This window comes from Niveispirillum sp. GW835-FHT14G11 (assembly GCF_058793615.1).
Genome location: NZ_JBXAFZ010000019.1, coordinates 57004 through 103791, shown reverse-complemented (window position 1 = coordinate 103791; position 46788 = coordinate 57004). Strand labels below are relative to the sequence as shown.

At 62.5% G+C, this 46788-nt stretch carries 36 protein-coding genes (1 of these 36 only partly in view); 13 read left to right on the top strand and 23 right to left on the bottom strand.

The window, feature by feature from the left end; translation table 11 throughout:
• Nucleotides 1-40: 40 nt before the first annotated feature.
• Nucleotides 41-1525 carry a sensor histidine kinase gene (locus tag AC1Q7F_RS27410; RefSeq protein WP_492511735.1) on the bottom strand — a complete coding sequence of 495 codons (1485 nt, stop codon included), beginning with the start codon at nt 1523-1525 and terminating at the stop codon, nt 41-43.
• A gap of 191 nt (nt 1526-1716) precedes the next feature.
• Here AC1Q7F_RS27410 and AC1Q7F_RS27405 point away from each other — a divergent pair, with 191 nt between their 5' ends.
• The gene (locus AC1Q7F_RS27405) at nt 1717-2640 is read left to right on the top strand and encodes a MipA/OmpV family protein (RefSeq protein ID WP_492511734.1); all 924 of its coding nucleotides are present in this window, start codon (nt 1717-1719) and stop codon (nt 2638-2640) included.
• Nucleotides 2641-2869: 229 nt separating this feature from the next.
• On the opposite strand, the gene AC1Q7F_RS27400 is transcribed toward AC1Q7F_RS27405, so the two are convergent.
• The 7 genes from AC1Q7F_RS27400 to AC1Q7F_RS27370 all read right to left on the bottom strand — a co-directional run bounded on the left by AC1Q7F_RS27400 (nt 2870) and on the right by AC1Q7F_RS27370 (nt 9540).
• On the bottom strand, nt 2870-3367 hold the full coding sequence (locus tag AC1Q7F_RS27400) for a hypothetical protein (protein WP_492511733.1): 498 nt from the start codon (nt 3365-3367) through the stop codon (nt 2870-2872).
• 262 nt (nt 3368-3629) lie between these two features.
• Nucleotides 3630-4256 carry a maleylacetoacetate isomerase gene (gene maiA, locus AC1Q7F_RS27395; protein ID WP_492511732.1) on the bottom strand — a complete coding sequence of 209 codons (627 nt, stop codon included), beginning with the start codon at nt 4254-4256 and terminating at the stop codon, nt 3630-3632.
• Between the two features lie 13 nt (nt 4257-4269).
• Nucleotides 4270-5592 carry an MFS transporter gene (locus AC1Q7F_RS27390; protein WP_492511731.1) on the bottom strand — a complete coding sequence of 441 codons (1323 nt, stop codon included), beginning with the start codon at nt 5590-5592 and terminating at the stop codon, nt 4270-4272.
• Between the two features lie 50 nt (nt 5593-5642).
• On the bottom strand, nt 5643-6341 hold the full coding sequence (locus tag AC1Q7F_RS27385) for a fumarylacetoacetate hydrolase family protein (RefSeq protein ID WP_492511730.1): 699 nt from the start codon (nt 6339-6341) through the stop codon (nt 5643-5645).
• A complete protein-coding gene (gene gtdA / locus AC1Q7F_RS27380) occupies nt 6338-7384 on the bottom strand; it encodes a gentisate 1,2-dioxygenase (RefSeq protein ID WP_492511729.1) in 1047 nt (348 codons plus the stop codon). The genes AC1Q7F_RS27385 and gtdA overlap by 4 nt, the downstream gene beginning before the upstream one ends.
• A 213-nt stretch (nt 7385-7597) precedes the next feature.
• Complete coding sequence (locus tag AC1Q7F_RS27375; RefSeq protein WP_492511728.1) at nt 7598-8368, bottom strand: IclR family transcriptional regulator; 771 nt, start codon at nt 8366-8368, stop codon at nt 7598-7600.
• A 101-nt stretch (nt 8369-8469) separates the two neighbouring features.
• The gene (locus tag AC1Q7F_RS27370) at nt 8470-9540 is read right to left on the bottom strand and encodes a LacI family DNA-binding transcriptional regulator (protein ID WP_492511727.1); all 1071 of its coding nucleotides are present in this window, start codon (nt 9538-9540) and stop codon (nt 8470-8472) included.
• A 366-nt stretch (nt 9541-9906) separates the two neighbouring features.
• Here AC1Q7F_RS27370 and AC1Q7F_RS27365 point away from each other — a divergent pair, with 366 nt between their 5' ends.
• From AC1Q7F_RS27365 to AC1Q7F_RS27320, 10 genes are all read left to right on the top strand, one after another.
• Nucleotides 9907-12309, top strand: coding sequence for a TonB-dependent receptor (locus AC1Q7F_RS27365; protein WP_492511726.1), 2403 nt, complete (start codon nt 9907-9909; stop codon nt 12307-12309).
• 85 nt (nt 12310-12394) lie between these two features.
• Nucleotides 12395-14296: a sulfatase-like hydrolase/transferase gene (locus tag AC1Q7F_RS27360; RefSeq protein WP_492511725.1), complete on the top strand. Its 1902-nt coding sequence runs from the start codon at nt 12395-12397 to the stop codon at nt 14294-14296.
• A 13-nt stretch (nt 14297-14309) separates the two neighbouring features.
• Nucleotides 14310-16043, top strand: coding sequence for an arylsulfatase (locus AC1Q7F_RS27355; protein ID WP_492511724.1), 1734 nt, complete (start codon nt 14310-14312; stop codon nt 16041-16043).
• Nucleotides 16040-17500 (top strand): sulfatase family protein, encoded by a 1461-nt coding sequence (locus tag AC1Q7F_RS27350; RefSeq protein ID WP_492511723.1) that lies wholly within the window; start codon nt 16040-16042, stop codon nt 17498-17500. Before AC1Q7F_RS27355 ends, AC1Q7F_RS27350 begins: the two co-directional genes overlap by 4 nt.
• 18 nt (nt 17501-17518) lie before the next feature.
• Nucleotides 17519-19435, top strand: coding sequence for a glycoside hydrolase family 3 protein (locus tag AC1Q7F_RS27345; protein WP_492511722.1), 1917 nt, complete (start codon nt 17519-17521; stop codon nt 19433-19435).
• Between the two features lie 46 nt (nt 19436-19481).
• Nucleotides 19482-21119, top strand: a complete 1638-nt coding sequence (locus AC1Q7F_RS27340) for a sulfatase family protein (RefSeq protein WP_492511721.1) — start codon at nt 19482-19484, stop codon at nt 21117-21119.
• 39 nt (nt 21120-21158) lie between these two features.
• Complete coding sequence (locus tag AC1Q7F_RS27335; RefSeq protein WP_492511720.1) at nt 21159-22769, top strand: sulfatase; 1611 nt, start codon at nt 21159-21161, stop codon at nt 22767-22769.
• Between the two features lie 43 nt (nt 22770-22812).
• A complete protein-coding gene (locus AC1Q7F_RS27330; protein WP_492511719.1) occupies nt 22813-23778 on the top strand; it encodes a formylglycine-generating enzyme family protein in 966 nt (321 codons plus the stop codon).
• 401 nt (nt 23779-24179) lie between these two features.
• Entirely contained in the window at nt 24180-27035 is a 2856-nt protein-coding gene (locus tag AC1Q7F_RS27325; RefSeq protein ID WP_492511718.1) for an MrcB family domain-containing protein, read from the top strand.
• Complete coding sequence (locus AC1Q7F_RS27320) at nt 27013-28572, top strand: DUF2357 domain-containing protein (protein ID WP_492511717.1); 1560 nt, start codon at nt 27013-27015, stop codon at nt 28570-28572. The genes AC1Q7F_RS27325 and AC1Q7F_RS27320 overlap by 23 nt, the downstream gene beginning before the upstream one ends.
• Here the strand turns inward: AC1Q7F_RS27320 and AC1Q7F_RS27315 are convergent.
• Genes AC1Q7F_RS27315 through hsdR form a run of 7 tightly spaced genes read right to left on the bottom strand, consistent with a single transcriptional unit; the run spans nt 28557 to nt 37538 of the window.
• The gene (locus AC1Q7F_RS27315; RefSeq protein WP_492511716.1) at nt 28557-29510 is read right to left on the bottom strand and encodes a DUF5655 domain-containing protein; all 954 of its coding nucleotides are present in this window, start codon (nt 29508-29510) and stop codon (nt 28557-28559) included. The two genes, AC1Q7F_RS27320 and AC1Q7F_RS27315, sit on opposite strands and share 16 nt — an antisense overlap.
• Before the next feature lie 3 nt (nt 29511-29513).
• Nucleotides 29514-29879: a hypothetical protein gene (locus AC1Q7F_RS27310; protein WP_492511715.1), complete on the bottom strand. Its 366-nt coding sequence runs from the start codon at nt 29877-29879 to the stop codon at nt 29514-29516.
• A 3-nt stretch (nt 29880-29882) separates the two neighbouring features.
• Entirely contained in the window at nt 29883-31409 is a 1527-nt protein-coding gene (locus AC1Q7F_RS27305; protein WP_492511714.1) for a restriction endonuclease subunit S, read from the bottom strand.
• On the bottom strand, nt 31406-32854 hold the full coding sequence (locus AC1Q7F_RS27300) for a class I SAM-dependent DNA methyltransferase (RefSeq protein WP_492511713.1): 1449 nt from the start codon (nt 32852-32854) through the stop codon (nt 31406-31408). Before AC1Q7F_RS27300 ends, AC1Q7F_RS27305 begins: the two co-directional genes overlap by 4 nt.
• Nucleotides 32851-33195: a hypothetical protein gene (locus tag AC1Q7F_RS27295; protein ID WP_492511712.1), complete on the bottom strand. Its 345-nt coding sequence runs from the start codon at nt 33193-33195 to the stop codon at nt 32851-32853. Before AC1Q7F_RS27295 ends, AC1Q7F_RS27300 begins: the two co-directional genes overlap by 4 nt.
• A 10-nt stretch (nt 33196-33205) precedes the next feature.
• On the bottom strand, nt 33206-33916 hold the full coding sequence (locus AC1Q7F_RS27290; protein WP_492511711.1) for an FRG domain-containing protein: 711 nt from the start codon (nt 33914-33916) through the stop codon (nt 33206-33208).
• Nucleotides 33917-33944: 28 nt separating this feature from the next.
• The gene (gene hsdR, locus AC1Q7F_RS27285; protein ID WP_492511710.1) at nt 33945-37538 is read right to left on the bottom strand and encodes a type I restriction-modification system endonuclease; all 3594 of its coding nucleotides are present in this window, start codon (nt 37536-37538) and stop codon (nt 33945-33947) included.
• A gap of 355 nt (nt 37539-37893) precedes the next feature.
• On the opposite strand from hsdR, the gene AC1Q7F_RS27280 reads away from it, so the two are divergent.
• Nucleotides 37894-38223, top strand: coding sequence for a DUF1905 domain-containing protein (locus tag AC1Q7F_RS27280; protein ID WP_492511709.1), 330 nt, complete (start codon nt 37894-37896; stop codon nt 38221-38223).
• Here AC1Q7F_RS27280 and tet(30) read toward each other — a convergent pair.
• Complete coding sequence (tet(30), locus tag AC1Q7F_RS27275; protein ID WP_492511708.1) at nt 38220-39422, bottom strand: tetracycline efflux MFS transporter Tet(30); 1203 nt, start codon at nt 39420-39422, stop codon at nt 38220-38222. The two genes, AC1Q7F_RS27280 and tet(30), sit on opposite strands and share 4 nt — an antisense overlap.
• Nucleotides 39423-39510: 88 nt before the next feature.
• On the opposite strand from tet(30), the gene AC1Q7F_RS27270 reads away from it, so the two are divergent.
• Nucleotides 39511-40158, top strand: coding sequence for a TetR/AcrR family transcriptional regulator C-terminal domain-containing protein (locus AC1Q7F_RS27270; protein WP_492511707.1), 648 nt, complete (start codon nt 39511-39513; stop codon nt 40156-40158).
• Between the two features lie 62 nt (nt 40159-40220).
• Here AC1Q7F_RS27270 and AC1Q7F_RS27265 read toward each other — a convergent pair whose 3' ends face one another.
• The 7 genes from AC1Q7F_RS27265 to AC1Q7F_RS27235 all read right to left on the bottom strand — a co-directional run.
• Entirely contained in the window at nt 40221-40466 is a 246-nt protein-coding gene (locus AC1Q7F_RS27265) for a transposase (RefSeq protein ID WP_492511706.1), read from the bottom strand.
• Nucleotides 40467-40918: 452 nt separating this feature from the next.
• The gene (locus AC1Q7F_RS27260) at nt 40919-42199 is read right to left on the bottom strand and encodes an NAD(P)/FAD-dependent oxidoreductase (RefSeq protein WP_492511705.1); all 1281 of its coding nucleotides are present in this window, start codon (nt 42197-42199) and stop codon (nt 40919-40921) included.
• Nucleotides 42200-42248: 49 nt separating this feature from the next.
• Nucleotides 42249-43109 (bottom strand): GNAT family N-acetyltransferase, encoded by an 861-nt coding sequence (locus AC1Q7F_RS27255; protein WP_492511704.1) that lies wholly within the window; start codon nt 43107-43109, stop codon nt 42249-42251.
• Between the two features lie 72 nt (nt 43110-43181).
• A complete protein-coding gene (locus AC1Q7F_RS27250) occupies nt 43182-44384 on the bottom strand; it encodes an acetyltransferase domain-containing protein (protein ID WP_492511703.1) in 1203 nt (400 codons plus the stop codon).
• 38 nt (nt 44385-44422) lie between these two features.
• Nucleotides 44423-45745, bottom strand: coding sequence for an NAD(P)/FAD-dependent oxidoreductase (locus AC1Q7F_RS27245; protein WP_492511702.1), 1323 nt, complete (start codon nt 45743-45745; stop codon nt 44423-44425).
• Nucleotides 45746-45788: 43 nt separating this feature from the next.
• Nucleotides 45789-46502 carry a cupin domain-containing protein gene (locus AC1Q7F_RS27240; protein WP_492511701.1) on the bottom strand — a complete coding sequence of 238 codons (714 nt, stop codon included), beginning with the start codon at nt 46500-46502 and terminating at the stop codon, nt 45789-45791.
• Between the two features lie 20 nt (nt 46503-46522).
• On the bottom strand, nt 46523-46788 hold the 3' portion of the coding sequence (locus tag AC1Q7F_RS27235) for a RidA family protein (RefSeq protein ID WP_492511700.1). It continues 139 nt past the right edge of the window; only the last 266 of its 405 coding nucleotides appear in the window; its start codon lies off the right edge, out of view; its stop codon occupies nt 46523-46525.

Here is a 46788-nt window from a genome sequence, read left to right as displayed (position 1 = left end):
TCCTTGCGTCGTGCCATCGTGAAGCTCCTTTCGCATCTCACTATGGCCCAGCCGAGCACGGAATTCCCGATAGTCCCCATGATTCGCTTTTCCAGGAAATCGTCAGGCGGGTTCCCTCACCTTCCGCACTTACAATGTCGAGCCGTCCATCCGGCAGGTCGCGCGCCCGATCACGCATGGAGATGATACCGAAGCCTTTTGTTTTTGCGGTCATTTCGAATCCGATCCCATTATCGGCAATGGCCAGCATTGCGGCACTCCCGTCGATTGCCGCGGCCACGGTCACCCTGGACGCCTTGCCATGGCGCACCGCGTTCATCAGCGCCTCCTGCAAAATGCGCAACACCTGATGTTCCACATGCGCGTTGGGCTGGATGGCTCCCATATCACCCAATTCGATGTCGACATCGAACCGCCGCCTGAAATCTTCGGCGATCATGCCGACCCGGTTGTGAAGCGTACTGTCGCCGGTGCTGGTCGGGCGCAGCTGCGTGATGATCTCCATCAGGTCATGCTGCGCTTCCCGGTTGATGGTCTCCGCCTCCAGAATGGGCTCGCGGGCAGCCTCCAGCACGGTGGGATTGGCCTTGGCCGTTGCCAGTTGCAAGCCCAGCGCGAACAGCTTCTGCTTCACTGTGTCGTGCAGTTCGCGCGCCACGCGGTTGCGCTCGTCGCTGACAGCAAGGTTCTGCTTCAGGTACAAATAGAGTTCCAGATCATCCGCCATGTCGTTCAGATGCTGGCTATGCCGGATCAGCACATCGTCATTGGGAAGGGCGATGCGCGCGGTGAAATCACCCCGCCGCCAGCTTTCGGTCACATCATTCATTCGCCCCAAATGCCGCGTCACGTAATGGGCGGCCGCCACGCCGGAGGCGATGCCAATGGGAACGGAGAAGAGAATGACATAGCCCCATGCGCCGAGCAGGAAATCGAAGGTGCTCTGAATCTGTATCCAGGTATCGAACTCGGCAACATACAGGATGCGTACGCGCCCGATCAGCTTGCCTTTGCCGTCCTCAATAGGCATGTCCACCCAGATGGGGCCGTTTTCGACCATCCAGGTAACCTTGTCGGTCGCAGCCCGCTGCTGCTTCATCGCGGCGAAAAGCGGGGCCAGCTCCGCCGGAAGATTGACGGGATCGGATATGACAAGCCGGTTATTTTCGTCCTCTATTTGAATATAGACTTCGGGCCGGCTGGAATTGGTGATCCGATAGACGGATCCGCCGCTGACCTGTTCAATATTTTGGAGCTTCCTGCGGATATTCTCGCACGCTTGCTGGCGCCACCGCACATCGGTGACATCAAGGATCGCCTGCGCAACGGTGAGCTTTTCACTGGAGACCAGATCCCTGACATGCTCCAGGGTGACAGCCTTGCGGAAATCGCCATAATCCTCCGCGCTGTACTTGCTGACGCTGAGCAGCGTCATCGCGCAAAACGCCAGCAGCGTATAGATCACGGCAAATTGCAACCACAGGCGGCCGACAAACGCCGGGCAATGGTCGAGCCAGTTCTTCATGTTCCCGTGATGCTCCATTCCCACCCACCACCATACTGACGCTGGATCTGTCCGGCGCTGGCGGTCGCTCCTTGCAGATATCGACCCAGCATATCGGTTTTTCCGGCCTGCACATCGGTCTCAAGGCGGATGTGCAGGCCGGAAAAGCCCGTAGGATGCGGACGATCGGCACCCCGCTCCTGGAGCATTCGATGAAATATTCCAACATCTTCAAGACAGTAAGCACGCTCAAGGCCCTGAATTTCATACCACTTGCCGCGTCCATCACCCTGACCGTCTCCGCCAATGTGAAGGCACAGGAAACCGGCCCGCAACGGCAGCAGATAGCGGAACAGCAGGGAGAATTCGTTGCCCCCGTGCCGGGGCCGGGGATGGACTATGACTGGAAACTGTCAGTTGGCCTCGCCACCCTCTATATGCCAGCCTTCAATGGGGCCAAGGACTATCAGGCGATGGTCATCCCCGATATCAAGGTGGAATACCAGGATATCTTCTTCGCCTCGCTGTTCGAAGGGGTCGGCTACAACATCATCAACAGCGACGGCTGGCGCGCCGGCCCGATCGCGAAATTCGACTTCGGCCGACAGGAGGACGACAGCAACCCCTTCCGTGTCTCTGGCAAGAAGACCAGGGCGCTGAAGGGTATGGGTGATCTGAATGCCGCGCCGGAACTGGGCGGCTTCGTGGAATACAGTTTCGACCCGTTCAGCTACTCACTGGAGGTGCGACAGGCTGTCGGCGGACACAAGGGCGTCGTGGCCGACATTGGCGCGCAATATATGGGCATGACGGAGCAGTTCGGCCGGCCGGTGATCTATATGATTGGACCACAGGCGACCTTTGCCAGCGCGAAGTACAACAACGCCTATTTTGGCATCAACGCAAAACAATCCACCAATTCCGGACTGAGCCGATACAAGGCGGATGCCGGCCTTGTCTCCTACGGCGTTGGCGCCTTCATCATCACGCCCGTCACGGATACCCTGTCTTTGGGCCTGATGGCCCGCTACGACCGGCTGGCGCCCGAAGCCGCCGACAGCCCCCTCATCACGGAACGCGGCCGGAAGAACCAGTTCATGGCCGGCCTGCGCCTGACCTACGCGTTCGGCCTCTGACGCCGGTCCGCCGTTGCGACACGCCGGTACTCTGGCCCGTCGCAACGGCGGCATCAAGGCCCGCCATCCGTCATGTACCGGGCCTTGGGTGAAGGCAGCCTGGAACTGGAACGCCGGTATTGCTGCAAAACCTTGGTGAGTATCCAGTTTGAGCGGGTCTTCAGCATGGTCGGGGACGGCAAGGTGATCGAAAAGGAACACGTCCTATCGCCGGGCAACCTTGTTGAACTCAGCGTTTCCGGCCTGGACGCAATGTGCAACCGCCAACCCGGCCCATGTCCAGTTCCTGCTTGCCCCGAGGATCCGCACCCATTGCGGAGATATGGGTGCCAGGCTGGACCCACCGCGCCTGCACCAGGGGTGCACGCGTGGCGGTCGCGGTCACAAGGATATCCGCTGCCCGTGCCGTATCCTCCAGGCCGGCAGACGCGGCTTCGATCCCCAACGCCGCAATGACGCGCCCGGCGAAGGCGGCGGCCCGGTTGCCGGGCCAGTAGGTGCCCAGCTTCAGCCCGGCCAGATCGCGGTCGCCGATGACGCCGCTTTTGATCGCGAAGAAGCGGTCGGCAGCCCCGCCATGGCCAGTCACCACGGGGAACAGTTCGGCCCGCCCCTGTTCCAGCGCGATGAAAGCCGGTGTGAGCTGGAATTTTCCAATTATGATGCCGCCGACAATCCCGGCGGGTGTGTGGATGCCCCCGATTAAGCAAGAGGAATCTTCTGACATCGTATCGGCTACGAGGAGTTCGATCGGTCGTGTATCAGGCCTCGTGATGTGGCCTGAACAGGCCCCGCGCCGGTATGCTGTTCGAGAGGTGGGGACCAGCTCTACCTGCTCGGCACCATGGATTTCTGCCTCATCTGCGTTCCCTTCGGGTCACTACGGTGAGCCAGAAATCCTCCTTTACGCAATCAGCCGCCTCTGTCCCACAGGGCCTGGCCGCGGACACGCCGCTCCTACACCAGGCCATGGGACGTGATCTAATTCATCACTCGGCGTCCGGCTGTTGTTCGGGCGATGCGTTGAAGAAGGGGGCAAGCGCGAGACAACGGGTCTCGATGTCCAACAATTTCTGCCATTTCAGGGTCACGCCGAAGCGGCGAGCGTTCACCAATTGCGGGATGAGGCAAATATCCGCAAGTCCTGGGCTGTCACCGAAACAGAACAGATCGCTGCGGTCATCGATGAGGGCCGCACAGGCCGACAGGCCCTCCTCGATGCTGGTCCTGGCCCAGTTTGTCACCGCGTCCTCCGCGATGCCCAGCCCCCGGAGGCGGGCCAGAATTTTCAAGTTCTGGATGGGATGGGTGTCGCAGGCGATGATCTGGGCGAAGGCGCGTACCTTGGCCCGCAGCAGCGGGTCTGACGGAAGCAGCGGCGGCGTCGGTACGGTTTCATCAAGATATTCACAGATGGACAGCGACTGCGTCAGCACGTTCGGCCCAACCTCCAGCGAGGGCACCAGACCCTGTGGATTGAGGCGGCGATAGGCGCTGTCATTCTGCTCGTTCCGCCGCAGATGGTGGAAGGCATTCTGATAGGCAATGCCCTTCAGGTTCAGGGCGATGCGGACGCGGTAGGACGCGGTGGAACGGAAATAGCCATGCAGGATCATGGTGCCTCTCCTGTCAGCGTTTGGGGAGGAAAAAAACCACGAGGGCGGCCAGCAGGGACGGGATGATCGCAGCCAGGATCAGATCACGGCTGGACCAGCCCAGGGCCAGCAAGGCGCCCCCGGCGACCGGTCCCAGGATCGAGCCGACACGCCCCACACCCAGGGCCCAGCCCACGCCGGTGGAGCGGATGGAGGTGGGATAAGAGGATGCCGCCACGGCGTTGAGCGCGATCTGGCCGCCGACAATGCCGAAGCCCGCCAGCGCGGCACCGATCAGCAGCAGGGGGACGTTTGGTCCCGCCAGTGCGATGAGGGCGATGAACACGGCCGAGCCCGCATAGGCAAGCCCCAGGATGATCGCGGGTTCATACCGGTCGATGATGCGGCCCAGGATGATGGCCCCGCAAACGCCGCCCAGATTGAGCAATGCCGTGGAAAGGATGGCGGTTTCCAGGGACAGTCCCAGCGCGTGCAGCAGGGAGGGAAGCCAGTTGACCAGGAAATACATGACCAGCAGGTTCATGAAGAACGCGATCCAGACCAGCAGCGTCAGTTTGGCCCGCCCGGCGGCGAAAAGCTCCACCAGGGGGAACCTTGGGGCCGTGGCGGCGGCACTTTCATGCTGCACCTCCTTCACGAACTGATCGACCGAGGCGTCGGGATCGATCCTGGCCAGAATCCCGGCGAGCTTGCCGCCGGCATCGCCCCGCAGCGCCAGGAACCGTGCCGATTCCGGCAGCAGGATATAAAGTGCAGGCAGCAGGATCAGCGGCAGGAGCCCGCCCAATATGAAGACGGCCTCCCATCCATGCTGCGCGATCAACGGCGCGCTGATGATGCCGCCGATGGTGGAGCCCAGCGGAAACCCGCAGAACATGGTCATGACCATGGTCGCCTTCAGCCGGGCCGGCGCATATTCGTTGGTCAGCGCGATCAGGTTGGGCATGGCGCCGCCCAGCCCGATGCCGGTGAGCAGGCGGTAGATCAGCAACTGTTCGGTGTTGGTGGCGGTCGCCGTCAGCAGGCCGAAAAGCCCGAAAATGGCGCAGCAGAACAGGATCACCGCCTTGCGTCCGATGCGGTCGGCAACGGGGCTGAGGGTGAAGGCACCAATGGTAAGGCCCAGCAGCCCGGCCCCGAAAATCGGGCCGAACGCTGCCTTGTCCAATTGCCAGGCCTCGGCGATTGACGGCGCGACATAGGCGATGGCCTGCGTGTCGAAACCGTCAATGCCGGCAATGAGCGCACAGAGCGCGGCGATGCCGAACTGAAAAGCACCAGGACGTGCATTATCGATGGCTGAGGCCGAATTGGCCTGCCCGGTCATTCCTGCCATTTCCATCCTCCCAGGGCTGGCGCTTCTACTCGCCGTCGCCGCTGTCTTGCTTATTCCCCGGCCGGCGCGCCGATGGTGATCCTGAGCGGGGTCAGCCCGTCGATGGACACCGTGAGTTCATCCCCCTGGACCACGGGGCCGACACCGGCCGGCGTGCCGGTATAAATCAGGTCGCCGGGTTCCAGCCGGTAGAAACGGGAGACATAGGCGACCGTTTCCGGCACATCCCAGATGAGATCGGCGAGGTCGGCATCCTGCCGGATCTGACCATTCAGGCTCAGCGTGATCCGGCCCTTGGTCAGAGGGCCGGTTTCCGATGCGGGATGGATCAGGCCCAGCGGCGATGATTGTTCGACATTCTTGCCGGTGTCCCACGGCCGCCCCTTGTCGCGCGCCTCCAACTGCAAATCGCGGCGCGTCATGTCCAGACCGGCGGCATAGCCGAACACATGCTCCAGCGCCGCGTCAGCGGCAATGTTACGCCCCGGCTTGCCAATGGCGACGACCAGTTCCGCTTCATAATGGAAATTGGCGGTTTCCGGCGGATAGGCGATCACGGTGCCCGACGGAACCACGGTTTCCGCCCATTTCGTGAAGAAGAAGGGTGGCTCGCGGTCCGGGTCCCGGCCCATCTCCCGCGCGTGCGCCGCATAATTGCGGCCGATGCAGAACAGCCGGCGGACCGGAAAAGCCCGTCCGTCCGTGGTGGCGGCCAGTGTCGGCGCCGGGGGGGCAAAAATCGAGGTCATGCACAATTCTCCTTGAAAAGGCCGAGTTTCTGCTGTGCCGCCTTGTCCGAGTAACCAAACAGAACCAGATCGGTGCGCGCCTGCAGACGCAGGGCCTGCCAGGAGGGGACGACCACGATGTCGCGCGGTGCGAGCGGTATGTCCATCCCCTCGATATTCGCGGTGCCGGTGCCCTCCACGACGACGAACACCGTGCCGTCGGTTGAACGCCGGTCTTTCGTCTCGAAGCCCGCGGGCAGAAGCCGGACATGCGCCGATATGGTTGGCATGATCGGGCCGCCATCCGCCGGGTTCACGAATTCCAGGGCATGCCCCAGATGGGGATCGATGGGCGCCGTCCGGGCCATCGCGTCCAGGGCCGGCCGCCAGTTCTGATAAGGGTAATGGAACAGGGCCTGATGCGCCGGCCGGCGATCGGCGGCGGAGCCGCGCATCGGGCGCAGATTATGGCCATAGCTGGCCAGGGTCGCGCCGGGTCCCGCCGTTTCCGGATGCACCTTCTGATCCAGATGTTCGGCGAAGCTGGCGTCGAAATGCCGGACCGTCGGGATGTCCAGCCCGTCAAGCCAGATGATCGGTTTGCCGGTATTGTTGCCATGGTCGTGCCATTGCCAGGACGGTGTCAGGACAAGGTCGAACGGATGCAGGATCGCCTTCTCCCCGTCGACCGCCGTGAAGGCACCTTCACCTTCCATCACAAAACGCAGGGCGGATTGTGAGTGACGGTGACAGGGCGCGATCTCTCCGGGAAGGACAAGCTGCAGCCCGGCATAAAGGCTTGGCGTGATCGCCGACTGTCCCGGCAGCCCTGGATTCTCCAGGATCAGGACACGGCGTTCAGCCTGTTCGGCGCTGATCAGATCACCAGCCCGCAGCAGATAGGCACGCGCCTCTTCATATTGCCACCGGTGTGTCCGGGCCGGTGATTGCGGTTGGGCGCGCACAAGCTGGCTCAGCGTTTCCCACAGCGGTGTCAGGTGATGCGGAGCCATTTCCTGGTAGAGCCGGTCCAGCTGCGTGCGCTGGTCATTGGCCAACAACATTCGGGGTTCCTCCCTGGAACGCTGGATATGCCGACATGTTGCAAGCGTTATACATTGAGGAATGAATTATGCAATGGGTAATTTAATGGGTGCGACACATGGATAGCTGTCCGCCCGGCGCAGACTGGGAGATATCGACGGCCCGTGCGGCGCCGCACGGCGTTCCGCGCCGGCCATCTGTGGTTGTTGTAAGCGCTTGGTGAAGAAGGGTACTTAGCCCTGCCAGCCAAGCTGGCGGCTGATATCGCGGCAGAGCATGGCGAGGTCAGCCTTCGTCCCGTCCTGCTGGCGGGAATGGGCCGAGTCGGGCTGCAGCGCCGTGGCGGTGAGCGCGACACGTCCCTGCAGATCGAAGATCGGGAAAGCCGTGGCCCGCAGGCCTGGCACCATCATCCCGTCGACATAGGCAAAGCCATCCGCCCGCACCTTCGCCCGCAGCTTCTCTGCGTCGTTTTTGCTGACCGGCCCCTCCGCCAGTTCGCGGGAAACCAGATGGTCGGTCTCCGCCGACGGCATAAAGGAGAAGAAAACCTGGCCGGTCGCGGAGGACAGCAGCGGCAGCACCGACCCGACAGTGAAGGAGGTCATCACAGGCGGCCGACCCATCAGCCAACGGACAATGGTCGGTCCCAGCGGGCCCAGGGCCGCAAGCTGCACGGTCAGGTTGGTACGGCGGACAAAATCGGCAATGGATGTATCGGCGATCTGGAAGGCATCGACCCGCGCCAAGGCCGCGAGGCCCAGTTTCAGGGCGGCAGGTCCCAGATCATATCGTCCTGAATCGGGATGCTGCTGGGCCATTCCTGCCGCGATCAGGCTCTGGAGATAGCGATGGGCCTGGGGCGGCGGCATATCCGTGGCCTGGGCGATGGTGCTCAAGGGTGCGGCACCGCCCAAAGCGGCCAGTGCCTCCAGAACGCGCAGCCCGATTTCCACGGATTGGATGCCGCGACGGCGCGTCTCACCTCCTGATTGGTCGCTCACCCGTCCAACTTCCTGTCAATATCGTCCATGTGCATCGGAATTTAGCCGCCGGTCGCGCGGGCGTCCATGAATCCGTTGGCGGCGAGGCCGGGCGGGAGGAGCTATAAACCGGGCGATCGCACCGCCCGCCGCCGCCGGGGCGGCTGCGCCGTGCTGTTGCGGATCACCAGTTCATGGGGAAAGAAGGGCAAAGGGGCCGGGCTGCGGCCTGTCCGGCTGGCCGTGACGATATAGGTGGCGGCAGCCGCACCCATGGCGACCATGGGTTGGCCGACGGTGGTCAAGGTGGGCCAGACGCTGGATGCCAGCGGAATGTCGTCGATACCGGTCACGGACAGGTCGGTGGGCACACGCACCCCTTTTTCCTGGGCCACGGTCATGACGCCGATGGCCATGTTGTCATTGCCAGCGAAGATGGCGGTGGGTCGATCATCCAATGCCAGCAGTTCGGCACCGGCGATCCGTCCCGATTCCCGCGTGTAATCCCCGCTTCGAACAAGCGACGGATCGAACAGGCCAGCCCCTGACATGACGTCCCGGAACGCCTGCAAGCGCCGCTCTGCCGAGCCGAGATTCAAGCGGCCGCTGATGAATCCGATGCGGCGATGCCCCAGGTCCAGCAGGTACTGCGTCATGTCCGCCGCCGCTTTGTAATCGTCGATGCGGACCATCGCGGGCAGGCTGTCCAACTCGACACCCGGACTGATCCGGACATAGCGGCCCGGCCGCTCCGTCAGCAACGCCAGCAGGCGGGGATCATCGGCCAGACCCGGCATGATGATGAACCCGTCTACCGCCGGCATGGCGATCAACCGCGTCGCCCGGTCCGTGAAACCCTCCTCCATGAGTTCGAGCGGCTCGACCAGCAGATGGAATCCTGCCGCCCGCGCCGCGGTCACCGCCCCTACCTGCAATGCCGCGATATATTCATTCTGCAAAGACATGTTCGGCTGGTGGGGATTGCTGCCGAAAACAAAGGCGATCATGAAGTTGCGCGCGCCGGACAGGCTGCGGGCCGACAGGTTGGGTGCATAGGCCAGGGATGCAACGGCGGCCTGCACCCGTTCGCGTGTCGCCGGGCTGGCCTTGGTCTCGCCATTCAAGACACGCGACACGGTCTTGATCGAGACACCGGCCACGCGGGCCACATCATAGATGGTGGGCTTGCTCACGAACGGGTGCCCTCCGATTGATTGTCACCTGGATAGGCTTTTACCCGGCATTGGAAGATTCGGCAACAGAAGGGGACAGCGCTGGACATTTTGCTTGCGAAGGCGCATGGTTGGTGTTAGCAAAAATTGACTGGCAGAGAAGCCGGTCTTTTTTGGGCCGAAGGGGACAGCGGTGTCCCCTTGCCGGCAAGCAGATGAGAGAACCCCAGAAGGGGTCGTTCCAGGGGGAAGACAATGACAATATCCGTGCGCCCGCTTTTGGCTGACTGACGCATCGCGCGCAGGCTATCCCGCCATCTGGCAGGGGCCCCGGATAATCCTTGTTCGCCTCCCGCGACGGTCAAAAGACGAAAAGGGAGTGACATGATGTACAAATCCCGCTTGATGCTGGGTGCCACCATCCTTTCCATGGTCCCCGCCCTGGCCGCACAAGCCGAGACGAATGATGCCCCGGCCCTGCTTGAGGAAATCATCGTTACGGCCCAGAAGCGGGCGGAGCGTTTGATCGACGTTCCGCTTGCCGTTACCGCCGTGGGTGGTGACATGCTGGAGAACCTGCGGATCAGCGACAGCAACAGCCTGACCAACGCCATCCCTTCGCTCACATATCAGCAGGGGGCCAATCCGACGAACACCAATTTCCGCATTCGCGGCATCGGCACCCAGCTTTTCGGCCAGGGCACGGAAGCCTCGGTTTCGGTTGTCGTGGACGGTGTTGTCTCGGCGCGTGGGGCGCAGGGCTTCGCCGAACTGGCCGATATCGAGCGGGTTGAGGTTCTGCGTGGTCCGCAGGGCACGCTGTTCGGCAAGAACGCCACGGCCGGCGTGATCAATGTCGTAACGGCGCGGCCTTCAGACGAGTTCGGCGGACGCGCCGAAGTCACCATCGCCGAGGGGGATGAGTATCGCGCCAAGAGCACCGTTACCGGCCCGTTGAGCGATACGGTGCGGGCACGGCTGAGCGGCTATTACACCAATGTTGGCGGCTATGTGCGCAATGTCACGACCGGCAAGGACGTGCAGGGCTCCGAAGGCTGGGGGACCCGCGGCAAACTGGAATGGGATGCCAGCGATAATGTGAACGTCCTGTTCTCCATGGATTACCGCAAGCAGGATGCCAAGTGCTGTGCGTCGGTTCCCATACAGCTGACCAACGCCACCATGGTCAGCATCAATGCCCCGGTCGTCGCTTCGCGCACGAACCGTCAGATTTCCGAGAATGAGGAAACCTACGCGAATACCGAACAGTTCACAGGCTCAATCCAGGCGGACTGGGACATCGATTTCGCGACGATCACCTCGATCTCCGCCTTCCAGAAGTTCAACCTCGACAATAACCAGCCGATCGACCGCACCGATTCCGATCCGATCCGGTTTCTGGGAGTACCGTCGGCCGCACCTTATTCCGCCTGGGACTATAACGCGGGTGAAGTCCGGCTGAAGCAGTTCTCCGAGGAACTGCGGATTGCCTCCAATGGTGGCGGTGATTTCACCTATGTCGCCGGCCTGTTCTACAACCATCTCGACATTACCCGCCCGTTCAACCGCCGTCGTGCAGCCTGCGTGCAGAACGCGGCCGGCCAGACGCCGCTGGCGGTTGGCGCCACCTGTCCCACGGCGAACCTGCGCTGGCAGTCCAGCAGCACGGAATCCAATCTGAAGCAGGATGGGGTCGCGGCCTTCGGTCAGGCGGAATGGCGTATTGTCGGTGGTTTGAAGGCCATCGGCGGTTTGCGCGTTCAGTATGAGCGTGGCGAGAACAGCGGCACGCAGTTCGGTCCCCTGGTGGCGGGCGACGCCATTGTGGCAGGAACGCCATACCGTGCGGCGGGCCCCAACAGCGGCACCATGGTGGCGTCCGACTGGGCGACGACAGGCAAAGCCGGCTTGCAGTACGAGTTTGACCGCAACCTTCAGACCTATGGCACCTACACCCGTGGCTATAAAGGCCTGGGTTATGACATGGAAGCAGGCACTGACTTCACCGCCCAGACCGTTCTGGAACCCGAACACGCCAATGCCTATGAACTGGGCGCAAAATATTCGACGGATGATCGGATTTTCAGCGTCAATGCCGCCGCTTTCCTGACAGATTTCAGCAACCTACAGGTCCAGGCCAACCGGGGTGACCCCACGCTGGGGATCGTGCGGTTCCAGTCGATCAATGCCGGCAGTTCCCGCACCAAGGGTCTGGAGTTGGAAACGACGCTGCGGCCGACAAGCGAACTGTCCATCAACTCCTCGCTCACCTATGCCAAGTCGACCGTCAATGTCGATGGTCTGAACTGCCCGGTGCAGTTCCAGGCCGGCGCGCCGGTGGTGCCCAGCACGTCCGAGGTGCCATACAATACCTGTGTCCGCCGCACTGTCGGCGGCACGGCATTCCAGAACCTCAAGGGCGCCACTTTGCCGTCGTCCCCGAAATATCGCGTCGTGGTCTCTCCCCGCTATGAACGCGATATCTCCAACGATATGGCCGGCTTCATCCAGATGAATGTCAGCTACCAGAGCGCGGTCAACTTCACGATTGAACAGGACCCGCTGACCCGCCAGGGCGGCTATTCGCTGGTCGATCTGACCGTCGGCGTGCATGAGATTGACGACCGCTGGACCGTCAGCCTGTTCGTGAAGAACCTGTTCGACAAGAACTACTTCACGAGCGTCGGCCATGTGGCCCTTCTCAGCTCCGTTGCCACGACCGATCTGGTCGGCACCTTCAACAAGGATGCCGACCGCTATTTCGGTGGTTCGGTCGGGGTGCGCTTCTGACAGGGGCGGGCCGGGCTTCACAGCCCGGCCCGTTCATTTCCGCCGATGGCGGGGATGGTTTGGTGTGACCATGGGGAAGAATGGAATGAGCGGAAACAAGCTGCACCGGCGCGCCGTGCTGGCCGGTGGTTGCGTCGGCGTGGCGGCGTCCGCCCTGCCATCCGGTGCCGCCGGCAACCGGATGCCCAACATCCTGTTTCTGGTGAGCGAGGATAACAACCCGTTCATCGGCGCTTATGGCGACCCGCTGGCACATACCCCCACCATCGACCGTCTGGCGCGGGACGGCGTTCTGTTCCGCAATGTCTATAGCAATGCCCCCGTCTGTGCCCCGTCCCGCTTCGGCATCCTGACGGGGGTCTATCCGGAATCCTGTGCCCCGGCCAATCATATGCGGGCGACGGCCCGCTGGCCCAAGCCCCTGACCACCTATCCGGAGCAACTGCGTCGGGCCGGCTATTTCTGCGCCAACAATGCCAAGACCGACTATAATTGCGACGTGGTGCCAGAGGCCATCTGGGACCAGCAGGGTGCTGCCGCGCATTGGCGGCAGCGGCCGGCCGGTCAGCCTTTCATGGCCGTCTTCAATTACATGACCACGCATGAATCCCGTATTTTCAAACCTACGCCGGGGCGGGTGACACCGGATCAGGTCAAACTGCCCGCCTATCTGCCCGACACGCCGGCGATCCGCCAGGACTTTGCCAGCTATTACAATCTGATGGAGAAGATGGACGGGCAGTTGGCGGAACGTCTGGCCGAGCTGGAGGCCGACGGGCTGGCCGATGACACCATCATTTTCTATTATTCGGACAATGGCGGCGTGCTGCCGCGATCCAAGCGCTATTGCTATGAGGAGGGGCTTCGTTGCGCGCTGGTGGTGAAGGTGCCGGCCAAATGGGCCCATCTGGCACCGGGCAAGGCGGGAACAGAGCGGACCGATCCCGTCAGCTTCATCGATCTGGCCCCGACCCTGCTGTCGCTGGCCGGGATCAAGCTGCCGGCGCAGATGCAGGGCCGGCCCTTCATGGGCAAGGGCCGCCGGGCCGCCAAGCGCTACGCCTTCGGCATGCGCAACCGCATGGACGAGCGCTATGATTTCCAGCGCACCGTGACCGATGGGCGCTGGCGCTACATTCGCAACTACATGCCGCACCGTCCCCTGGGGCAGCATCAGGCCTTCGCCTGGCTGGCCAAGGGCTATCAGGATTGGGAGGCCGCACACCGTGCCGGCACCCTGACGCCGGTGCAGGACCGTTTTTTCCAGCCGAAGCCGTTTGAGGAACTGTACGACCTGTCGGTGGACAAGGATAAGGTGACCAATCTGGTCGATGATCCGAAGGCGGTCCGTGTGCTGAAGGATCTGCGCTCGGCCCTGGATCGGCACATGCTGTCCATCAATGACAATGGCTTCATTCCGGAGGCATCACCGGAAGAGGGCTGGTCTGAGAGCAATGACAAGACCCGCTATCCGCTGAAGCAGATCATGGAATTGGCGGCAACCGCCGCCCGCCGTGACCCCGCCGGTCTGGGCGAATTGCAGGCCAACCTGAAACATGCGAACCCGATCCTGCGCCATTGGGCGACGGCGGGCCTGCTGATGCTGGGGGATAAGGCGACGTCGACGCTGCCGGACCTGTTGTCCGTCATGCGGACCGACGAACGGCGGCAGACCCGTATCGTGGCGGCGGAGGCTGTCGCCACGCTGACACAGCCGGAGGAGGCCGTTGGCGTGCTGGCCGAGCTCTGTATGCCGACACAGCCCTGGCAGATCCAGCTGCAGGCGCTCAACGCCCTGACCTTCCTCGGTGACAAGGCCAAGCCGGCCCTGCCGGTGATCCAGCAGGCGGCGGAAAGCGAGCAGGAATTCGTGCGCAATGCCGGGCGCTATCTGGTGGCCGTGCTGACAGGAACCTACCAGCCTTCAATGCCGATCTTCGATCTGGAACGGATGTTGAGCCGGTCGACGCCCGGCCGTGCGGGATAAGGGAGTACAGGAAATGTGGAAGCGCTCCATCCTGGCCGGTACCGCCCTGGCTCTCGCCCTTGGCCTGTCGGTGGCCGCCGGGGCTGCGGAACGGCCCAACGTCATCCTGATCGTCCTGGACGATGTCGGCTTTTCCGATCTGGGCCCCTTCGGATCGGAAATCCGGACCCCCAATATCGACGCGCTGGCCCGCGATGGGCTGCGTTACAACCGCTTTGATTCAAAGGCGGTCTGTACGCCGACCCGCGCCGCCCTGCTGACAGGCCGCAACCCGCAGACGGTGCGGATGGCGGATCTGCCGGCCGACAAGCCCGATCCGGCCAACCTGACCAAGGATCGCGGCGAACTGCCTGTCAACGCGCAGACGGTGGCACAGGTTCTGCGGACATCGGGCTATCGCACCTATGGTTTCGGCAAATGGCACCTGGGTCCAGAATATGAGGATGGGGCGGAAGGCAATAATGGCTCCTGGCCACTGCAACGCGGCTTCGACCAGTTCTATGGCTTCTATCTGGGCTGGACCGACCAGTACCGGCCCACGCTGATCGAGGGCAACCGGTCCCTGCCGGACGCGCCGTTGCCCCCGGATTATCATTTCTCCGCCGATATCGTTGATCACGCGGTCACGGCCCTGGGCAGCGGTGGGGCGGAGAAGCCGGCTTTCGTTTATCTTGCTTTCGGCGCCGGGCATTCGCCCATCCAGGCACCGCGCGCCTATATCAACCATTATGCCGGCGTCTATGACCAGGGCTGGGACGCGCTGCGCGAACAGCGGCTGGCGCGGATGAAGGCGATGGGCATCGTGCCGCAGAACACGGTGCTGCCACCCCGCAACAATGGGGACCGCGCCTGGGACAGCCTGACACCGACGGAGAAGAAGGTCTTCGCCCGGTTCATGGAGGTCTATGCCGGCTTCATCGAGCATACCGACGCCCAGATCGGCCGGCTGATCGCACATCTGAAGCAGACCGGACAGTATGAGAACAGCCTGGTCATGCTGGTGTCGGACAATGGTGCGGCCAGCGAGGCGGGGCAGAATGGCTTTTTCGAGCGGCTCTACCGTCCCAACAATCTGACGCCTGAGCAGATGCTGGCCCGGATTGATGAACTGGGAACGGTCAAGACCCAGTCCGAATATCCCCGGCCCTGGGCCATGGCCGGTGTCACGCCCTTCCGCCGCTACAAGGTCTGGCCCTATCTGGGGGGCGTGCGGACGCCGCTGATCGTCTCTTGGCCCAAGGCCATCCGCGATGGTGGCAGCATCCGGGGGCAATATGTGGATGCCGTCGATATCGCGCCGACCCTGACAGATGCCGCCGGCACACAGTTCCCGACGGCAGTCGCCGGTCAGGCCGAAATTCCGGTGGCCGGCCAGAGCATCCGGGCCAGCTTCACCCAGGCAAAAGCCCCCAATGTCCGGGATGCGCAATATTTCGAGCTGCGCGGCAACCGGGCCATCCGGGTCGGCGACTGGCGGGCCGTTGCCCTGCATCGTCCCGGCACGCCGTTCGAGAGTGATTGCTGGGAACTGTTCAATCTGGCCGAGGATTTTTCCGAAAGCCGGAACCTAGCAGGCCAGCATCCGGAAAAGCTCGCCGAACTGAAGCAACGCTGGTGGCAGGAAGCGGGCCAGTACAGCCAGCCCGTCATCGCTGAAATGCCGGAACGCTTTGCCAGGCGCGAACGCTTCGACCCCGCCGATGCTCAGGCGGCCTGCGTCAGCGGCGGCCAGGGAGAAGGGAAATGATCAAGATGTATAACGCAGGCAAGGCCGGCACGCCCCGTCGCCGTGCCACGCTTCTGTCCGTGACCTCGCGGCTGGTTCTGGCCTTGATGACCGCGCCGGTTACCTTGGGCCTCACGGCGGTGATGCCGGCAACGGCCGTGGCGGCGGAACAGCAGCAGGCGACGCAGCCCAACATCGTCCTGATCATGGTTGATGATCTGGGCGCGTCGGGGATCGGGAGCTATGGCGGCGAATATTCGACCCCGCGCATCGATCAATTGGCGCGCGAAGGAGCGATGTTCGCCAACGCCCATGCCACGCCGCTCTGCACTCCGTCGCGTACCCGCATCCTGACCGGTATCGAGAATGCCCGGAATTATGAGGCGTTCGGCTATCTGAACCCCAATGCCCGCACCTTTGGCCATGTGCTGAAGGAAGCCGGCTATGCCACTGCGATTGTCGGAAAGTGGCAATTGTCCGGCAATGGCTTCGATGGCCGTGTCGGCATGCCGCCGCTGAAGGCCGGTTTCGACGAGGCCTTGCTGTGGCAGGTGGCCAGCGGGCCGGCCAAGGGCTCGCGCTACTGGGGGCCGACCTTCTGGAACAATGGCCGCACCAAGGTCAATGAGTCCGGTTTCGGCCCCGATCTGGCCAGCAACTTCGCGCTGGATTTCATCACCCGGAACAAGGACAAGCCCTTCTTCCTTTATTATCCGATGGTGCTGCCGCACTCCCCCTATGTGCCGACGCCGGACAGCATGGGCGCCGATACGGCCAAGGCAAAATTCACGGGCATGGTCGGCTATATCGACAAGCTGGTGGGACAGGTGCTGGATCGGCTTCAGGAACTGGGGCTGGATCAGAATACCGTCGTCATCTTCACCGGTGACAATGGTACGGGTGCCCAGATCGAGGGCATGCGCAATGGCGTCTCCGTCCGGGGCGGGAAGGGAAAGCCGACCATCGCCGGCACCCATGTTCCCATGATCGTCCGCTGGCCGGGCAAGGTTCAGCCGGGGTCGCAGCCGCAGGGATTGTTCGATTTTACCGACATGCTGCCGACACTGGCCGACATCGGTCACGGCAAGGTCGGCCCCGACCCGATCGATGGCGCCAGTCAGGTCCCCGTGCTGACGGGGAAGAAGGACAAGGTCCGGGAACAGATCTTCATGCATTACGCGCCCGGCTGGATCCATGAACCCGCGCGCTTTGTCTTCGATGCGCGCTGGAAACTTTATGGCGATGGCCGCTTCATGGCCCTGGACCCCGTGCATGACACGGAGACCGAGGTGAAGGAGATGACGCCGGAGGCCCGGCGGCGTCTCAAACAGTTCCAGGCGATCCTGGACAAGGCGGGTGACGGTCCGCTGAACCCGGTGCGGTTCCCCATGTGTGCCGGCAAGCCTTCGCTGAAGGAGGGTGTTGTTCCGGAAATCGCCGGCTGTCCGCGCGAAGGCGATGGCGACGCCAACGAATAACAGGAGCTTGGAGGTATCATGCGCGGCATGGGTTATCTGTTGGGCGGTGCAGCCGCTCTGGCATTGATATCGTCGCTTGCCTTTGCGACGCCGGGATTCCGTGACCTGAACCATAATGGTCAGCTTGATCCGTATGAGGACCCGCAACTGTCCATCGACCGCCGGCTTGATGATCTTCTCGGGCGGATGACGCTGGAGGAGAAGGTCGGCACCATGATGCATGGCTCCCTGCGGGCCGTGGATTCCCTGACGGGTACATCGGCCAAGGGGTACGATCTGGCGGTGGCGGAGCGCGTCATCAAAGAGACCGGGGTGAACAGCTTCATCACCCGGCTGACCATGCCGCCGGCGGAATTTGCCCGCCAGAACAATGCTATCCAGAAAATCGCGGAGGGTAGCCGTCTCGGCATCCCCGTGACCATCAGTTCCGACCCCAGAAGCCATTTTCTGACGGTGGTCGGCGCCAGTTCGTCCGGCGGCGGCTTCTCCGTCTGGCCGGAGACCCTGGGCCTGGCGGCGATCAATGACCCGTCGCTGGTCCGCCGGTTCGGCGACATCGTTCGTCAGGAATATCGGGCGGTCGGCATCCATATGGCCCTGTCCCCGCAGGCCGATCTGGCAAGCGAACCCCGCTGGGCGCGGGCCGTCGGGACCTTTGGTTCCGATCCGCAAACCGTCTCCACCCTGGCCGGCGCCTATATCCAGGGTTTCCAGGGAAGCGCCAAAGGCCTGACCCCGGGCGGTGTGGCAACGGTGGTGAAGCACTGGGTCGGCTATGGCGCGGAACCGGACGGTTTCGATGCCCATAATTATTATGGCCGCACGGCCCGCCTGGATGATGCCAGCTTCGCGTTGCATGTCGCGGCGTTCAAGGGCGCCTTTGCCGCCGGATCGGCGGGGGTCATGCCCACCTATCCGATCCTGGAGGGGGTGAGCGTCAATGGTCAACCCCTGCCGCCCGTCGCCGCCGGCTACAGCAGGTCGCTGCTGACGGACCTGCTGCGCGGTACCTATGGCTATCGCGGCGTCGTGATTTCCGACTGGGCTATCACCAAGGATTGCCCGGCCGAATGCATGGCACCGACCGCGGAGAAGCCGCAGACACCGGCCTCCATCGCCATGCCCTGGGGCGTGGAGGAACTGTCTCAGGTGCAGCGTTTCGCCAAGGGGGTGGAGGCCGGGCTGGATCAGTTCGGTGGCGTCGACGATCCAACGGCCCTGCTGGCGGCGGTGCGCGAAGGCCGGGTCAGTGAGGCCCGGATTGATCAATCCGTCCGCCGGATATTGTGGCTGAAGTTCGAACTGGGGCTTTTCGACGATCCCTATGTCGATCCCGACCGGGCCGGCACTGTCATCGGTGACCAGAAATTCCAGGCCGAGGCCGGGGCAGCGCAGCGGCGCGCGCAGGTGCTGCTGGAGAACAGGGGCAATCTGCTGCCGCTGAAACCATCGAAAGTGTGGCTGTATCAGGTGGATGCCGCTGTGGCGCGGGCGGCCGGGTTCACCGTCGTGGATGATCCGGCGCAGGCGGATGTCGCCATCGTACGGACGCGCACACCGTTTGAAAAGCTGCATCCCCACCATTTCTTCGGCGCGCGCCAGCATGAAGGGCGACTGGATTTCCGCGACGGAGATGCCGATTATGAGGTGATCAAGAAGGTTGGCGCGACGGTGCCGACAATCGTGGTGGTCGATATGGATCGCCCCGCCGTCCTGACCAACATCAAGGACAAGGCCCGCGCCCTGCTGGTCACCTTTGGCGCCAGTGATGGGGCGGTGATGGATATCGTGACGGGCCGCGCCCGTGCCGAAGGCCGCCTGCCCTTCGAACTGCCTTCATCCATGATGGCAGTGGAGAAGCAAAACCCGGCCCTGCCGGATGACAGCAAGCAACCCCTCTATGTCCGTGGGGCAGGTATCGGGCCACGCCGCTGAAATCGCGGATAACAGACGGGATGGTAACACCATGGTGATGCGAAATATGAAGCTCCGGACCCTGGCCTTGGCCGCCACGGCGCTGATGGCGCTGTCCACGACGGCACGCGCGGCGGACAAGGCCGCCGAAAAGCCGAAGAACATCATTTTCGTGCTGGTCGATGATCTGCGCTTCGATGCCATGGGGTTCCTGACCCCGGGGCTGAAGACCCCCAATATCGATTATCTGGCCAAGAACGGCGTCTATTTCCGCAATGCCGTGGTGACCTCATCGCTGTGTTCGCCCAGCCGGGCCACCATCCTGACCGGCCAGTCGGCCCGCAATCACCGGGTCATCGACAATAATAACTCGTCGGAAGAAGGGTTGATCTTCTTCCCCTCCTACTTGCAGAAGGCCGGCTATCAGACCGGTTTCTTCGGCAAATGGCACATGGGCAATGATACCGATGCGCCGCGCCCCGGCTTTGACCGCTGGGTCAGTTTCAAGGGTCAGGGCACCTATTTCCCGACCCAGGGATTGCCGCCGGCGGCCATCGCCGCCGGCAAACGTCAGACCCTGAATGTCGACGGGCAGCAGGTCGACCGCACCGGCTATATCACCGACGAATTGACCGATTACGCGGTGGACTGGCTGGAAAAGGGCCGCGATCCCAAGAAGCCCTTCTTCCTCTATCTCAGCCACAAGGCCGTGCATTCCGACGCCGAACCGCCGGAACGCTACAAGACCCAGTACAAGGACCTGGATATCCGGCTTCCCGCCAGCCTGGCCAATACGCCGGAAAACAACCAGGGCAAGCCGCTTTGGGTGCAGAATCAGCGCAACAGCTGGCACGGGGCGGATTTCCCCTACCACACCGACAAGCCCCTGACCGAGATGGTGCGCGATTATTACCGTACCCTGTCGCCGGTGGATGACAGTCTGGGCCGGATCATGGCGACCCTGCGCAAGCAGAAGATCGACAAGGATACGGTCATTGTCTTCTACAGCGACAATGGCTTCCTGATCGGGGACCATGGCCTGATCGACAAGCGCAATGCCTATGAACCGTCGGTGCGGGTGCCGATGGTGGTACTGGCCCCCGATCTGCTGCCCAAGGGGGCCACGAACGACGCCGTGGTGCGCAATCTGGATCTGGCCCCGACCTTCCTGGACCTGGCCCATGTCGAAAAGCCCGCCCAGATGGAGGGGCAGAGCATCCTGCCGGTGGCACAGGGCAAGATCAGTGCCCAGGAATGGAACAAACAGGATTTCGTCTACGAATATTATTGGGAATGGTCCTTCCCGCAGACCCCGACCACCTTCGCCATCGAGCGGAACCGGGTGAAGTACATCCAATATCACGGGGTCTGGGACATCGAGGAACTGTATGATCTGAACCAGGACCCGGATGAGATGCACAATCTCATCAATGATCCTGCCTATATGCAGACGAAGATCGAGCTTCGGCGCGCCCTGTTCACCCAGCTTGCCAACAAGGGGAACGACCATGTCGTGCCCTTCACGGAAAAGAAAAGCACCGGCGTGGTCCATCGCGATCAAGCCGGGCCGCGTGCCGCCGATTTCCCGGCGGAATGGTATGTGAAGCCCAATCTGCCCACCAAGATGAACGGTCTGTTCCCGGACAGCGAGGCAAAGGCCAAGGCGGATGCCGAAGGGCGGGCGTATTTCCCGCAGCGTCATTGAAGGCCAAGGCCAAAGACTGTCTATGAACGGGAGGAAAGAATGATGAACTGGCGTCGATTGGGGAAAAGTTCGGTCGTGGCGTTGGCCCTGGGCGTCAGCACCATGGCGCTGGGCACAGGGGCCGGTCTGGCGGCCCCGCCGGCGGCTGCCAATGCCGGACCCACGACACGCACCGAACGCCCGATGAATGTGCTGTTCATCATCGCCGATGATATGGCGGCGCGGCTGGGCTCCTATGGCGCGCCCGTCCGTACCCCCCACATTGACCGGCTGGCATCGCAGGGTGTCAGTTTTGACCGCGCCTATGCGCAATTTCCATGGTGCGGACCCAGCCGCGCCTCCTTCCTGACCGGTACCCGGCCCGACACCACGCGCGTCATGGACCTGGCGACGCCCTTCCGTCAGGCACTGCCCGACATCAAGACTTTGCCGCAATATTTCAAGGATCAGGGCTATTATTCCGGTCGCATCGGCAAGATCTTCCATCAGGGCGTGCCCGGCGATATCGGCCTGGGCGGCCCGGACGACACGCAATCCTGGACGGAAGTGGTCAACCCGCGCGGCCGGGACAAGGATGCGGAAAACGGTGCCCTGATCAATATGACGCCGGGTATCCCCTATGGCTCGGCCATGGCCTATCTTGCCGATGACGGGGCTGACGAGGAACAGACCGACGGCAAGGTGGCCACGGCGGCCATCGACATGCTGAAGGCGAACAAGGACAAGCCGTTCTTCATCGGTGTCGGCTTCTACCGCCCGCATGTGCCGGAAGTGGCGCCGAAGAAATATTTCGACCTGTATCCGCTGGAGACCACCCGCATCGCCGATGAAACGCCGGAAGCCCTGGCCAAGGTTCTGCCGGCGGCCAAGGCCTGGACGCCCGATCATTTCGGCATGAGCCCGGATGAACAGCGGCGCATGATCCAGGCCTATTCCGCCGCCACCAGCTTCATGGATGCCCAGGTCGGGCGCGTGCTGTCGGCGCTGAAGGAACTGGGGCTGGAGGACAATACCATCGTCGTCTTCACCAGCGACCATGGTTTCATGCTGGGCGAACATGGGCAATGGATGAAGAACATCCTGTGGGAGGACAGCGCCCGCGTCCCCCTGATCGTGCGCACACCCGGTATGGCGAAGGCAGGCACCCGGTCGGACCGGACGGTGGAACTGCTGGACCTGTATCCGACCCTGACCAGCCTGGCCGGGTTGCCGCATTATGACCGAAACGAGGGGCAAAGCCTGGAACCACTGCTGACCGATCCGGCCGATCCGAAATGGACCAAGCCGGCCTTGTCCCAGGTTCGCGGTGGGCGCAGCGTGCGGACCGAGCGGTGGCGCTACACGGAATGGGAGGAAGGCGGACAAGGCCGCGAACTCTATGACCATCAGGCCGACCCCGGCGAACATCGCAATCTGGCCCCGGACCCGGCCTATGCGGCGACAGTGGCGGAGCTGAAGGCCCTGCTGCCCAAGGGGCCGGTGGAAAAACGGCCCAAACCCGTGAGCTATGACCCGATCCGCGACTGCCTTGTCCGCCCCCTGTCGAAAGCGCCAGAGGGCGACGGAAAGAAGCCGCCGGCCGCCGGGGAGGCCAAAGGCGGCGGGGAGGGCGGCGGTGCCGCCAGGGTTTGCAGCGAGATTGATCCGTGATCTAACTGCGCCCACGGAAAGGCGATCGACGATGAGTGATGTGATGGTTGATACGGACGCCCGTTTCGAGGGCATGCGGCGCCTGGAGGGTGGGTCGTTCCAGATGGGGTCCAACCGGTTCTATCCCGAAGAACGACCGGCCCGCCCGGTGCGGGTGAACGGCTTCTGGATCGACGAGACGCCCGTGACCAACCGGCAGTTCCGCCGCTTCGTTGAGGCGACCGGTTACGTTACCTTTGCTGAGATCGCCCCGGACCCCAAGGATTATCCGGGCATGCCGATTGAACTGGCCCAGCCCGGTTCCCTGGTCTTCCGCCGGACGCGGGGACCCGTGGACATGCGGGACTTCAGCCAATGGTGGAAGTTCGAATTTGGTGCCGACTGGCGTCATCCGCTGGGCAAAGGCAGTTCCATCGACGGCCTGGATGACCATCCCGTCGTGCAGATTGCCTATCAGGACGCCGAAGCCTATACGAAATGGGCCGGCAAGGAACTGCCGACCGAAGCGGAATGGGAATTCGCGGCCCGCGGCGGGCTGGATGGCGCCGAGTTCGCCTGGGGCGATGAGTTGGCGCCGGACGGTGCCATGCTGGCCAATTATTGGCAGGGCGCCTTTCCCCAAGCCAACGACATGCTGGATGGCTGGGAGCGGACCTCGCCGGTCGGCACCTACCCGCCTAACGGTTTCGGCCTGTTCGACATGATCGGCAATGTCTGGGAATGGACATCCGACTGGTGGTCGCTGCCGTCCGTACCGGCGAAGCCTTTCAAGGGGGCCTGCTGCGTGCCGGCCAATCCGCGCGGCGGCAAGGAACGCGACAGCTATGATCCCTGCACCCCGCATGTCCGCATCGGCCGGAGAGTGCTGAAGGGCGGCTCTCATCTCTGCGCACCCAATTACTGCCAGCGCTACCGCCCGGCCGCACGCCACCCCCAGGCCATCGACAGCCCGACCACCCATATCGGTTTCCGCTGTGTCATCCGGGATAATCATGGCTCGCAGCGGTAGACCGAAACGACCAGAACTTAACTTGCGTGTTTGAGCAACTGTATTTGCGGTCAAGCGGCTTTCCATTGATCAGGCTGCTGACAAACCCCGTCGAAATTCGGCAGGTTTTTTGGGGGGGGTGTCAATGTCGGCATTCAGGAGCCGTCTTCGCCCCATTGAACAACCACAATGGGGCGACGTCTCTATAATGTTCCTGATAAGCCAATCGGCTTCGTATTATGAACAGGCAACATCGGTCGTAGGTCTGTTATTATTCAATGAATTAGCCACCAACTAGCAAGTATACGGGCAGCTAAGAGATTATTGCTCTGCTCAGCTCTCGTTTCCGGTTCAGTGGTATCTTGTGTCGATGGGAGATTCCCTCGTAACGTTGTCTTTTCAAGATGGCGCAAGGGCCGAGCATGTCAGTCGAGATCCAAGGTCAGCTTGCAGCACTGCTCGCTGATTACCTCACCGCCCGACAAGGCGCGCCCTTCCCCGGCGATTTCCGGCAACGGTTCGACAAGCTGGAACAGGCCATCGCACAACTGCCGGCCCTACAGTCCAGGCCGACCTTGCTGATCCGTGCCGGTTTCGGCGTGGGACGATGGGCCAAGGTTCCCTGGTTGGTCATCCTGGACCCCAGGGAGACGACTACGCCACAGCGGGGCGTGGCCGTCGCGCTCAATTTCCGGCAAGACATGGCGGGTATAAGCCTGAGCCTGAACCAGGGCGCAGCGCGGGATTTGGCGGAACGGGGACGGAAAGAGGCGCGGGCGGCATGGCGGACGCGGGCAAGCCGCGCACGGGAGTTGATCGGTGATCTGGCATCGGTCGGATTTCGACTGGATGGGGACCTCGGCTTGGGCCAGGATGACGGCAATGATGCCGGCGACTTGGCCGCCCGGACCATTGCCTGGGCAGCATTCCCCGCCAATGCGCTTCCCGACGACACAACCCTGAACCGTTTGTTAGACGCTTTGCTGGTCGGATACGAACGCTGGGTCGCTGATCAGAACAAGGGCCATCCTGTGTTGGCCTTCGAGACGGGTGCCCTGCGGGAAATGCGGCAGCGGTTTCTGGCGCACATGACCGGCTTTCTTACTTTCACCGATAGCAGCGGCACCTACCGGCGGCACGAAAGGGATTACAAGACGCAACTGGCGGCAATCTTCCAGGCGGAGGTGCTGCCGCTGTTGACGGCCCCACCGGAAGACGTCAACCAGGCCGAAGCGGCGATCCACGCCCTTCACCAATTGCTGACCAAGCGAAAGGTTGGGGAGCCGCCAGCCATCCAGAACCTGTTGTCCTGGCGCGCCACGGAGCATCTGGGCCGGCTGCGCGGAGCCGAGGCGCTGGAAGCCTTTCACCTGTTCCGTGATCTTCTTTCCGGCAATGGCGACACACCCACGCGGGTGGAACGGTTCAACGCCAGCTATGTCGCCATCCTGAGCCGCTATATGACATCCGGTACGCAAGGTGTCAGCCGCAGCCTGCCTACCTTGCTGTTGATGCTGGGTGATCCGGCGCACGAAATTTTCGTGCGCACCACCCTGTTCAACGATGTCGCGCGGCAGTTGGGATGTCCGCGCCCGTTGAGCGATGAGCATCTGAACGCCGGCGATTACGAGGCTTGCCTGCGCTTCGCGTCTGCGATCCGGACCTGCCTTCAGGACTGGGGATGGCAGCCGCAAGACATGATCGACGTCCAGAGCTTCCTCTGGGTGGCAGCATCGGGTGCCTATACAGAGGCCCCGCTGGATGCCTTCAATGATGCCACCGATCCACAGTCCGAACGACGCATCTTCAAGATCGCACCCGGCGAACAGGCACGGTTCTGGCCGGAATGCCGGAAAGAGGGGATCATCCGCATCGGTTGGGACCGGGTTGGCGACCTGCGCGTGTTTCCCACCGATGGCCTGGAGGACCTGAAACAGGCGTTGCGCAATGCGTATCCTGAACACTATACCGGTTCCGGGGCAAGACGGGCCACCGGCACCAGGAAGGCCAAGGAACTTTGGCTGTTCCGCAACCTGCAACCAGGCGACATCATCCTGGCCACCCGTGGCGCCAGCGAGATCCTGGCCATGGGCGAGGTGATGGAGCCGGGATATAGTTTTGATCCCGCGCGGCCGGAATATCAGCATACCGTAGCGGTGCGCTGGAACCTGGACTATGGCCGCGATGTCCGGGACGAGCTGCCGCCCGGTGTGCGTTCCGTCTGGATGAACTGTGCCATCTGTCCCGTCGACCGGGCCATCTACACTGCCATCCTGGGTGAACACTCCGTCCCGGATGTGCCTATCCTGCCGGATGATCTTGACGGCACAGAGCCGGAGCTGGCCGGGGATTTCTACCTTGAGCCGTCCTTCCCCGACACTGTATCCGCCATCGCCGCCCGTGGCCTGAAACTGCCGGAGCGGTTGCTGCGCCGCTATCATGTGGCGTTGAAGACGCGGGGCTTCGTCATCCTGGCCGGCGTGTCGGGAACGGGCAAGACCTGGCTGGCCGAAGCCTATGCCCAGGCGGTGGCGGCTGAATATCTGGTGGTGCCGGTCGCGCCGAACTGGACCAGCCGGGAGGATCTGCTGGGCTATGTCAGCCCGACCAGCGGGGAGTATCAGCATACGGCGTTCAGCCGCTTTCTGATCCGGGCAGTCAAGGCCCATGAACAAGCCGAAGACAAGAACAAGGCCCGCCCCTTCCATGTCATCCTGGACGAGATGAATCTGGCGCGGGCCGAACATTACTTCGCCGATTTCCTGTCGGTTCTGGAACTGCGCAACCGGCATGGCCAGGCCAGCCTGACATTGGGTGAGACGGCCGTCAGCCTGTTCGGCAATCTGGTCTTCATCGGCACTGTCAATATGGACGAGACGACGCACGGCTTCGCCCATAAAATCTATGACCGCGCCCAGGTTATTGAGGTGACGTTGGACCGGCCGACGCTGGCCGCCCATATTGCCGGGCGGGCCTATGCCAATATCCTGCTGGACCTGTGGGATGCGCTGGGTTCCGTCGCACCCTTTGCCATGCGCACCGCCGATGATATCGCCGATTATGTGGAGGGGGCGACCGCCCTGGGCGCGGCGTGGGAGGAGGCGTTTGACGAGGCCATGCTGCAAAAGCTGCTGCCCCGCATCCGGGGCTTCGATCCCGGCCTGGCGGAGGTGTTGCAGAAACTGTCGGCCCTGACCCAACATACCTTCCCGTTGAGCCATGCCAAGGTCGAGCAGATGATGAAGGGGCTGCGCGATGGTGCCGTCTCCTTCTTCTGACCTGTTATTCCTGGACCTGAAGGGCCAGCAACGGGGCGTCGAGGAATGGCGGCACCTCCTGCTGCGCCTGCCCTGCGCCCCGGATGACTGGCACGGCGTCAGCCTGACGGTGAACGGTATGGAGCGGCCGGCGCAGCTTCGCCGCTTCGGCCAGACCAATTCTGTGGTGTGCGACTGGCCGCCCAGTGCCGCCGGCACCTATCAGATCACCGTCACCGGCATGAGGCAGGGGACGGTGACGCAGCGGTTATTCGTGCCGCCGGCCAAGCTGTCGACGACGCAACTGTCGACCCTGCTGACCGATCTGGATCAGCGCCTGCCCCATGCGCTGGTGGCCAGCCTGCGCCAGGGTGGCGCCCTGGCGGGGTTGCATGGGCAGCAACCGCCAGGCCCGACCGGGGCCGGGGCGGAGCTGGAGCGGCTTTGCGCCATCGTGGACGGCGACCGGGGCCTTGCCGCCCTATTGCGCCGCATCGCCCATGACCCGCACCGCCGGCTGCAGGAAGTGCTGTGGGACGTGCCAACGGCAAGGGCGCGACGGATCGGCCCGCGACAGCTGCGCGAAGCACTGTACCGCGACCGGCATGTCGATGATGACGGGGTTCCCCTGCGCATCTGTGACCGGCGGGTGGAACCCACCTGTGATGTGCCGGAAAACCGGCTGCTGCGGCATCTGCATGACATGGTCAGGGGGCGGCTGGCCCGTCTGGCACTGATCCTGCGTGATGATGGCAATGGCCGATGCGCGCAGGTGATGGCGCGCCTGAAGACAGCCCGCCAGACGGCGCTGTTCCTGGACGAGGTGGGGGCCCTGCCCCACCCGCCCACCCAGCCCAGCCAGGTGATGATCCACCGGCCGGATTATGCGCGGGTCCTATCGCTGTGGCGACAATTGACGGAGGGGCTGACCGTCCGGCTGGACGATGCGTCGATAACGACCGGCATGGACAGTGTGCCCGCGCTTTATGAGCTGTGGGGCTGCCTGTCGGTCATGGCCATGGTGGCGGGCGCGGCGGTGGAGCAGGGGTTCCAGGTCATCCGTCAGACGCTGGTCATGGCGGTGCCGGGCTGCCTGTTGGTGAGGCTGCCGCCGGGCGGACAATGCGCGCTGGAACTGGCCCATGAAGATGGGCGGCGAATGACGGCGACACCGCAGCGCAGCTTTGGCCCCGGCGGCCCCCTGCGCAGTGTCAGCTTTCCGCAGCGGCCCGATCTGGTGGTGGAGCTGGCGGTACCCGGCACGCCGCCGCGCCTGCTGATCTTCGATCCGAAATACAAGCTGGAGGATGGGCCCGGCACCGGCCCGCAGAAGGGTGATATCGACAAGATGCACGCCTATCGCGACGCCATCATCCATGCCGATGGCCGCCGGGCCGTCCGCCATGCCGCCATCCTGTATCCCGGCCCCGACCGGTGCTTCGGCGCGGGCGTATCGGCCATCGGGGCCGTGCCGGGGGACGACGCCCCCCTCACGGCCCGCGTCCGGCAGGTGCTGGAAACGCACCTGTTCGGGGATGATCCTCAGCCCCCCTCATAGGCGCGCTGGATCAGGGGTTCGGCCTTGCGCAAATCGTCCAGGCTGGACAGCGTCACCTCCACATCGCCGGTGCCGTAATGGCCCACGGCCCGCACATCCCGCGTGAAGCCCGGTTCCAGCGCCACGCTGTCGGGGTTCAGTTTCAGGTACAGCACCGTTGTGCCATGGCTGGGAAACGCCTCCAGACAGCAGAAATTGCGCAGGCGTTTGAAGGCGATGTAATGCATCAGCTCCTTCATCTGCACATCATCACCCAGCGCCAGCAGATGGGCCCGCACCGCCTCATACAGATCAGCAGCGGGCGGCGACAATCTGGCGATGCGATAGGCGATGCCCTTCACCACCCCTGCCACCGGCCCCGCCTCTGCCGGTGATGCCGCCGGTGCGGCGGGTTCCGGCGGCGGGCGGGTGACAGGGGCCGTGGCTGGCGTCGCCTGCGTGGCATTCACCAGTTCCAGCAGCAGCAGATCATCGCCATAATGGCGATAGCGGATCAGTTCGATGCTGCGGTTGATCTGCTTCACCGCATGTTCGTCATAGCGGGTGAAGTCACCGGCAATGCACAGCAGGCGCGGGGCCGACCAGTCCACGGCCTTGGCGGCGTCGGCCCCCAGCTTCTCCATCACCAGCCACTGGAACTCCTTGCGGTGGTCCAGCAGCCAGTCGAGATAGAACAGGCCCTGGTTGATGACATTCTCATTCAGCGCCCGCTTATACTCGATGATCACCGGGCAGCCATTTTCATCCAGGCCCAGCGTGTCGATCCGCCCGCCATGCACCTTGCCCGTGCTATATTCCGACGCCAGAAACCGCACGCCCAGCAAGCCGTCCAGGTTCGCCTCGAACAGCACCTGCAAGGATTTCTCCACCTGTGCCGCCCGGGCGGACAGTTCGGCGGGGCCGGTGGGGGAGAGGCGGAAGAGTTTCAGGTCAGGCATGGGTCAGCGGGCCTTCAGCAAGGCGGCGTTCACCGCGTGGTGGCAGGCCGTGGCATAATCCTTTGCCTGCTCATAACCTTGATTGGTGCCCTGAAACCAGCCCAGTATTTCGACGCGGCCATCGACCAGGTGTGCCTGAACCACCCACTCGCCCATCGGCCGTTCCGCCATGTCCGGCAGCGGCGGTAACGCGCCAAACTGTACGACCTTCACTTCAGGAAGATGGTCCACGCCGCGAAGACCATTCCCGAAATCGAGTACCGGCGGATAAGCAGGGGCGAGCGGTTCGGGCTCCGGCATCCGCACGATATCAATCTTCTCGATCAGGGCGGCTTTAAACGAACGGCCATCGGGCATCAGGGCAAGCATGGGTCAGGCATCCTCCCGCTTCCGTCGCCGCGGCTTGATCTCCCCCTCCACACGCTCCGCCCGGATACGGTCCAGCAGCACAGCGGCCGGCTCATCCGCCGGGTCTTGGGGAACCAGTTCGCCCCGGAAGGCTTTGGCGAGGATGGATTGGGTTAGGGCGGTGTGTTTAGTGTCACATCTTTCTATTATTAACTTCAGCTCTCGAATTGATGCCATAGCATGGCTTACTCTCCGGCATATCTCATCTTGCTCCTCCAAAGATGGCAATGGCACAACGAGCTTCTTCAGCTTTGAGCCATTGACGTTGGCTTGCCCAACTTGCTGGTCCAGAACCGACGCAACCCAACGCCTCCCAAATGGAGAATTTATAAAGTAAGCGAGAAATTGTGGGCGATAAAGAACCGTGCGAATCCGAATTAGGTAAGATGCGAAGGATGCAACGGCAGGATGCCCGTTGTAAACTGCCGTCTTTCCAACTAAATCAGCGGAGTTTGTTCGATTAAACAATACATCACCAGGACTTAGCATTAAATTCGCAAAATCAGGACAATCATTTGGCAGATACTTTAATTTCGAAAAATCAAGAAAACCATCAACGATATTTCCCATTCGGAGAACGGATACACCATTTTCTACATCATTCGTCTTCTCTGAAGTCCCATACTGAATCAAATCTGTAACTTGCTCTACAGTGGCAAAAGTCCAATGTTCTGGCAAGTTTCCGTGTGGATATTCCGCTACAGGTTCAGGTTCCAGATATCGAGTGCGGTCAGGATTCCGTCCAGCGGAGCGAATACCCTCTGCCCAACGCTCCTTTCGACACGCAGATATCAAATGAAGCAGACTAGCGGCTCCGCACAAATCCCCACCTATCTCTCGCCAATCAGCCGTCAAATCCCCGCGAAACGCGGCGGCGAGGAGGGATTGGCGGTAACGGTCGAGCAGGGCGGGCAGAGTGTCCAAGGCGGCCTTGGCCTTGGCACCCTTGGCCAACAGCGCCTCAATCCGCTCCACAATCCGATGTTGTTCGGGCAGCGGTGGGAGGGGAAGGGGTAAATCCTGAATGGCCTGCTGACCAATGTTACGCATCGAAAGCTGATTGCCAGAACTGGCACTTTGAATGGACTTACGCCCTTCCGGGGTGCGCAACCACCAGAGCAGCCAATTCTTGAACTCTCCCGCAAACCGAAAGCGAAGAATTTTATCGCTAAGATACAGCTCTTGTTCATGCGGCCCAGCGATGACGCAAGCGCCAACCAATTCAAGGGTGTTGGCCCGGCTGAACAAAAAGTCGCCCTCGACAATTCGGTCGGCAACGTCCAACCGTCCACGATCCAGGACCACCTTCGATTGGTCCGGGCGAAATTCTCCCCAGGTCACGGCACTGATCTTGATGATCGCAGGCTCGCCCGATTCCGGCGGCCTTTCAACGCAACGGAAGCTGCTTCCGGCTTCAATGCGCGTGACGACATCCCCAACCTTGGCCCAGGACCACCCCTCTGGAATCGCAAAGGGCTCACCGCCACTCATACCCCCGCCCCCACACTCTCCGGTTCCAGCAATGCCGCCAGTTCTTCCATCTCCTCCAACGCGGTGCGCAGTTGGTCGATGATCTCGGCGGCCAGGGTTTCGGGTGGGGGCAGGTCTTCGCTGCTGCTGCCTTCCTCGCGCAGCCAGGTGATGTCCAGATTGTCGCCGCGGGCCGCGATCTGGTCGCGGGTGAAGGGGCGGAAGCGGCCGTCCTCCCCCTGGTCCTGGCGGGGGGATCGGCCGTGCGGGTCGGGGCCATAGGCGGCTTCGACATCGGCGAAATGGCTGCGGGTCAGGGGGCGGGTCTTGCCGAACGGCGGCTGGCCCGTGCGCATGTCATAGATCCAGGTGATGGCGGTATTGCCCCGGTCGCTGCGTCCACGGGTGAAGAACAGCACATTGGTCTTCACCCCCTGGGCATAGAAAATGCCCGTGGGCAGGCGCAGGATGGTGTGCAGGTCGCACTTGTCCATCAGATCGCGGCGCACATCGCGGCCCACCCCATCCTCAAACAACACATTGTCGGGCAGGACCACGGCGGCGCGGCCCCCCGGTTTCAGGCCGCGATAGATATGCTGTAGAAAGCATAGCTGCTTGTTGGAGGTGGGGAAGGTAAGGTCGTCACGGCTTGGCAATCCCCCGCCCTTCTTGGTGCCAAAGGGTGGGTTGGTCAGGATCAGGTCGGCCTTTTCCAGCGCCGACCCATCGGGCGACAGGGCATCGCCCACATGCACCGGCCCCTCAATCCCATGCAGGATCAGGTTCATCAGGCCCAGACGCTGTGCATCCTGCACCAGTTCCAGCCCCTGAAAGGCGCGCACCCGCTGAAAATACTGCATGGATTCGGGCAGGGTGAACAAATCCTCCGTCTGCCCCTTGATGTAACGGTCGGCGGCGATCAGGAAGCCGCCGGTGCCGGCGGCGGGGTCCTGCACCACCTCCCCCGGCTGTGGCCGCATCAGGGAAACCATGCTGTCGATCAGGCAACGCGGGGTGAAATATTGCCCAGCCCCGGACTTCTTCTCCTCCGCGTTCTTCTGCAACAACCCTTCGTACAGATCACCCAGCCCCTCTGTCCGGGCGGAGTACCAGTCCAGCCCATCCAGATGATCGACCAGCGTTTTCAGGTTGGTCGGGCGTTTCAGGAAGGTCTGGGCATTGGCATAGATCTCCTGCACCCGCTCACTGCCCTCCGCGCCCAGGCGGATCAGCATCTGGCGGTAGAAGGTCAGCTGCTCCGTCCCCGTCTGCCGCTTCAGGTCCGCCCAGCGCAGGCCGGGCGGAAGGTTGGGCGCGTGCTTGCCTTCCTCCGCCCCCGTCTCCTCCGCCATTTTCAGGAACAGCAGATAGGTCAGCTCCGTCACATATTGGTGATAGGTAATGCCGTCATCGCGCAGGACATGGCAGAGGTTCCAGAGTTTGGAGACGATGTCGAGGGTGGTCATTGCGCCCGTTTGATGCCGTGGGAATAATAAAATGAAGATGTATCGAACGTTATCCGATCAATGATAACCGACCCGTCATCGATATGACCATCTATAGTGGCTGGAAAAACGTCACTCATCTCATCATCTGTATAAGACAGCGTCACATATACATTCACAAGAATTGAGAATTTATCCCCATTCCAGATGATTTCATCGTCAAATATTTCGACCAAATCAATGGCAGTGTCAGGAGACAGGTCCGCCATTTCCGACCAGGTCGGGAACAAACGCAAATCCAGGGATTCGATCTTTGCACGAATGGCCTGTCGCCGCGCCGCCGTTCGGTCATCCGTGGTCATCATGCCCTCCTCAGTAGCTGACGTCGCCGACAGCGATGCCGCGCCTATATTGCCAGCTCAGCGTTTCACAAAGACCGTCCAGGTCCGCCATTATATGGGAGGGGTCAATGCCAAGATAGAAGAGCTTTTTGCGGAAATAGGGCACATGGTGGGCCGGAACCTCGAAGCGGTTCTCCTCCATTTTGGTGAGAGGCCAATCCTCGTCCGGCGTTCCATGTATGGTGAAAAAACCTCGTTGCGACACGAGGCGGGCATCGCTGGTCGACGGGACCAGGAACTTCACATCCTTGACCAGAAACGGGTCGGGCTCATCCTCCGTCCGCAGGATCAGTGTCTTACCGATCTTGACGGCATGAATGGCCGCCGGCTCCGTCAACCCAGCATCGTCGTGCGACTTGACAGCAAAATAGGCTGCGACCAAGGGGTTGCTGGTCCAGTCCAGCAAGCGGGTCGGCAGGCCATGGTGCTGGGCGATGGCCAGCATTTCCCAGTCACTGGCGACGCTGATATTGCCATAGCCCCGCGCCCGCCGCTTAAACGTATCGAAAATGCGTTTTTCATACAGGGGGTTGTACTTGCCCACTGGACAGGACTGCGCCCGCCCGACCTTTGGACGAAGGGACCATGACACGGACCCCTGCCCCCTGAACATCCAGTTGGACGTCTCGCGCTTGCCGATGAAAGCCATGAAGTCGGCCCAGCAGTCCTTCTGCTCACTCATCAGTTTTGTGTTAAATTTTACAGCCATATCAGCCCGCCTGTTGCCACAAGCCGTTGACCATCCGGGAGAGAACATTCAGCAACTCCCCCCCGAACACCCGATCCAGCCGTGCAAACCCACCCCCGGCGGCCTTGAACTGTCCGCTGTCCAGGCTGTCGCGGTCTACCACCACTTCCCGCTTCATTTGAAGCGCTATCCGTTCCAGCCATTGCCGCTGTACCGAGGTCCAGGCCCGTTCCGACAGGATCGCCGCCAACGCCCGGTCCACGCGCGCCTCATAGGGGATCAGCGGGTCGCCCAGCGCCGCCTGCCGGATATAGCCGATGATGCCGGCGGCGACGTCGACATGGCGGGCGTCGCGGAAGGCGGCGCGCAGGTCGGCCTCCTTGAAGCCCTTTTCCTCCAGCAGCAGCCTGATCTCCCGCAACTGGGCGCGGGTCAGGTCGCGCGGGCGTTGGGCGATGATGGTCAGCGCCGGGATGGCGTTGATCTGGGTTTTCAGGAAATTCTCAAAGGCCGACAGGTAATCCTCCGGCCGGGTGAAGCCGGGGCCATAGCCCTGGGCCGTGCCCAGATAGGTGTCGGCATGGTCCGACACGGGCAGGCGCACAGGCCCCATCTCCCCCGCCCGGTCCAGCCAGTCAATCAGCGGGGTCAGGTTGGCCAGCATACCCGCCGCCTCCACCGGGGTGGCGTGGCGCAGGCGGGTGACCAGATCGGTGGGCGACAAGCCGCCGGCCAGATGGCTGAACCATTCGGCGCGCGCATCGTCGCGCTGATAGCGATGGCGGTGGCGCTGCATCTTGGCCACGATCTGATCCAGCAGATAGCAGGCCTTCTCCGCGCGGCGGGTGGCGTCGGGGTCGGCAGCCGGATCGGCGCTGTCGGTGCCGGGGGGCGGGCCGCTGTCATAACCGTCCGCCGCCTCTGCCATGCCGTCCGGTTCCGGGGGGGCGGGTGGGGGCAGACCCACGGTTTCGCTCAATTCCTCCAGCAACTGCCCAAATCGGATGGTCGGATTGGCCACCACGGGCCTGACCGCGCTGACCGCCTGCATCTGGGCATAGATGCCGACGGCATCGAAGATGCGGTATTCGATCTTGCCAATCTCCGGGCACAGCCGCGTGGCGCGGCCGATCATCTGTTCATAGAGGATGCGGCTGGACACGCGGCGCACAAAGACCAGATTCACAATCTCCGGCACGTCGATGCCCGTGGTCAGCAGATCGACCGTCACCACGATGCTGGGCAGGCGTTCATTCTTGAAGGCGCGGATACGCTGGCTGGGGCGGTCCACCGCCCCGGTGATCTTCTCCACCGCCGCCTCCTCCAGCGTGCCATAGCGGGCGCGCATCGCGGTGCGGATTTCATCGACCAGGATGTCGGCATGCTGATCCGTCACCGCGAAGACCAGGGTCTTGCCGGGCAGGGCCGGGTCGATCTGCTCGGCAATGCCCTCCGCCACGGCGGCGTTATAGGGCTGGGTGATGACCTGGCGGTTGAACTGCTCCACCGCGAAATCCAGGTCGTCGGGCAATTCATGATCGGTCAGGGTGCCCGCCACCCGGTCGAACAGAGGGACCGTTTCCCCGGCCTGCCAATGGATGCCGCCGGCGCGCAGCTGGGTCAGCACCTGCTGCGGTGGGGCATGGTCCACCAGCCAGCCGTCGATCACCGCCTCCTGCAAGCCATAGCGGAAGACGGGGGGCCCGAAGATTTCCGTGGTATGCAGGGCCGGCGTGGCCGTCAGGCCGATACGCACGGCATCAAAACGATCCAGTACCGCCTTGTATTTTGAACGGTAATCATTCTCGTTGCGGAACGATAGCTCATCCGCCGTCGCCTCCCGGTCCAGCAGATAGCCGCGATGGCATTCATCGACGATGATACAGTCATACTGGTCCACGGGCGGTGGGCTGGTGCCATCGGGAGCGAACATGATCCGCTTCACCATGGCCTGCACGGTGGCGATATGCACCTTGGTGCTGGCTTCGGGCACGGTGTCGCCGATGGCCTTGACCTCAAAGATATCGGCGAAGGGCTGCATCTGCACGATGCGGGTGTCGCGGAAGGCACCTTCCGCCTGTTCCCCCAGGGCGGTGCGATCGACCAGGAACAGGATGCGACGGAAGCGGTTGGCCGCCAGCAACCGGTACAGCATGGCAATGCAGGTCTTGGTCTTGCCCGTGCCCGTGGCCATGGCGACCAGCAGGCTGCGCCGACCCGCCGCCAAGTTGCGCTCCACCGCCTGGATGGCGCGGACCTGATAATCGCGCAGGCCGAAATTATAGGTAAAGCCCTGCCGCGCCAGATCCGCCTGTGCCGCCGCCACATCCATGGACAGCAGGTCCAGAAGGCCGGCGGGGCTGTACCAGCCCTCCAGCGGGCGGGCCGCATGCTCTGCCCGCCGCACATCACGGAACCAGATGCCGCTGGCCGTGCGCAGCTGTGGCAGATAGGACCGGCCATTGGTGGCGAACAGGAAGGGGATATGGTGCCCGTCCCAGGGGCCGCCGGCAGCCGGCACCTCGTCTGCCTGCCCCTGGTAATGGCGGCTGTACCGCGCGGCCTGGACCAGGGCGCCGGGCACGTCGGACGCGCGGCGCTTGGCCTCCACCACGGCCAACGGCGTCAATCCCGCGAACAGCACATAATCGGCGGGACCATCCGGGGTGGGCCATTCGGCAATGGCGCGATGGGTCCCGCGAGCAGGGCGGGCGCCGGCGGCATAGGTCAGGCTGGCGCTATCCACCTCCCACCCCGCGTCTGCCAACTGCGCATCAATCAGCTTTCGCGTCTCGAACTCATCCAGCGACAATTCGCGGGCCGCCATCTCCGCCGCGTCGGCAAGGGGCATGGCATCGGCGGGCAGCGGGGCCGCCTGCATGGCCTGCGCCTGCTCCAGCGCTGCCTGTCGCCCGGCCTCCAGTTCGGCCGCCAGGATGGCCAGCTGCGCACGCTCCGTCTCTGCGACCTGGGCCCGTTCCTCGGCACTCAGGCGGGCCTGGTCGGCGGCGTCCGCTTCGGCCTGGGCCCTTTCGGCCGCACTACGGCTGGCCGTCGCCTCCGCCCGCAACCGTTCCAACTCCCGCTGCAAGGCGGCGGTTTCAGCGCGGGGGTTGGGTGGCGGGACAAAGGGACCGGGCTGGAACGCGCGGTCGCCCAGGGAGCGGTGGAACCAGACGGCCAGCTGATGCGCGATCTTCAGATGGGCCAGCGCCTGCTGATGGTCGCCATCCAGGGCATGGACGGCGGCATTGCCGGCGCGACGCAACTGGTGAAACAGGTCCGCCACTGGGCGCGGCAGCACACCGCGATCCTGCAACCGCCGCAAACGTTCCAACTGCGGCTCGTCGGGCGTGCCCAGGATGCGGGCGCGGGCGGCCAGCAGATGGGCCATCAGTTCGCCGAGCTGCCGCAGCTTGACCAGCGTCGTGGACGGGTCCTCCACGAAATTCCGCTCCGCCACTGCACCCAGGCGTACAAGCTGCGCCGAATGCACAGCGAGAAACGCGAAATTGGGGGTGCGGGGAACAGTCAAGGCGGCACGAACGAATGCTGTTGGTTGATACTGGATGATGCAGCAATTGCCGATGAAGGTGCAAGCAGAGGCATCCGACACTGAAAAATTGTATCTCCAGCGTCGCTCCCCCTGCCCAACAGCAACCAATGAAGGATACAGTACAAGCAATGACGTACATATGTTCAGATTTTCATCGAAGGTCGGTGTGTTTTCCTCGTTGACATCATTCCATGTGACGATTGGAGGCTATCAAATCGGCATTATGGTGATTTATGTTCTTGTTTTGTTTGTGTCTTTTTATTGTTGTATGTCATTCCAGCCATCAGGTCCCTCATCGATCTTTACAGACTTTCGTCACGCATCGTGGCAACTAGGGACAGAACCAGAACAACGATTATGGCATGTGTAGGTACCGCAACTATCCCCTGCTCTTGAATTGCAATAGACTGGTGCCATGCCGTCCGACATCCCCCCACTCGCTCATTTCACCTTCGTTGGAACCGTCATCGAATGGCGTGGTCCGGCGCCGTTCTTCTTCATCGCGCTGCCGCCCGACCGGGTGGGCGACGTGCGCCATGCGGCCCGCCTGGCAAGCTATGGCTGGGGCGTGGTGCCTGTTCAGGCTGTCGTGAATGACGCGTCCTTCACGACAGCCCTGTTTCCCAAAGATGGCGGTTATCTGCTGCCCCTGAAGGCAGCCGTCAGAAAGACGGGCGCGATCTGTCTGGGGGACGAGGTGACGGTCGAAATTCGGGTGACGGCGAACGGCAGCCTCTGGGATTAACTGCCGGTGACATGAACAGTCGCCATGGCTTTGTGCTGCCGGATGGTTGCAAAAAGTGGTGATGCCAGAAGATAAAGCCCCGCACCGACCAGCCATATCGTACCGATCCAGATGGTCCGGGTCGAGAAGAACAAGGCCGTGGTCAAGGCCGGTCCCGCGATGCCGGCCAAGCTCATCAGGCTGGCGAGGACGCCTTGCAACTGACCCTGCTGGTCATCGCCGACCCGGCTGGTCAGCAGCGATTGCAGCGCCGGCATGGCGACGCCGCCCAGCGCGAACAGGGGGGCCACGGCATAGCCCATCCAGCTTTGATCAGCGAACGCCATCAGCACATAGGCGATCATGTCGAAGGCGACGCCGATCATCAGCGTGCCGAGATCACCGACATGGCGCGACAGCGGGCCGACGAGAAATGCCTGGGACAGGGCGCCGCTGACTCCGAAGACCGACAATGACAGGCCCATATGCACGCTGTCCCAACCGAACCGCTCAGCGCCATAGAGCACCCAGATCGTCCCCGGTATCGCGGCCACGAGACCGAACACCACCGAAGCGGTGACCAGCGGCAGCAGCGGCTTGAAGTTCCACAGCCAGACCAGGGGCGCCAGCGGGTTGAAATCCTTCAGCGCGAAACCGCCGGACCGTGATTGCCGGCTTTCCGGCAGGACGAACAGGGCGACGAGCAGGTTGAGCCCATTGAACAAGGCGGCCAGAAGGAACGGCGCGCGCAGCCACCAGGCCCCCATGACGCCGCCGATGACAGGGCCGATAATGAAGCCAAGGCTCATCACCGCACCGATCAGCCCGAACCGCGACGCGCGCTGTTCGGCGGGGGTGATGTCGGTGATATAGGCGCTGGCCACCGCCATGTTGGCGCTGGTGATGCCCGCCATGGCCCGCCCGACAACCAGCACCCAGCCCAGCGGCGAGAAGGTCATCACCAGATAGTCGAGAAAGGTGCCGGCCAGGGACAGCAGCAGGACCGGCCGCCGGCCGAAACGATCGCTGAGCGCACCCAGAACGGGCGAGAAGACGAATTGCATGATGGCGAAGGTAGCCAGCATCACCCCGTACAGCAGGCCGATATCGTCGCCCCCCGTCACCTGCTTCAGCAGGTCCGGCAGAATGGGAAAGATCAGCCCGGCGCCGATGGCATCAAGGGCGACGGTCGACAGGATGACGATAAGGGCCTTGTTCATGGCGGAGCGTCCGGATAGACTTTATCAGTGATAAATTTATCGGTGATAAGCTCCCTTATCGCCGATAAGTCAAGGGGTGCATTGCTTCATGGCCATCGGACGCGATCATATTGTCGATGCGGCGCTGTCGCTGCTGAACGAGGTGGGGATCGACAAGCTGTCCACCCGCAAGCTTGCGGAGCGGCTGGGTGTGCAGCAGCCAGCCCTCTATTGGCATTTCCGCAACAAGTCGGAACTGCTGGATGCCATCAATTCGGAGATGCTGCTGCGCCACCATGCCGATCGGCTGCCCCGGCCTGGCCAGGATTGGGCGGAATTCACGCTGGCCAATGCCCGCAGCATCCGGAAGACCCTGCTGTCGGTGCGCGACGGCGCGCGGCTGACCGCCGGCACGCGCCCGTCCGTGGCGGAATTTGCCGACGCCGAAAAGGTCCTGGCGCTTTACGTCGATACGGGGTTCACGGCGGAGGAGGCGTTCGGGATCGCCATCTGCGTCACACGCTATGTCGTCGGCTATGTGCTGGAGGAACAGGGCGAGCGTGAACGCAATCTGATGGATCAGGCGGCGCCGAAGGATGATTTCATGGCGGAACTGGCGCCGTTCCCCTTGCTCACCCAGGCGCTGGCGACATTCAACAGGGTCGGAACGGTCAATACCGAAGCCGTGTTCGAAAGCGGGCTGAATTATCTGGTGGATGGCATCCGCGAGAGGCTGCGGTTGAAGCAGGCGGGATGACGGGGGGACCATAGTCTCCGGGGCAGCTTCACCAATCACGGACGATGGCTCCGTCATCATCGTCACCGGCATGAAGCCCGTGTCCAGGGCCGCCAAGCCCGACCCCGAAGCTCCTGACGCCAGCGATATAAAAGGCTTTCATGAAGCCCCAGACGTCGCGCCACATCCCGAACCACGACACCAGGCTGATACGCCTCCTCGACAAGCCACACCTTATCCTCTGCACGGTTCGGCTGCTTCGGTTCCTGCGCTACGCACGCCGGCGGACAAATACTCACGTTTTCGAGTATGGTCCCCACAACCGCCATATCAAAGACCTGAAGAGGTCATTCGCATCGGCAGCAGAAGCGGTGGGCCTCGATCCCGACATGGTCACGCCCCATGTCTTCCGTCATACATGCATCTCCTATTTGGCCCAGTCAGAAGCCAGCGTCAGCCGTGCGGGATACCTGCGGGGTGTATGGTAGGCTGGCCCAAGAATGACAAAAGCCGTTGATCCTTGTTGAGGATCAACGGCTTAAGTTCGGATGCGGGGGTAGGATTTGACCGATGGTATGCCGACCTAACCGTCATTATCTGACCAGAACAATTCCTTCACGAATGTTCCAGCGCCTCCCGTTGTGGTGGGATTACCGATTATAACCCGGTCACAACAGGTTCCCTGTAAATTCGCGCAAACACACTAAAAAGTTGCAGCATGACGGAGGTCTGTCACGATATCAGACCATCCCAAAAGGAGGACTTTATCACGGTCGATCAGTTATCTTGCAATGTCCAGATATCGATAATAGGCACCGACAAAAGGCAGGAACCACGGCGTGCCGAAATAGCCGGGGATGGCGGGCCAGTCCATGTCCCGCCAGGGATTGAGGTCCGCACGACCGTCCAGCACGTCTGCCATGACCGCACCCATATAGGTCGCCATATGAGTCCCGTGCCCGCTATAGCCCATGGAGTAGAAGAGACCGTCGCGTTCACCCGCCCGTGGCAGCCGGTCCCGCGTCATTTCCACCATGCCACCCCAGCAATAATCGATACGGGCATCCGCCAGTTCGGGGAAAAGCCTCACCATTGAGCGCCGCAGAATGGCTCCGCTTTTTGCATCCGATACCGGATCACTGGCGCTGGAAAACCGCGCACGTCCGCCGAATAGCAGCCGATTGTCAGGCAGAATCCGGAAATAATTGACGAAGTTCAGCGTGTCGGTGGTGTTGCGACGGTTGGGGGTCAGCCGGTCAAGCAGGCTGACCGGCAGGGGCTCCGTCACGATGATATAGGCCCCGACGGGTATGATCCGCCGGCGAAACCAGCCGAGCGGTCCGATCCGCGATGTGCCGGTCGCCAACAGGACCTGATTGGCCCGGATGCTTCCGTTGGGCGTCGTTACTTCATGGACCTGCCCTTCGACACGACGCAGCCCGGTGACAGGGTTGTTCTCGTAAATCCACGCACCGTGGCGCGCCGCCGCCGCTGCCAGGCCCTGACCATATTGTCCCATATGCAGGGAGGCACTTTTCTTGAAAAGCATGCCGCCGAAATAGCGGTCAGAGCCAATTTCGGCCCGCATTTCCGACCGTGGTACCATGCAGGTGTCGGGATCGACATCCCGCGACAGCAATTCCTGAGAGCGCGCGATCTTGTCGTAATGGGCGGGCTTGGCGGCCAGTTTCAGTTTGCCGAGGCGTTTGAAATGGCAGTCGATACCCTCCTCGGTGATGATCTTTTCCACCAGATCGACGCCGGCATCGAAGGCGCGATAATATCTGTTCGCCCTGTCCCGGCCCAGCGCCATGGACAGAGAATAATAATCCTGGGCGAAGCCATTATTGCACATGCCGCCATTGCGGCCTGAGGCGGCATTGGCAACCCGCCCGGCCTCCAGCACCACCACCTTGGCGCCCTTCCTGGCAAGGGCCAGAGCGGCCGACAGACCTGTGAAACCCGCCCCAACGACAGCAACATCGGCTTTTCCTTCCGGACCGCCCTGCATTGCGGCACCGAAGGGCGTGGTCGTATCCAGCCAATAGGAAGTCATCTTCATCACCGGAACTCCTCAACCATATCGCCGCTGACAAGGGTCAGCCTGGAAATCAGCCAAGCGATTGATTAGAAAGCGCAAACAGGGTTACAGTACCATCGGACGGCGGTCGAATTCCGCGCACCATGGCGGTAACTTCCCCGACCTTGGGCAAGCCGAGATCCCGCAGCCACGCCGAGAGACCACTGGCAGCCGTGACATCGATGCGGACAAAACCGCCCACCTGCTTGGTCATCAGGTCAAGGATCAAGGCGCGGGCCACGGTTACATCACCCGCCACCACCGGCCCGATAACGACACCCCGCCCCCATCGGCGAACACAACCATAGCCGCAGACCGTACCCGCCCGCTCAATCACCCGGATGGACGCTGTCCGGACCAGGGCGCCGATCAGGTTCGCACGATTCATCCCGCTTGCCGCCAGGTCAATGGCATGGATGGCAGCAAGGTCACCCGCCCGGAAGTCCCTGATATGACCGTCAACAGGCTCCACGACCGGCATGGTCGCAAGCACCGCCTGATGCTGGTGTACGGCGCCATCGGCGACAAAACCGAGCCGCGCATAGAGCGCCAGCCCTTCCGATGTCGAGTTGAGGATGATCGTCCTGCCGTCAGCCTGTTCGAGCAACGCATCCATCAGGGCCTTGCCGATACCCCGGCGTTGTGCAGAGGAAGCGACGATGATCATTCCGGCCGATGCGTGCTGGTCGCCATAGGGCCACCACAGCGCCGTTCCCACCAGCCGGCCCTCCATCTCGACGGCAACACCGTTCCCCAGCGCAAGGGCGAATGCCCAGTCCTCCAGCCGGTAAGGCCATTGCAGCGCCTGTGACAGCGCCAATCCCTGCGGCAGATGCGCCGCCGTCAATGTAACCAGTCGGAGCGGGGCCGCCGCGGATTCAGAAACAGCCATCACATCTTCCCTTTGACGTCCTTCACCGGCCAAGCCGGGGCAGTGAACGCGCCCGATCGAAGCCGGTACCGATCAGAAATATCTGAGCCAGGCGATGTCCTTGCGCCGTGCCTTCAGCCGCGAGAACCAGACCGTCGGTATATAGAAGGGGATGATCAGGCCCAGATACCAAGCGAACACCCAGCCATAGCTGTCGAAACCGAACAGCGTTCCGTGGTTGGGACCCCAGATGGCCAGCGCCGTATGGTACAGCACGCGCAACATCGCCAGATGGAAGATGTAGAAGAACATCGGGGCGCCGCCGAAAACCGCCAGGGCGCTGGTGACACCGGCCTCGCGGATACGCTCAAAGAAGGCCAGCAGCAGCACCCCGACACCCAGCGTGAACAGCAGGAAATCCAGCGATGGCGGGTACTTGGTGAGCGACATGAAGCTCATCATCGTCCGCGCTGGATCACCATCAACGACAAACCAAGGCTTGTCGCCATAGACATTCAGCAGGCGCAGGCCAACGAACAGGGCGATCATGCCGACACCCAGCAGCAGCAACCGGCGCTGACGGACCTGGACCGACACATGCGGCAGGAACCAGGGCCCGATCCCGAAACCAAGCAGGATCACACCGATCCAGGCCAGTACGGGATAGCTGGTCTTGGCCACCAGCCCGAAGGGCAGGGTAAGCAGGTCGCGCTGATGCAGCAGGGCCCAGAGCCAGTGAAACGGCGCATCCGGGGCCAGACGAATGGGATCCAGCAGATTGTGGCCCGCGACGATCACCAGACCCAGCACGATCAGCGTGGCCAGCGGCAGCCGGACCAGACCGGCCAGCACAATCATGCACACCCCGATGCACCAGATGACCTGCAGCCATAGCGTCGGCTGTGCGATCCCCCAGTAAAGTGGGGACAGGAAAAACACCTCTATCGCCATGAGCAGCAGGCCGCGCTTCAGCAGATAGGAGGTCGTTTCCTGGGCCGTGTGATTGCGGGCATACAGAAAGATACCAAGACCGGTCAGCGCCACAAAGATCGGCGCGCACAGGCTGGCGGCCAGCCGGGCGAAGAACAGGGCCGGCATGATGGTCGTTGCGTCCACCGGATCGGCAATGTCGACATGCAGGAACCATGTTTCCCGGACATGATCCAGCAGCATCACCACCATGACAAAGCCACGCAGCGCATCAATGCTGCGCAGACGTGCCCCCGCTGATTTTATGACGGTTCCGATTATGCCGGATTGCTGTTGTCCGGAAGCGGACATAGCGATCGTGCCCATGTTGTGCCCCCTGGAATTGTCTGTTTGATTGAAATGTCCTAAAGCGAACCGACCTGGATGGTCGACCCGTCCACCAGCCGTGACAGGTTGAAATGGCTGGGGTCGATGGATGGTGTTTCGTTGCTGATCAACTGCGCCATCAGGTAGCCGATACCAGGTCCAAGGCCGAACCCGTGCCCCGAACAGCCAGCCGCCAGGAACAGACCGCCGACCGCATCGATGCCGGACGCAACCGGCACGGCATCGGGCGTGCAATCGACATAGGCGCCCCAGACATGGTCGATCTCGATCCCGGCCAGTTCGGGGAAGGTGCCCTTCACATTGTCCATGATGGCCTCAACCAGCCGCCGGTTAGGGGCCGGGTCCAGCACGCGCTGACGCTCGAACATCTTTTCATCGCTGCCCAGCCAGGATGGAAGAGATTCCGGCCCGGCGAACAGGGACTTGCCGACCCCGATCTGCACCGCCTTCAGGCGCTTGATGAATTGCGGCAGGAATTCACGTGCGAAGCGTATGCCCTGCGCTGTCAGTTCCAGCGTCGCCCGCCCGCTGATCGCCAGGGTGTAGCTGCCATCCAGGCGCCGCGTCATGGCCAGATCGGGGCAATAGACCACGTCGCCGACATCACGGGTCGGCTTTGTGCGCAACGCCGTCTGGCGCACGCTGGCCTGGGGAAACACCACGCCGTGCCGGGCCAGGAAGGTGGAGGCCCAGGCCCCGGCGGCACACAGGACCGCATCCGCCCTTATGCTGCCCTTTTCGGTATGCACACCCGTCACGCGGCCATTGGTGATGTCCAGGCCGCGCACGGCACAGTTCTGATGGATGGTGGCGCCGCGCGCGCGCGCGCCTTCGGCCAGGGCCGGTGCCGCCCAGGCGGGTTCCGCCTTGCCATCCGCGACGGAGTGCAGGCCGCCCACCCACTTGCGGCGAGTTTCCGGAATGCGCTGTGCGGCCTGCGCCCCGGTCAGCATGTAGGTTTCAACACCGAACGCCTGCGCTGTCGGCCCCCAGGCCTCCCACCCGGCCAGCATGGCGGCATCGTCGGTCGCATAGACCAGACCGGTGCGGCGGAATCCCAGATCCTGGCCGATCTCCACCGCCAGCCCGTCCCAGAGCGACATGGACAGGATCGACAGGGGCATTTCGCGGGGATCACGGTTCTGCTGACGGCACCAGCCCCAGGTCCGACTGGACTGTTCGCAGGCGATATGGCCTTTCTCCAGCAACGCCACGGACAGGCCGCGCTTTGCCAGATAATAGGCGGACGCCGTGCCGACGATGCCGCCGCCGATCACCACGACATCGACGGACGGGGGAAGGGTTTCGTCGCTGGCAACGGTTCGAACGGCGGGAACCATGGATAGCCTCAATATCTGATATCGGACCGGTCAAACGCCGGCGTCACGCGACCGGCTTGAATTGCGCATAGATCTTGGCGACATGCACAAAGCTGGCCCAGCTGCAGCGGGCACCCTGCTCGATGATGAAAGTGTCACCTTTACGGAAGGTGCCCGTCCGTCCGGCCTCATCGGTGAAGGTCACCTCACCCTCCAGCAGATGCATGAGTTCACTGTGGCGGAAGAAGATGGGTATCCGCTGATAAGGCGTGGAATCCCAGGTGCCGCACAGGAACTCCCCGCTGGCGGAACGGAAGGCATTATGGGAACGACAAGACGGTCTTTCGCTGGTCAGAACCTCATCCGCCGGCGGGTTGGAGGCAACCAGGGTCGCGGCATTGTCGATCACGCTGATGCCCCTGCCCTCCTCGACCGCATCCAGATATCGCATACCGATGATGGAAACCGGTTGGGCGGCATGCCAGTGGAACGCTGTGCCTTTGGAGATCACGGCACTGGTTCCCGGGCCGATCATGGCCCTTTGCGGCCCGGCGTCGAGGGTGAGGGTGCCCTTCCTGACGAAAATCCAGGTATCACCACGACCCTCGACATGCGCGCCTTCGCCGGCGGCAACCGATGTGACGAAGATTTCGCAAGGACCGGCGCGCACGGGAAGCAGCCTTGCCCCGGACCCGAAGGGCTCCAGCCCGGCGTCCGGCGCCAGCGTTGCGGCCAGGGATTCCAAATCCACAAAGGAAGGACATTCGGTGCTGGTCATGGTCGATTTCCTTTTATGGATCAGGGCGTATGGACAGGCGTCGGCAGATACGCAACGGCATCGATTTCCACCAGAAAGCCGTAGTGAAGCTCGGACACCGGCACGACGGTCCGCGCCGGCCGCGCACCGGGCAGCATCTCCGCATAGATGCGGTTGAATTCCGGCCAGTTGGCGACGCCCACGATATAGGCGGTCACCCGGGCCAGTTGCGCCGGTGTTCCGCCTGCCGCCTTCAGGATTTCCAACATATTGGCCAGGGCCTGACGGGTCTGCGTCTCAAAACCGG

Coding starts and splice junctions, on each gene's coding strand:
- AC1Q7F_RS27410 (WP_492511735.1), bottom strand. CDS start 1,525: ATGAAGAACTGGCTCGACCATTGCCCGGCGTTTGTCGGCCGCCTGTGG.
- AC1Q7F_RS27405 (WP_492511734.1), top strand. CDS start 1,717: ATGAAATATTCCAACATCTTCAAGACAGTAAGCACGCTCAAGGCCCTG.
- AC1Q7F_RS27400 (WP_492511733.1), bottom strand. CDS start 3,367: ATGTCAGAAGATTCCTCTTGCTTAATCGGGGGCATCCACACACCCGCC.
- maiA (WP_492511732.1), bottom strand. CDS start 4,256: ATGATCCTGCATGGCTATTTCCGTTCCACCGCGTCCTACCGCGTCCGC.
- AC1Q7F_RS27390 (WP_492511731.1), bottom strand. CDS start 5,592: ATGGCAGGAATGACCGGGCAGGCCAATTCGGCCTCAGCCATCGATAAT.
- AC1Q7F_RS27385 (WP_492511730.1), bottom strand. CDS start 6,341: ATGACCTCGATTTTTGCCCCCCCGGCGCCGACACTGGCCGCCACCACG.
- gtdA (WP_492511729.1), bottom strand. CDS start 7,384: ATGTTGTTGGCCAATGACCAGCGCACGCAGCTGGACCGGCTCTACCAG.
- AC1Q7F_RS27365 (WP_492511726.1), top strand. CDS start 9,907: ATGTACAAATCCCGCTTGATGCTGGGTGCCACCATCCTTTCCATGGTC.
- AC1Q7F_RS27360 (WP_492511725.1), top strand. CDS start 12,395: ATGAGCGGAAACAAGCTGCACCGGCGCGCCGTGCTGGCCGGTGGTTGC.
- AC1Q7F_RS27355 (WP_492511724.1), top strand. CDS start 14,310: ATGTGGAAGCGCTCCATCCTGGCCGGTACCGCCCTGGCTCTCGCCCTT.
- AC1Q7F_RS27350 (WP_492511723.1), top strand. CDS start 16,040: ATGATCAAGATGTATAACGCAGGCAAGGCCGGCACGCCCCGTCGCCGT.
- AC1Q7F_RS27345 (WP_492511722.1), top strand. CDS start 17,519: ATGCGCGGCATGGGTTATCTGTTGGGCGGTGCAGCCGCTCTGGCATTG.
- AC1Q7F_RS27340 (WP_492511721.1), top strand. CDS start 19,482: ATGAAGCTCCGGACCCTGGCCTTGGCCGCCACGGCGCTGATGGCGCTG.
- AC1Q7F_RS27335 (WP_492511720.1), top strand. CDS start 21,159: ATGATGAACTGGCGTCGATTGGGGAAAAGTTCGGTCGTGGCGTTGGCC.
- AC1Q7F_RS27330 (WP_492511719.1), top strand. CDS start 22,813: ATGGTTGATACGGACGCCCGTTTCGAGGGCATGCGGCGCCTGGAGGGT.
- AC1Q7F_RS27325 (WP_492511718.1), top strand. CDS start 24,180: ATGTCAGTCGAGATCCAAGGTCAGCTTGCAGCACTGCTCGCTGATTAC.
- AC1Q7F_RS27320 (WP_492511717.1), top strand. CDS start 27,013: ATGGTGCCGTCTCCTTCTTCTGACCTGTTATTCCTGGACCTGAAGGGC.
- AC1Q7F_RS27315 (WP_492511716.1), bottom strand. CDS start 29,510: ATGCCTGACCTGAAACTCTTCCGCCTCTCCCCCACCGGCCCCGCCGAA.
- AC1Q7F_RS27310 (WP_492511715.1), bottom strand. CDS start 29,879: ATGCTTGCCCTGATGCCCGATGGCCGTTCGTTTAAAGCCGCCCTGATC.
- AC1Q7F_RS27305 (WP_492511714.1), bottom strand. CDS start 31,409: ATGAGTGGCGGTGAGCCCTTTGCGATTCCAGAGGGGTGGTCCTGGGCC.
- AC1Q7F_RS27300 (WP_492511713.1), bottom strand. CDS start 32,854: ATGACCACCCTCGACATCGTCTCCAAACTCTGGAACCTCTGCCATGTC.
- AC1Q7F_RS27295 (WP_492511712.1), bottom strand. CDS start 33,195: ATGACCACGGATGACCGAACGGCGGCGCGGCGACAGGCCATTCGTGCA.
- AC1Q7F_RS27290 (WP_492511711.1), bottom strand. CDS start 33,916: ATGAGTGAGCAGAAGGACTGCTGGGCCGACTTCATGGCTTTCATCGGC.
- AC1Q7F_RS27280 (WP_492511709.1), top strand. CDS start 37,894: ATGCCGTCCGACATCCCCCCACTCGCTCATTTCACCTTCGTTGGAACC.
- AC1Q7F_RS27270 (WP_492511707.1), top strand. CDS start 39,511: ATGGCCATCGGACGCGATCATATTGTCGATGCGGCGCTGTCGCTGCTG.
- AC1Q7F_RS27265 (WP_492511706.1), bottom strand. CDS start 40,466: ATGGCGGTTGTGGGGACCATACTCGAAAACGTGAGTATTTGTCCGCCG.
- AC1Q7F_RS27260 (WP_492511705.1), bottom strand. CDS start 42,199: ATGAAGATGACTTCCTATTGGCTGGATACGACCACGCCCTTCGGTGCC.
- AC1Q7F_RS27255 (WP_492511704.1), bottom strand. CDS start 43,109: ATGGCTGTTTCTGAATCCGCGGCGGCCCCGCTCCGACTGGTTACATTG.
- AC1Q7F_RS27250 (WP_492511703.1), bottom strand. CDS start 44,384: ATGGGCACGATCGCTATGTCCGCTTCCGGACAACAGCAATCCGGCATA.
- AC1Q7F_RS27245 (WP_492511702.1), bottom strand. CDS start 45,745: ATGGTTCCCGCCGTTCGAACCGTTGCCAGCGACGAAACCCTTCCCCCG.
- AC1Q7F_RS27240 (WP_492511701.1), bottom strand. CDS start 46,502: ATGACCAGCACCGAATGTCCTTCCTTTGTGGATTTGGAATCCCTGGCC.